Source organism: Cyclobacterium sp. L-R (assembly GCF_056859355.1).
This window is the reverse complement of record NZ_JBSXOH010000073.1, coordinates 173014-230684: the sequence shown is the minus strand read 5'-3', so window position 1 is coordinate 230684 and position 57671 is coordinate 173014. Positions and strand designations below refer to the sequence as shown.

The window sequence follows — 57671 nt, the reverse complement described above, 5'->3', positions numbered from 1 at the left end:
ATGCGCTTCCAGTTGCTATTGAATTTGATTTTCAAACCTTGACGCCAGTTTTTTGCTTTACGGGGTACCCATATTACCAATCCTGTCAAAACACCTATTGTAAAAAGAATAGTACAGGCTCCTGTGATATAGCTTCCTAACTTTCTATTCTCCAATCCTTCAAAGATTGGTGCTTCAATTTTATCAAGCAATAACCAACGGTGCAGGCTAAACATGTAGCCCATAAAAGTAGCTGCAGCATTTTCTTCCTTGCTATTTCCCAACAATTCTCCTGTATATGGATTTACAAAATAAGTAGTCCCAAAACGGCTTTTGTCTCCTTTTTCCCTTGCTGTAACCTGAAAGCTTCTATCCTCATCAGATGAAATTTTCACTCCTGTAATATCCCCTTTTATAAGATCCCTGTTCTTATCAAGCAATTCATCAGGAGAAAGCTTTGACATACCTTCACTGTGGTCTACTTTATAAAGATGTGAAGCATTCCACTCTCTAATCTCAGTATTGTAAACATAAATGGTACCAGTAAGGCAAACCACTAGTAAAACGATACCACTTATCAAACCTGCCCACAGGTGAACATCATTGAAGAATTTCCTGGTTTTCTGCCATGATGTATTGTTTTTCTGCTTTGTCATTTCCTTGCTTGTATTGGTTTATAAACAACAATAGGAAGTAACCCATTCAAGTTAGTTCCATGCTCAAATATTTTTATATTTTCATATCGCCAAGTAGGTTATGGAATACCAACTGTCCTTTTCAGTTTTATTGTATACCCCCAACAGAATTGAAATGCAACATCAATTCCCTTCAAACTGGCACTTAATTCTATCCCCAAAAACCTTCCTTCTATCAGTATTACTTTAGAGGAAGATTATCATGGACACAAATTTAAACATTATTTAGATTTAATCTAAGAAAGATTTAAATAAGCGACAAATATAAAAAATCAATTAAATTATAAGTGGAAATTTCAGAAAATATTTTCAGTATTTAAAATACTTATAAAGAGTGCTTTAGAGAGAGAGGAAGGATGATAATAAAGGGCTGAGAATGGCTTATTATCAAAGTAAAATCTTGATAAACCTCACATAATAACCTTCAACCCGAAATATGCAATAGACAATCTATTACGTGCTGAAATCGCTTCAAAATCAGCCACTTCGTTGCTGTTTTCAATATCACCATAGCGGTGCTAGGCTAAAATCTCCAAACAGCCTGATATTCTTGCGATTGCAACACTTCCCGTAAACACGGGACAGGCTATCACGAATCCTATAATCCGGGTTCAATAGTTTCAATGAAAAGGCACCTCAGGTCATTAATTTCTTTAGAAAAAGTGTGGGATTTCCATTTGAGAGAGTACTTAAAAGTGAAATTAATCTCTATGCTCAGAGAGTATTTACAAAAAAAATTTATGCTAAATAGTAACTATCCCATGTGAAAATTTAAATAAAAAAGCACCAAGCAATCTGTTGCTTCTCCATTTAAGTATAGCGGAATCCAGTCATTCGGCATCAAAGACACCACCCTTAATGCCTCAGCATCTAAGGCCTTATCTCCTTCCTTTGGAATAAAGGGACGGATCATTTCTCCTTCTTTGGTAATGGTCACCATCACACCTACTGTGCCGGTAGCTCCTCTTGACATTGCAGCATGTGGATAAAATATATTATTGGCAAAAAAATACAAAAACTTAGCATCACCACCCAGCAATACAGGAATAGCCCCGGTTTCTATTTTCACCAACTCTTGGTCTTTTAAAATATATACAGCCTTAACGGCATTAAAATTTTGCAGGTATTCGAATTCTTTGCTTGTGTAATTGTACTTCTGTATTAAATTATTATCAAAATCAAAGAACTCCCAGGATCCAGACCTATTTCCTTGACTAAATTGGCCCTTTTCCCGAAATCCCAATTTCCCTTTGTATTGAATTTCCGCAGCACCCTCTTTTACTTGTGAGTTTTCAAGCACATGGTAAGTAAAAACTCGATTCGGGTTTTTACTTTTTTCCTTAACCTTTTGAAGCCCCTGAGAGAAAGTAGAAAAAAATGCGAAACACACTAAGCTAAGAGTTATCAAAAACTTTATCCTACTATTTTTCTTACACATACTTCAAAAAGGCTTATTCAATGACAAAAGGAATCAAAGTCTAAAATAGAAACTTTATATAAAACTACTAAGGTTTTAAGCATTTATTTACTTAGGGGGAAACCAGTCCATATTTAATACTGGGTATTCACCGGTAATTATGCATGGCAAAACACTTTAATAAGCATCTTCCACCTTAAAAGTCTTGAGTGTGAAGAAAACATTACTACCGGTATTATAAACCCTATTGGGTGATGATTTTACCAATATGGATTTGCCCAAATCATCTTCTAAAGTTACCATTTGGTGATCACCAAAGTAAGAACATTGCCTCACTGTTCCTATCAAGGCTTGTCTCAGGCTTTTTCTCACTTTTACTTCCTCAGGTCGGAATAGAATTTTAGCTTTATTGCTGTAGTTTTTTGAACGTTCATCATCAATAAATCCAAAGGAAGTATAAAAACCATCGTTGGTAGCTGTAGCTAGTACTTCATTCCTTTTACCAAAAAAATTGGCCACATAGGAATTCACGGGGTTCTGGTAAATGATTTGAGGAACTGCAAGTTGTTGTAGGTAGCCTTTATGAAAAATGGCTACCCTATCTGCAAAAGACAAGGCAACTTCCTTATCGCTTGTATTTAAAACAGTTGTAATCCCTACCTTTTTTATAAGCTCACGGATTTCAGAAATAAATTGGTTTTTTTTCATTGGTCTCAAGCCACTAAATGGCTCATTCAAAAGCAAAAAATCCGGTTGGGATGCTATTGCCCTTGCCAATGCTGTACGAAACTGGTCCTCGGCTTTGACTTCTGAAGGGTACTTTTCAGCATCTCTTTTCAAGCCTACCAGGATAAGACATGACTTGGCTTTGTCTTCTATCGTTTTCTTACTCCCCTCTAAGCCAAATTTGACATTTTCAAATAAAGTAAGGTTTGGAAACAAGGCATTTCCTTGAAAAACCATTCCAATTTTTCGCGCACTATTATTCTTATGGCCATGATTCTTCCCAGCAAGATAAACATTACCGGCATCAAATCGCTCCAGACCTGCAATAATCCGAAGCAATGTTCCCACCCCTGAACCAGTTTCCCCCGTCAAAGCCAAAATTTCTCCTTCCTCTGCTTCAAAGGAAATTCTGCTCAAGGAGCTGCCACTGTCTATGGTATTGACTCTTTGGACATTTTCCAGCCTAAGTATACTCATTGAAAATCTCTGGTTTGGCTAAAAATCTTAATTATCAAAACTCAAATTAGCCAATTTTTTCAGCCTTTCTCCACCAAATATAACACCCAGAGGAGAAAGCTACGCCATAGTAGCTATTGCTAAAATTTTGCTATTAAATGGGCTCAGGGTCAAAGTTAAGGCTTATTCTATAAATAAATCCACATTCATTTGGCAAAAACGATTTGAAGTCTCTTAATACATTAGGATTTGAACCAGTATTTAAAATCAAGGGTTAATAATTGGTAAAATGCTTTCTATATTTGGTATTAGGCTAGAAAATTCATTTTTTAAATTTCCACAAATTAGAACATGACAATACAACAACTGGAATATATATTGGCTGTAGAGAAGTTTCGCCATTTTGGCAATGCTGCAGAATCCTGTTTTGTCACCCAACCAACCCTAAGTGCTCAGGTAAACAAGCTGGAAAAGGAGTTGGGAATAATCTTATTCGATAGATCCAAAATGCCAGTAATTCCAACTGAAATTGGAGAAAGAGTTATCGAGCAGGCCAAAAGAGTGGTGTTGGAGAGTAAGGGTATTTATGAACTGGTAGCAGAAATCAAAGGCGAAGTGGGAGGGATCATTAAAATTGGTATTATCCCTACCATTGCTCCTTATCTATTACCACTTTTTATCCGAAATTTTATTCAAAGGTACCCCAAGGTATTGCTGGAAGTGCAAGAAATGGTCACAGAAGACATCACAAGTCGACTGAGAAATGATGAATTGGATTTGGGCATAGTGGTAAGCCCGCTACATGAAGGCGGTATTATAGAAAAACCCATTTTTTACGAAAAGTTTTATGTTTATTTATCGAATGGGCATCCACTTTTAAAGGAAGAAAAAGTAGCAACAGAAAACATCCCTGCTGAAGATTTGTGGGTTTTGCAGCAAGGCCACTGCTTCAGGGATCAAGTGCTCAACCTATGTGACAAAAGTAAATTCCAAAGAAAGAATTTCCATTATGAAAGTGGTTCTCTGGAAGGGCTTAAAAACATGGTAGATCGCTACACGGGAATTACTTTACTTCCCGAACTAGCTACTGAAAACTTATCAGAAGAAGAAAAGAGCAGGCTTAGACCCTTTGCAGGAGACCCGCCGGTAAGGGAAATTAGCCTAATTCGTACACGTAGCTTTCTGAAACAAAAACTGGTGGCTTTGCTTTTTGAAGAGATTCAATCGGCAATCCCTAAACACATGCAAGCCAATAAAAATGGCCGGTTGGTAAATTTTAATTTATAAGGCAAATTCCTATAAAATGTCTTAATTTTGGTACTTAAGATGAAATGTAATAAACAAGGGTAGAAGCCCGTTCCAGTTACATCATGAGCCGATTCCCAAACGCATCAACTTGCTTATTTCAAGTTTAACTAATAAGAAAAATAAAAGTCATGGAACTGAAAAAATATATAGAATCCAATTCGAAAAGATTTTTAGATGAGTTAATTGAATTGCTGCGGATTCCATCAGTAAGTGCTGATCCAGCCTATGAAAAAGAGGTTTTTAAGGCAGCCGATTTTGTTAAAAGTAGCCTTGAAGCAGCGGGCGTGGACCATGCGGAAATATGCCCTACGGATGGTTATCCCATAGTATATGGAGAAAAAATAATTGATCCTGCTGCACCTACGGTACTAGTTTACGGACATTATGATGTACAGCCTGCAGATCCTCTTGACTTATGGGATTCACCTCCTTTTGAACCAGTGATCAAAAAGACAAAGAACCATCCCAATGGAGCAATTTTTGCCCGAGGTTCGGCAGATGACAAAGGCCAATTTTACATGCATGTCAAAGCCTTTGAAGCCATGTTAGCCAGTGAACAGCTCAATTGTAATGTTAAATTTATGATTGAAGGGGAGGAAGAGGTTGGATCAGAAAACCTGGATGTTTTTGTACGCGACAACCAAGATAAACTAAAAGCCGATGTAGTACTTATCTCTGATACTTCCATGATTTCATTGGAACATCCATCAGTAACAGTAGGCTTGAGAGGACTTGCCTATATGCAGGTAGAGGTCACTGGGCCAAATATAGATTTGCACAGTGGCACCTTTGGGGGCGGAGTAGCCAACCCTATCAATGTTCTTTGCAAGATGATCAGCTCTCTTCACGATGAAAACAACCACATCACCATTCCAGGCTTTTACGATTATGTAGAAGAATATAGCAAGGAATACCGCCAACAATTGAACAAAGCACCATTTGATGAAGTAGAGTACAAGGAAAAACTCGACATCAAGGAAACGTATGGTGAAGAAGGATACACTACCATCGAAAGAGTCGGCATAAGACCTACCTTGGATGTAAATGGAATCTGGGGAGGTTATACAGGAGAGGGTGCTAAAACGGTACTTCCTTCCAAAGCAAATGCGAAGATCTCTATGCGTCTGGTTCCCAATCAGAACCATAAAGCCATAGCCAAGCTTTTTGAAGATCACTTCAAAAGTATAGCACCGCCTGCTGTAAAAGTAAAAGTGGTGCCTCACCATGGTGGACAAGCTGCAGTGATTCCTACCGATTCGATAGGATATAAAGCCGCTGAAGCAGCTATAGATGAGGCTTTTGGAAAAAAAGCCATTCCGACAAGAGAAGGCGGGTCTATTCCTATCACAGCTCTGTTCCAACAGGTTTTGGGTCTGGATCCAATCTTACTTGGTTTTGGACTGGACACTGATGCCATCCACTCCCCTAATGAGCACTACGGTGTAGACAATTATTTCAAAGGCATAGAAACCATCGCCTTGTTTTTCAAACATTATCACCAGCTTTCAAATAAAGATAAGGGCTGATAATAAAAGTGATGGTAAAATACGGAACTTATCAATGCCGTTTTTAATTACTATTGGATGTGAATCCTAAATGGATATAAAAAATCGGTAATGAATTACAATAAGTTAATATATTTAGCAATATCCTTTCTTTTCCTGAGCATCACTTTAAATGCTCAGGTCATTTCTCCACCAAAATGGGACATTCAACTTGACCAGGAAAATCCCAAAGTCGGAGATACTGTTACGCTCTTATTAAAGGCCACAATTCCTCCCAATTGGTACATTTATTCCAATGAGTTCGATCCGGATCTTGGGCCTTTATTGACAGAAATCAATCTTGAGGAAGCCAAAGGAATCAGCCTTGAAGGAGGACTGGAAGCCATCAACTCAAAGAAAAAGTTTGACGACACCTGGCAGGGAGACATTACTTATTTTGTTAAAGAGGGTGAGTTTCGTCAAAAGTTAATCATCACTGAGGAAAATGCAGTCATTCAGGGCGCAATTGAATACCAAATGTGTTCCGATGTCACCAATCAGTGCATAAACTATCAGGAAGATTTCAAAATCTCATTGGGAGAAGAAGTATCTAATGTGGTCAGTGAAACTCCAGTTGGTGAGAAAATAACATTGAAGCAACCTGAAGAGTCCTTGATCGGCTTTATGCTTATAGCCTTTCTGGCTGGGTTGGCTGCATTATTGACTCCCTGTGTTTTTCCAATGATCCCTATGACGGTTACCTTCTTCACAGGAAGAGGTAAGTCCAAAATGATAGGCTACCGAAATGCCTTTATATATGGTTTTTCCATTATTGCTATCTACACCCTTGCAGGTACTGTTTTAGCAGCTGTGCAAGGACCTGAGTTTATCAATTGGCTGTCCACACATTGGCTACCCAATGTATTTTTCTTCGCTGTATTCATCTTCTTTGCCTTGGCTTTTTTAGGTCTGTTTGAAATTACTCTTCCATCGGGTTTGGTCAATAAGATGGATGCCAAAGCCGATAAAGGTGGCATTATGGGCATCTTTTTCATGGCGTTTACACTCGTTTTGGTTTCTTTTTCTTGTACTGGCCCTATCGTAGGCTCTTTATTAATCAGCTCTGCAGGTGGAGCTCTTCTCAAACCTATTTTGGGTATGTTGGCTTTTTCTATGGCCTTTGCCTTGCCTTTCACCTTATTTGCTATTTTCCCCGGCTGGCTAAACTCATTGCCTAAATCCGGTGGTTGGTTAAATTCGGTAAAAGTAGTTCTTGGTTTTATAGAACTTGCACTTGCATTCAAATTCCTAAGCATGGCTGATCAAGTGTACCATTGGGGAATATTGGACAGGGACATTTACTTGGCCATCTGGATTGTAATCTTCACCCTTTTGGGCTTGTACCTCTTGGGTAAAATACGACTGCCCCATGACAGCAAATTGGAATTTATCAGTGTTCCCAGGTTGATGCTGGCTATCACCACCTTTGTATTGGTGATCTATATGATTCCAGGAATGTGGGGAGCACCTTTGAAAGGGCTTAGCGGGTATTTACCACCGCTTTCATCTCATGATTTTGACCTGACAAAAATCAGTAATCAAACCAGCGACTTCGAATTTGACGAATCGCCAAAGTATGCAGACTTCCTCCATCTCCCACATGGGATACAGGGATATTTTGACTACGATCAGGCATTAAGGGCAGCCAAAAGACAAAATAAACCGCTATTTATTGATTTTACAGGACATGGCTGTGTGAATTGTCGGGAAATGGAAGCACGGGTATGGTCAGATCCCAGGGTACTCAAGCGCTTAAAAGAAGATTTTGTAATGGTCGCCCTCTATATAGACGAAAGGTATTCCTTGCCTGAGGACCAATGGTACACCTCCACTTATGACAACAAAGTCAAAAAAACCATAGGTAAGCAAAACGCGGATTTTCAAATTTCCCGATTTGAAAACAATGCTCAGCCTTATTATGTAATACTAGACAATCAGGAAGAATTACTTGTAAGTCCAATAGCCTACGAGACGGACATCCAAAAATTCATTGACTTTCTGGATTCTGCCAGCAAAGCCTTTAAGCGCAGGACCAATCAAGAATAAGTACTTTCTACCTACCAGCACTTGAAGCCATCCATCATTCGGATGGCTTTTTATTTTTCCTGAATTTTGATGGCCATTGTTGCAGTATTTCGAGTCAAACGTTGTTCGGAATGTTGCAATTGCTCAACTTTGCCGGCTGAAAATTATTAGCATTGGCCATGAAGAAGTTAAAACGAGGGATTCAAAAGGTGAAAATGATCGCCTATAAGGAAACCAGCCACCAACCTATAGACAATCTATGGTCATTTTGCGGGGCCTTTATTGGCATAGCTACCATTGGATTGATCCAGCAGTATTTTTACCACCTCGAAAGAGAAGATCAATTGTTTTTCATCGGGGCCTTTGGTGCTTCCTCAGTATTACTCTTCAGCGCATCAAATAGTCCCTTGGCCCAACCTCGAAACACCCTTTTTGGAGGTTTGCTTTCTGCCATTATTGGAGTGTTGACCTATAAGGTTTTTTATATGGAGGACTTTATTTGGCTTTCTCCTGCTTTATCTGTGGCCTTGGCCATATTGGTAATGCAGTATACCAAAACCCTTCATCCACCTGGTGGTGCCATAGCCTTGATCGCCAATATTGGCTCAGATGAGATTAAGGAGATGGGCTTTTTCTATGTGTTCAATCCAGTATTTACAGGTTTGATGGTATTACTTCTGGTAGCATTGCTATTCAACAATATTTCCAAAAATAGGATTTACCCTTATAGAGAGGTAGAGATACGAAAACTAAAGTATTTTGAAAAACTGTTATTATGGAACCTAAAAAATACAAATTCGAAAGAGTAGCCTAGCGCCAATTGAATTGGGAATAACTAAGCAAGCATCAAAGTAAGGACACAATATGTCTTCGGTAGCAGTTATTGAGTGATGCATTTTAAAAACCGAGACTTATATATGATAACATCTTATTTCTGCTTCATTTTTATTCTAAATAAAGCCTAAATTGAATTCCATTGGTATTTTATAACAATAGCCTGTATTTTTGGTTAGCAAAACGGACAATCAAGTAAAGCATGAATAAAAGCAAATCCAAAACTGGTATTTTGTTGGTCAACCTGGGAACCCCTGACAGCCCTGAGACTGCTGATGTAAGGAAGTACCTCAAAGAATTTTTGATGGATGAAAGGGTGCTCGACATCCCATTCTTATCAAGATGGATGTTGGTCAATTTCATTATTGCACCTTTCCGATCGCCAAAGTCAGCCAAGGAATACCGCAAACTATGGACAGAGAGAGGTTCCCCTTTGCTTTTTCATACCCAAGACCTGAAAGACAAGCTTGTTCCATTGCTTGACAAAGACAAGTACCAGGTAGAAATAGCCATGAGGTACCAATCACCAAGTATTGTGGATGGGTTGAAAGCATTGAATAAAGCCAATGTCAAAGAAATAGTAGTTTTACCACTATTCCCTCAGTATGCCTCTGCAAGTAATGGTTCAGTGATTGAGAAGGTCATGGAACTGGCTAGAGAATGGCAGATAATCCCTGGAATAAGGTTTATAAGTAATTTTGTAGACCATCCCCTATTTCTTGAAGCTTGGGCAGAATTGGGAAGAAGGTTAATGGCAGAAGGAGAATACGACCGTTATCTCTTTTCTTATCACGGCCTTCCCGAAAGACAAATTCTAAAGGGAGCAGTAGATGGATATTGTCAGTTGAACGGAAAATGCTGTGCGACCTACCATAAAAAGAATCAATATTGTTATCGAGCGCAAAGCTTCCATACCACACGTTTGATTTCGGAAAAACTACAGTTGCCTCAAGAAAAGGTACTCACTTCTTTCCAATCCCGGTTGGGTAAGGATCCATGGATCAAACCTTATACCGATGAGCTAATAAAAGAAATGGCTGCAGATGGTGTGAAAAAGGTAATGGTTTTCTCCCCAGCTTTTGTGGCTGACTGCTTGGAAACTACCGTAGAAGTAGGACAGGAATACCGTGATCTCTTTATAGAGTTGGGTGGAGAAAAATGGGATTTGGTCCCTAGTTTGAATTCCGAAGACACTTGGGTAGAATGTGTAAAAGACCTGGTAACAAAAGTAGAATAGGTAATTAAGCCTTGGAAGGATTAGGTTAATAATTCCAGGGCCATTTTTTTATATGCATCAAGTTTGGGCACTGGTATGCCTGTTTCTTTAGCCCTTTCATCCCATTCGCGCATTTTAAGAATCAACTTATGCTCTGGATCGGATTCAAAAGCCTCAGCCTCTTCTGCGGTCATTACACCTCCTTGAAATGTTAAGGTTTTTTTACTTGCTTCGGACAGCTTTTTGAAATAGACCGGATCTTTATAAGTAAGGTAGCGCTTGGCCTCCACATGGCTCTCTACTAAGCGAGCAACTATTTCAGGAAAACCCAATTTGCGTAAGTAGTCTGCCCCTAATTTTTCATGGTCCATCACCCCGTAGCCTTCCATTTGCTCCAATTCCTCTCTTTGGGAAAACAAATGGCCGAGGTCATGAAAAAAAGCAGCCAATATTACTTCCTTCCCATAACCTTCCTCTTCTGCCATCTGTGCAGCCTGACTCATGTGTTCTATTTGAGAGACTGGCTCTCCTATATAGTCAGCATTCCCATAGGATTCATACAAGGAAAAAACTTCATTAATCTTGAGCTCAGGAGACAATTTCGACATGCTATTTTTATTTAAGATGGAAATTAAAAACATTCTTTAACTTATAACAATTTTGAAAGAAAAAATACAATAACAAAACCCTAACCCAGTCTGGTTTTAAGTTCCCAATATTTTTGATTATTTTGAAATGCTGAAAACGCAATTTGTTATACGAAAGAAAAAATCATGAAAACCCCAATTAAATTGGCTGTCTTTGATATGGCAGGAACTACAATTAATAGTGATACTGTAGTACCGCAGCTATTATTAAAAGCATTTAACCAACATGGTTTTCACAAACTCAGTATAGAGGCAATCAATTCAGAAATGGGCTATTCCATTCCTGATGCCATAAGGAAATTACTATCAACCCATTCAAGCTATCAAAAAGAGTTATCGGACATCATTATTGAAAAGATTTATATTACTTTCAAAACGGGAATAAAGAATCATTTTCTCTCAAACCCAGTCATTTCTCCTGTGGAAGATGCCCTGGAAGTTTTTGAGACATTGCAACAATTAGGAATAAAAATAGGCCTTAATACCAACTTGAATCGAAGTAGCGCCAACTTTCTTTTGGAAGGAGCGGGATGGTTGAATCACCCATTAATTGACATAACCGTATGCAGTGACGAAGTTTGCAAAGGCAGGCCTCATCCAGACATGATTTTGCAAATGATGGCTGCCTTAGGAATAGGCAGCCCATCAGAAATAATCAAAATAGGGGATTCTGTTGCGGATATTCTGGAAGGTCAACAATCAGGTTGCCTTTTAAGTATTGGAATAACTAATGCTTACTTTAGTTATGATGACTTGATGACCGCCCAACCTAGCCATGTACTAAACTCTCTTTCCGATATCATCCCAATAGTAAAAAGAGAACTCGAAAATATTTCAGAATAAAATTCATGATTCATTTCCCTTCTCTGTCCAAAAGGCTTTCATCAGCAAATCCTCTATTGATGAGTACTTTTGTAGCTATAATGGCTTTTTTGACTTATAGCAGCATGTATGCTTTCCGAAAACCTTTTGCCGCCGCTACCTTTATGGGAGAAGAATGGTGGGGTATAGACATTAAGGTCTGGTTGATCCTTATGCAGACATTCGGTTACATGGCCAGTAAATTTTATGGTATCAAACTGATTGCTGAGTTAAGTGGCAAAAAACGAGGCTTGCTAATACTGTCCCTAGTAGGCTGCGCTTGGTTGTCCTTACTTGGTTTTGCCTTATTGCCTGCTCCCTATAATATCCTTTGTTTTCTCTTAAATGGTTTTCCGCTAGGACTTATCTGGGGTTTGGTCTTTCATTATCTTGAAGGCCGAAGGTTTACCGAAATGATGGGAAGTATATTGGCCATCAGTTTTGTTTTTTCATCGGGATTTGTAAAATCAATCGGTAGGTATTTGTTGGTGGATTGGGGAATAGATCCCTATTGGATGCCTTTTGTAACGGGAGCCTTTTTTATCCCTCTCTTGATCACTGCAGTGTTTTTTTTAGACCATACTCCGGCTCCAAACGAAGGAGATATTGCACTGAAAACACAGCGAAAATCAATGAACAAATCCGAACGGCAGGCCTTCTTTCGAAATTTTAGCTTCGGTATCGTATTGCTGATATTGGTATATATGGCTTTGACTGCCTTTCGGGACATAAGAGATAACTTTGTGGTCGAAATATGGAAAGAGTTAAAAGTTGGTTTGGCCCCGGAACTGCTTACTCAAACTGAAATCCCCATAACCTTGGTATTGCTTCTAATGATGGGCTTGCTGGTCCTAGTAAAAAACAACTTCAAAGCGCTTTTTCTCTACCACTTGATCATTATATCAGGATTGCTACTGGCGGTTGTTTCCACAATCTTTCTTCAATATGGATGGATAAACCCCTTCTACTGGACAGTCGCCACCGGAACTGGCATCTATATGGCCTATATCCCATTCAATTGCCTTTTATTTGACCGTTTATTGGCCGCTTTCAAATATGTTGGCAATGTTGGCTTTTTGATGTATCTGGTAGATAGTTTCGGTTATTTGGGCTCATGTGGTATCCTGATTTTCAAACAATTTGGAGATTGGGAGGCAATGAGTTGGTTTTCTTTTTATTCCGAAGGGTTAATTCTGGTAATGACAATTTGCGCAGTAGTAATGCTAATCAATGGTTTGTATTTCTACAAAAAATTGAAAAATAACACCCCAATTGTCCCAATTGCAATACCTGTAGGGGCACAAGCAATTGAGCCTTTGCCCAACAAAAGCAAGCAATAACAAACCGAATCAGGCTTATTTACTTGTCCGTTTTTTAAATAAAAACCAATAGCCGATAGGAAAAATCAGTGCTTTCAAGCGCCATTGATTTTTTTCCTGAAAAGACAGTTCCTTATTTTTACTAATCGCTCTATAAAACAAACTGGCCAAAACCAAATGACCCAAGACAAAGAACAACAATATACTATAGAAGATCAGCTCATTCATTTTTTTAAGCGAGGGATTAGAGGTGGAACATTTTTTTGATAGTTGGCATAGGCTTCACCATAGATTAAAAGTAGTTTTTTCTCCTCAAAATAAATACCAAAAGGCAAATAGAACAGCAAAGCCAATAAATGAATCAAAGAAGATAGATTAGGGACATAAAAGAAAAAACCTAGAAAAATCAATATCAGACCGGCATACAAAGGGTGCCGCATCTGTTTGTACCAGCCCTCCATAATCAAATCCTCCTTTTCAATCAGATCATCATGAGGATACAGGCCAATAAATCTTCCCTTAGAAATCCCTTTCATGCTTTTGACCATTACAATGGTACCGAAAGTAGCCAGCATAAAGCCCAAATAAGTACTGCCCTCGGCGGGATTAAATAGCCAATAGGGAGAAATGATGCCCGCAAAAACAAATAGACCCAATAAAAACAGGGTCGCATACAAACTATAGATCAGCCTGTACCATTTGTAACTGTCTTTCATCCATAGCTTGAATTTTCTTTTTATATTGAGACTTGCCAGAAAGGTATGGCTCGCATAAAACACAATCCATCCAAAAGCTAAAATGATATATTCCATAAAGTTTCGAATATCCATATTTTGATTGACTAATGAAAAATTTAAACCGATATATTGAACATACCGCCTTGCAGCCCACCGTAGATGAGCGTGCAATTGACAAGCTCTTGGCACAGGCTAAGAAATATTCCTTTAGAGGAGTTTGTGTGCCCCCTTTCTGGGTAAAAAAAGCAAACAGGGCTCTATTAGAACTTGACATCCAAGTAGTGACAGTGGTGGGTTTTCCACTAGGCTATTCCATGACCCAAACAAAAGTCTTTGAAACCAAACAAGCCATTGCAGATGGAGCAGACGAACTGGACGTTGTTTGGTCTATTTCAGCATTTAAATCCGGAATGAATTGGCCAAAAATAGAATTGGCCCAACTTGCGAATGTATGTCATGATTCGGAGAAGTTGTTAAAAGTGATCATAGAAACGGCTTATTTAAACGAAGACGAATTAACACTGGCATGTGATAATTGCAGAGATGCTGGTGTAGATTTTGTGAAAACATCTACTGGATTTGCTGGAGAAGGAGCCCAGACAGCTACGATAAAGCGCATGCGGGAGCTATTACCAAGTCAGGTAGGAATCAAAGCCAGCGGAGGGATTAAAACTTTGGAGCAAGCAATGGCAATGATCAATGCTGGTGCTGACCGAATAGGCAGCAGTAGTGGTCACCTTATAATGGAAGCCTGGATGGACAAAAATCCTCAATAAAAACGACTTCTTCCCTTTTTTCTATTGTTCCTTGTAGTGGTTTCTGTTCCACTTCCGACTGATTAAAATAGATCAGGAAGAATGGAATCACAAAAAAGGTCAATAAGATATAGGCAAAACCAATTGTTTTATTTTTTGCGGTTTTCCTTCCAAAACTTTTGGCAAGTCGCACAGGGTATTCTCTCAATTTAGGAAAAGGAAGAAAGATTAAGCTACCGATCAAATTAAACAGAACATGGACAATGGCCACACTAATGGCCGCTTCCGTCTTGTACAAAGCTGCAATTACAGCAGTAATGGTTGTCCCTAGGTTTGCGCCCATTATAAACGGGAATACTTTTCGAAGAGCTACTTTACCTGTTGCCACTGCTGTCACCATTAAGGAGGTGGTCACAGTACTGGATTGTACTGCTGCCGTAAAGAAAACCCCATAAACGAAAGAGCGATAGGGGAAATTGAAAATGTGTTTCCTTATCTTTTTAAAATTCGGCGTGATCAGGGATTTGTAAGCAAGGGAAGAAAGAATTTTTATAGAACCTATCATGAGAAGAATCCCTACTGCCAATGCAACCAAAGGCCAGCTCAAAAAAGCATACAATTCATTACTAAGTGACCTTAAGAAAAAACCATTAAAACCTACCAAGCCAAGGTCTACGGGTTTTTCCCAAATAAACCAATGGGTAAGCCAGGCCGAAAGGTGACTTAAAATTCCAAAATAAACTTCTAAGGGAAGCAGAACAAAAACGGTAATGATATTGAAAATATCATGAAGCACACCGGCAGAAAGTGCTTTTCTAAAGGTTTTCTTTTTCAAGATATAGCCAAAAGCTACAAGGGTACTGGTCAAGGTAGTGCCAATATTTGCTCCCATTATAACTGGGACGGCTTGTGCAAGGCTCAGATTTCCTGAAGCCACCAATACCACCACCATCGCTGAAATGGTAGAGCTGGATTGAATCAATGCGGTAGTAAGTAAACCAATAAAAAGTCCTACAAAAGGATTGCTGGTTGCGGTAAACAATGCGTTGGCCGCCTCATTGTTTAGCTTTGTTAAAGAAACAGTCAAAAAATCAATAGAAAACATAAAAATCAATAGCCCTATCACTATAGTAACTATCAAAATCGAGTTTTTTATGTAGGCATTACCTTCAGGTATTTTGGTCATCCAATCGAGGCTGTAGTTTATCCAGAGAATATATATGCAAAATACGGGTAGACTTAAGAGAATTACACGCTTTTTAAGTAAAACTTATGTTAATATTGAAAAACAACAACTGGCTCATAAAGAATTGATTAAAATCACCCTTTTAGACGAATAGGAACTAAAATATTTATATTTTTGAAAAAGAAGCAACATTGAAATAATTTTATAGGGTCTGACTTTACTTTAATTTAATCAGGGACTTAACAATTTGGTAACATTATCCTTAAATTTTCTTAGTTAATTTGCACCCGTATTTCAAAGCCAAAATCTACTCATGGCCAAACTAAAAGATCAAAACATTAACCAGGACGCATTATCTAAAGCGGCCTATTCACTTTTTGATTTCACAAAAAAGGAAAAACCCTTTCTCCTGATAATCTGTATTTTGATTACAATTGCAGGAATCGTGACGCCTTACACCTATGCCGCAATGTGGTTTGGCTTTGCCTTGGCTGCTTATTCAGCAATTGCCAATGATAGTATCCAGACTATAGGTACCTTTATCGCATCCAACCAAAAACAAAAGTGGTATTACCTCTGGCTGTTTATGGGTTTGATTTTCGTCGGCACAGTAACCTTTAGCTGGTTCTATTACGATGGTGATGTAAGTTATCAGCGTTTGCGTGTAGATGGACTGGACCAAGCACCGGAAAGCTTTGTATTTCTTCAAATAGCTGCTCCAATTGTATTATTGGTAATGACTCGTTTGAGGATGCCAGTTTCTACCACCTTTCTCCTGCTTAATGTGTTTACCTACAAGGCAGGAACAATCATAGGAGTAATGCAAAAAAGTTTTATTGGCTATTTTGTCGCTTTTATCTTGGCGATTATTGTCTGGTATGTTTTAGAAAAATTTGTAACCAATTACCTAAAAGGGAAACCTGGAAAATATTGGTATGTGCTTCAATGGGTTACATCAGGTTGCCTTTGGGCCGTTTGGATCATGCAGGATGCCGCCAATATTGCGGTCTTTCTTCCAAGGGAATTGAATGTTTGGGAATTTTCCACCTATACAGGCTTTGTATTTTTAGGCCTAGGGGTTCTTTTCTATTCGAAAGGGGACAAAATACAAGGGATCGTTAATGAGAAAACCAGAGTTACAGACGTCAGGGCGGCAACAATTGTGGATCTGGTGTATGCTGTAATTCTATTTTACTTCAAAGCCTACAGCCAAATGCCAATGAGTACCACTTGGGTATTTATAGGACTACTTGGAGGTAGAGAGCTTTCCATTGCATTGGCAAAATCAAAAAAGCTAAAAAAGAGAAAAGCAAGATTGGTAAGGGCCTACCGTATGGCCTCCAATGACCTCATTAAAGCAGGTATAGGCTTACTCGTATCACTTGTCTTGGCTTTGATTATCAATGAAGGGGTAAGGAAAGAAGTAATTGGCCTCATCTTTAAATAAGAACCTATTGGAATTGTTTTCGGACGAATATTGGATGAATGAAGCCCTAAAGCAAGCAAAAATAGCTGCTGAGGAGGGAGAAATACCAGTAGGGGCAGTAATTGTAGTTAAAAATAGAATCATTGCCAAAGCTTACAACCAAACTGAAAAACTTACTGATGTCATTGCACATGCAGAGATATTGGCCATAACTGCAGCGGCCAATGCGCTAGGTTCCAAATACCTCCCTGAATGCAAATTGTACGTGACCCTAGAACCTTGCATTATGTGTGCTGGAGCATCGTACTGGGCACAACTCGGTGAATTGCATTATGGGGCCTCGGATCCAAGGCGTGGTTTTTCCAAGACGGACATCTCCATCATTCACCCTAAAACTAAATTGCATAGCGGCCTTTTACAGGAGGAATCAAAGAATTTATTACAAACATTTTTTAAAAATCTAAGAAATTAGAGATTCAAAGGAATAAAAGAACCTTTTTTTATGTTTGATGGTTTATACATTAGGTTTTTAATAGGAACCTACAACCATCAACTAATCTAAATGTTTAACCTAAAAAAGAAAAAAAATGGCTTTTGAACTTCCCAGCTTACCTTATGAAAAAAATGCATTGGAACCGAGTATTGATGCAAAAACTATGGAAATCCACCATGGCAAACATCATAACGCCTATGTAACTAAATTAAACGATGCTATAAAAGGCACTGAGTTTGAATCAAAAAGCTTAGAAGATTTAATGAAGAATGTGTCCTCTGCACCTGCTGGTGTAAGAAATAATGGAGGTGGACATTTTAACCACTCTCTTTTCTGGACCATTCTTTCTCCTAATGGTGGTGGACAACCTAGCGGTGATCTAGCTGCTGCCATTGATAAAAAGTTTGGCTCTTTTGACAAATTTAAAGAAGAATTCGCAAACGCTGCAGCTACCAGATTTGGTTCTGGATGGGCTTGGTTAAGCGTAAGCAATGGTGAATTGGTAGTTAGCTCTACACCTAATCAGGACAATCCAGTAATGGATGTTGCTGAAACCAAAGGTACACCAATTTTAGGTTTGGATGTATGGGAACATGCATACTATTTAAACTACCAAAACAGAAGACCAGATTATATTGCTGCTTTCTGGAATGTTGTTAACTGGGATGAAGTAGCTAAAAGATTTGCTGCTGCCAAATAATTAAGCGCAACCATAATATAAAAAGCCTCCTTTGTAAAGCATAGGAGGCTTTTTTGTGTCCATTTTGAACACAAATAGTGTTCACTTTCGATACAGTTCAAAATAGAGCTGTTTTTACAAATATCTTATTATCAGATGATTACGATTATTTTTTAGCTTTGGCATCTTTTTCCCTTTGGATTGACCTGAACAATTCAATAGTTAAAATCATGTATTTCTCAAAGTTAATTTTTACCACTTCATTTTTCTTTTTACTTGGCCTAAGCCATCTCGCAGCCCAAGACGCTCAGGTAAATATAAGTGGAGCTGTAATCGACCACGAAGACAATCCATTGCCTTTTGCCAATGTAGTCTTGATTGATCTCCAGTCTCAGGATTTAATTACTGGAACAATTACAGATGAGGAGGGAAACTTTTTACTTCACCCCAATAGCAGCAAAGAGCTTCAACTCAAGGTTTCTTCTATTGGGCACGAATCTTTTGTCAGTAAGGGTTTTTACACTGGAACTTCAGATAGGAATTTCGGCCAAATAAAATTAAATGCGGAGTTAGGTGCATTAGATGCAGTAGAAGTTAGAGCAGCAAGACCTGATGTGCTTATCCAGGCTGACAAAACAGTAGTAAACATAGAAGGCACCGTAATGGCCGAAGGCAATAATGCTTTGGACGTAGTAGGAAGATCTCCTGGCGTATATGTGGATACCGATGGCAATATTAACTTGAATGGCAAATCCGGAGTGGTTGTCCTATTAGATGACAGGCAAACCTATATGTCTGCCGAAGACTTGGCAAATTTCCTAAGGGCCATGCCTGCAGACAATATAAAAAGCATAGAAGTAATCAATAATCCTCCTGCTAAATACGATGCAGAAGGAGCTGCTGGAGTGATCAACCTGGTATTAAAAAAGAATACTTACAATGGTATCAATGGAAACGTCCATGTGGGCAACCAATACAATGGTGCCAACCTGCCCTCTATCGGTGGAACAGTGAATTTTAAAAGAAATAAATGGACTTCAAATGCCAGTTTAAATTACAACCATTGGGGCAGGTTAATGGAGTTAGATCTCCTCAGAAGGTTCCAACTGGAAAATGGTCTTTCAGAGTTTGATCAAAGAGCAAAAATGAAAATGCTCAACAAAAATTTATTTTTCTCTGGTGGAACAGACTATCAGATCAATGAAAAACATAGCGTAGGGATCAATATACAGGCTTCCACACAAAATGGTGATGAAAAGGGGAATTCCTTCACCACCATTACTAATCCTGAAAATGATGCAATCAATTATATTAACGCGCTAAATACCACCGATTTTGATAATGCTCGATTATTTGGAAACCTTCATTATACAGGAAAACTTGATACCCTCGGCACCAAGATTTCTGCAGATTTCGATTATTCCAATATGGATGCAAGTAGCCTGATTTTATTGGACAATAGCTATTGGGAAAATGAAGAAAGAGAAGAGGCAAGGCTAAACAAACTGCGAACTGGCAATGCCATGGTTTATTCCATCTATACTGTCAAAACAGACTTTACAAAACCAATAGGAGAAAACAAAACCCTGGAATTAGGTCTTAAAGGAAGTTGGGTAAAATCAGATAACCTTTTGGAAATTGATAAAAGTGAAGAAGAAGGTCCCTTTGTACCTGATGGTAATAGCAATCATTTTATCTATAAAGAGAAAGTGATGGCAGCCTACGCATCTTTCAAAGGCCCGCTTGGCAAAAAGCTTGAGTACCAAACAGGCTTAAGAGCAGAGTATGCAGACATTGAGGGCAATTCCATAACTTCCAATCAGGTAAATACGCAACAGTACATCAATTTTTTCCCAAGTGTATACTTGCAGCACAAATTGAACGACAATTACCAAATTGTATACAATGTCAATAGAAGAATTACCCGACCACATTATCGTCAACTCAACCCTTTTGTCTTCTATATAGATCCATTGACAACAGAGGAAGGAAATCCTAACCTTAAGCCACAGTATGCGAATAATTTTGAAATGAACCACATCTATAAAGGTTCTTACCAAATTGCCTTGACTTATTCCCAAACAGAAAATGCTTTCGGGCAGATTCTGACCCAGGATGAAGACAGTAGAACCACCCTGATCCAAATGCGAAACCTTGACCGTACCCAGAATTTAGGGCTAAGAGCAACCATACCTGTAGCCTTTGCTGACTGGTACAACACAAGCAATATGTTGCAATTCAATGGCAATTCTTTCCAATCTCAAATAGGTGAAGACTTACTAGATGTGAAGCAGTTTTCATACATGTTTCGTAGCCAGCACAATATTATTTTACCCAAAGGTTTCAAAGTAGAATTGGTAGGGATATATAGAAGCCCTTTCCAAGATGGCCAGATAAAAATAAATGGGATGAGCTGGTTAGATGCCGGGATAACAAAAACCTTTAAGGATGAAAAATTAAGCCTAACAATAAACGGTTCCGATATATTTAGGACAATGAAAGTTAGAGGAGGTATCGATTTTTACAATATCAATACGGATGTCCGACAATATGGTAGCATGCAAAGTGTTCGTTTTACCCTCCGCTGGAAGTTTTCCCAAGGAGAGAAATTTAGTGTATCCCAACGAAGCGGAAGCACGGAAGAAAGAAATAGACTTTAATAAGTAAAGATTAGGTTTTTTATAATGGAAAAGACAGCGTCCTATGGGCGTTGTTTTTATTTTTAACCTAGCCAATTGTTTGGTTTCTCAACTATTAATACTATTTCAACGGCACAAAATCTAGCTGTTGATTAAAATCACAAAGTATAATTCTTAATATAAATAAGCGGGTTTGATCTAGTTATAAAATAAATAAGGGAAAAATTTACTGGAAGTGATAAAGGAAAATCAATTGAGCGGCAAGAGCAGGTTTTCTTTCTCCTTTGATCTCAATCTTTACTTTCATTTCTGTCTTTATGGTTCCTCTTAGGTCACTGATATTTGCAAGAGTGGCATGCATCCGAATTTCATCGTTTACTTTAACAGGGTTGGCAAATCGAAGATTTTCTATACCATAATTGACCATCATCTTGAGGTTATTGACCTCTACTATCTGATTCCAAAGAAAAGGGACCAATGAAAGCGTCAGGTAGCCATGTGCTATGGTTCCACCAAATGCACCTTCAGCCTTTGCTTTTTCAGGATCAGTATGAATCCATTGGTGATCAATGGTGGCATCGGCAAAAAGATTGATTTGGTCTTGTGTTACTTTATGGTACTCAGAAACTCCCAATTCTTTTCCTATGTAATCTTGGAAGTCTTCAAAGCTATTAATAATAAGTTTACTCATAATCGTTTTAGGTTTTAAAAAATGAAATTATCAAAACCCCGCGGATAATAAAACAAAAATTAAAGAAAACCGTAATAGTTCAATTTTTTAATTTACCTGATTCCTTCGTTTTCGGGAGTACATAAAACCCAATACCAGGCTGCTAATAAAGAAAATAAGAGTGGTCCATTCATAGGTACGTTTCTCCTTTATGCCTTCCTCTATTTTCTCATCTTTTAATTTCAAGGCTCTCTTGAGCTTTACAATGTCTTCTTCCGCTTTTTGAGCAATGAATTTATAATCCTCCTTTTCATGGCCAATTTCAGTGGTCTCTATATCCTTCAATAACTCCAATTCACCAATTATCTGGTTGTCCTTTTGCAGTATACGCACCATCCATTCATTGGTAACCGTCATGTCTTTTTTGGTTCTATTGCCAAAAATCCCTGACTTTTTCCCCTCAGATTCCTGCCACTCCTGATGAAGTCGCTCTCTTTCACCGATCAATTTCTTGAGCCTTTCCTGAGCATTGACCTCCATAGGCAAGGTCATCAGCCAAAATATCATTCCTAAAAAATAAGTGGTCTTCATTGTTTTACCTGAAATCATTGTCAATATTTTTTACCAATTCCTTCAATTCAAAAAACATGCCTAAGGCAATCTCTAGGCTTTCACTTTACCATTAAGTCAATATTTGATCTTCATTTTACAATAATTTTTCAAAAGAAAACCATGGAAAGGCATCCTTTCTATAACAGCAAATAACGGTTAACAACAGGATAAAAGGCTAAAATCAAGCTTTTCCCGGAAGAAACTCGTTCAATACCTGTCTCAAATAGTCCCTGTCAAGGTGAGTATAAATTTCTGTGGTAGTGATACTTTCATGGCCGAGCATTTCCTGCACAGCCCTCAAATCCGCCCCACCCTCCACAAGATGGGTAGCAAAGCTGTGTCTAAAAGTATGTGGACTTACCTTTTTTCCAAGACCTGCTTTTTCAACAGCTTTCTTAATAATTAAAAAGACCATCACCCGGGATAGTTTTTTTCCTCTCCTGTTAAGAAACACATAATCTTCGTGCCCTGCAGCTATCACCTGATGCGCCCTAACTTCCTTTAGGTAGATGGCCAAGTATTTGGCAGCGGATTTACCTATGGGTACCAGGCGTTCTTTATTTCCTTTTCCCAAAATTCTTAAAAACCCTATGTCTTCGTAATAATGACTAATTTTTAGATTGGTCAATTCTGAGACCCTTAGCCCACTGCTATAAAGCATTTCCAATATGGCTCTGTTTCTATGTCCTTCCGGCTCTCCCAAAGGGATCGCTTCAAACAATTGCTCTATTTCAGAATAACTTAAAGTATCGGGTAAGGTACGGGTCAGCTTAGGCGCTTCAAGCAAGACGGAAGGGTTTTCCCTTATCTTATCTTCATACATCATGAACTTAAAAAATGCCTTGATGCCGGAAATTATTCTCGCTTGAGAAAACTCCGAAATGGACAATTCTGCCAATACTTTGATAAATTGCCGAAGGTGATACAACTGCACTTCCTTGGGTGAGATTTCCGGAAAATTTTTCTCCATAAAATCCGCTAGCTTATGAATATCCTGACCATAAGCCAAAATAGAGTTTTCGCTTAGTGAGCGTTCAATTTTAAGGTAATACCCAAATGCTTTTGTTTCTTTATCCCAAGACATTTAGTAAAATTAACTCAATACAGTTATTAAATAATAGTTTTCTTAAAAACATATGGATAAGCATTTAAGTTGTTTTCCGAATGCTTAACTTTGGACCTGTTTAGTAGTCAATTAAATCCACCTAACATTGAAAATCACGATTATAAACGGCCCCAATCTAAATTTATTAGGTAAGCGCGAGCCGGAGATTTACGGCAGCCGTTCATTTGAAGATTATTTTGAAACCTTGGTTCAGAAGTATCCAGAGCTGGAATTGAACTATTACCAAAGTAATGTAGAAGGTGAGTTGGTTAACAAGCTCCATGAGGTAGGTTTTGAACATGATGCCATCCTTATGAATGCCGGAGCATACACCCATACTTCTGTTGCCTTATCAGATGCCATTGCTGGAATCAATACCCCTGTTTTGGAAATACATATTTCAAATATTTACAAAAGAGAAACTTTCCGACACAAAAGCATCATTTCCAAGGAATGTGTAGGGATGATTGCAGGTCTTGGATTAAAAGGCTACGAGCTTGGATTGAACTATTTTATCGACAATAAGAAAGAAAACGCATAATGGCATTACTCACTTTTGCTCCAGGCCCATCTAAGGTATACGACAAATTACCGGACTATTTTCAAGAAGCCTTTCAACAAGGAATCTTAAGCGCCAATCACCGCAGTGCGGTTTTCATGGACCTGTACAAAGATACCGAAAGGTTGTTCAAGGAAAAGTTGGGTGTTCCAGCTGATTACAAATTGCTTTTCACTTCCTCAGCTACAGAAAACTGGGAAATCATTACGCAATCATTGGTTTTAAAGTCTTCCTATCATATTTATTCCGGCTCATTTGGCAAAAAATGGTTCGGCTTTGCTCAGCATATCAACCCTGGCACTGCTGCGCTTGTAGTGGACAAAAACAAAGAAATTGCGGTCAATAAACTGGAAATTGGGTCTGATTTTGATATCATCGCCATCACACAAAATGAAACGGCCAATGCCACTCAGGTTACCAATGAAACCATTGCCGCAATAGGTGAAAAGTATCCTGACAAAATGTTGGCCATAGACACCACATCGTCTATGGCTGGGATCTACCTTGATTTCAGCCTGGCTGACATCTGGTATGCTTCAGTACAAAAATGCTTTGGTCTGCCTGCAGGTTTGGGTGTATTGATACTCTCTCCAAAGGCCGTAGAAAGGGCCAAGGAAAAAGGGGAAACTGGAAGATACAACAGCCTTAATTTCATGTTGGAAAATGCGGCCAACAACCAAACACATTATACGCCAAATGTTCTCGGTATTTTTCTGTTGAATCGGGTATTAACCGATATGCCAAACATCAAGGATATTCATAAAAAAACAGAAGAGCGAATGAGGGCATTGGAAAGTATCGTTGAAAATTCCAAAGCTTTAGATTTCCTTGTAAGCAATGCAGCTACAAGAAGTAGAACCGTACTGGGGGTAGGAGGAGAAGAAAGCTTCATTAAACGCATAAAAACAGACGCTGAAGCCAATGGAATGCAAATGGGCAGTGGATATGGTCCATTAAAACCAACTAGCTTCAGAATTGCTAATTTCCCCGCATTGAATGAGCAGGAGTTTGAACAATTAATTACTTTTCTCAAGGCTTATTAAATTATAATAGTTTGTTTAACCTGAAGGAAATATTATCCGTTACTTTGATTTTGTTTTCTGTGATTGATATTCTAGGATCTATACCCATAGTGATCAATCTTAGAAAAAAGGTAGGCCATATCCAAAGTGGTAAGGCCACAATAGTAGCAGGAGTTTTGATGGTAACTTTCCTTCTTGTCGGAAAATCTATTCTGAGCCTTTTTGGAATAGATGTAGAAGACTTTGCCATCGCCGGTGCCTTGATCATCTTTGCCATAGGGGCAGAGATGATCCTTGGCATAGAAATATTTAAAACCGACCCTGAAGCAAGCTCTACCAGCACGTCTATAGTACCCATAGCCTTTCCATTAATAGCAGGTGCCGGCACCCTCACCACCATCTTAACACTTAAGGCTGAATATGGGCAGGCAAATATTGCCATAGGAATTGTCTTAAACCTGATCATCATTTATGTGGTTTTGAAAAGCACCCATTTTCTAGAGCAAAAACTAGGGAAGACAGGCTTAGATATTTTACGGAGAATATTTGGAATCATTCTGCTTTCAATTGCCATTAAGATATTCAAGACAAATCTTTTTCCCGCTTAGAATTTAGCTCGATCTGGGCAATAGCTAATTTATTAACTGCTTAAATCGCTTCAAAAATCATCGGCTTCCTTGCTGTTTGCGATTTTTCAAAACGGACAAATAGGCTCAACCGATCAATATTTTACAAATAAATCCAAACTGCCTGATTTTCTTGTGATTGCAACACAAATAAAGGATTCTAATGGTTATTTAAGGTTTAAACACAGATTAAGCAGAAAAATAAATTGAAAAAATATTTAAAATAATTGCCAAACCTTTTTGATTTACTCAAATTTTATTTACTTTTGTCCTCCCAATAAGGGAATAAACGGGGTGTAGCGTAGCCCGGTCATCGCGCCTCGTTTGGGACGAGGAGGTCGCAAGTTCGAATCTTGCCACCCCGACAAAGCCAGTTCATTGTGAACTGGCTTTTGTTTTTTCCAGCCATTTTTATTGAAAATCTCCTGTACCTTCCGGTATTTGCCGTGAAGGGAAATATGATTGACATCGCAATAGGTGTAATCATAGGTGCGGCTTTCAACAAAGTAGTAGACGTTTTGGTAAACCCGAAATATGCAATAAACAATCTATTACGTGCTGAAATCGCTTCAAAATCAGCCACTTCATTGCTGTTTTCAATTCCACTATAGCGGCGCTATGCTAAAATATCCAAACAGCCTGATTTTCTTGCGATTGCAACACTTCCCGTAAACACGGGACAGGCTTCACCCCTGACCATTGTCAGGGCGGAGAAATCCTATTACATAATCCGGGGTAAAAGAATTTTTTTGCAACCCCTATCATTTTTGACCAATGGAATAAATTGGGAAAACAAAAAATTAATTTTGAGGCAGGAGTTAATCTCAGGTGGAGTTAATGCGACAGAAGAATTCGCAATTGGTTACGGTAAATTACTGGAAGCAAGTGTGGTTTTTTTGATAATTGGATTCACCATCTTTTTTATTGTAAAATTGATGAACTCCATCAAGAAGAAAGCCGAAGACCCAAAAAACAATACCATAACTACACCTAAAAATATTGAGTTGCTAAACAGAATGACAGTATTGATGGAGAGAAAAGTAGAACTTTGGAAGAGAGAAGCGATAAGAATCCTGAGAAAAATTGCTAGGAAAATAATAATAGCCGAAACGTATTTCTACAGCTATTAAACAAAAATTCCCTTCGGGATAAATGCTATGCTGGGAATTTTGAAAATTTTTTTATAAAAAATTTTAGCAAAGAAAATAACTGATTAAAATAAAAATTTAACTGATTAAATATTTACTATATATCATCTATTGGTAAATAAAATAATTATATATGGAATTAATAGTATTTTATATTTACAGTGGTTTTGGCATAAAACTTGAGAATATCATGTAAATGAATTTCTCATTAACCAACTATTACAATGAAAAATGCAAATGATTTTCAGTTGAGAGGAACGGATTTAATTTCACGTAAAGTAAAAACCGCAAGAGATGAGTCTGTAGGTTCCATAAAAGACATTGTTCTTAACACCAGCACTTCACAAGTTGATTATGTAGTTTTGAAGGTGGACGAAGGATTTTTGAACCTTGGTTCAAAGCTTTTAGCCCTACCTTTCGAATCTTTTGGCTTCAAACCTTCCTATGATGATGCTATATTTGTGAGAGAGACCAAAGAAACATTGGAAAATGCTCCGGGATTTGATAGTGACAATTGGCCAATTGGACCACAAGGAGAGTTTCTTCATACCATGCGTACCTATTATAGCCAAGAAGACCGTAGTTTAAACGGACGATATGACTTTGAAAACAGAACCTTCTTTCGTCATCAAGACACTTTAGATGTAAGTGCAGATAGGATCAAAGATAAAAATTCCGGTAGTGGATTTCTAGAAAAAGACCGAAGGGGTGATAGACCTTCTCAGGCCAATAGAGGAGGAGACCCCATTATATAAAATCCCATCTAAGTAAAGTTATTAAGAGCTGATCCATATTATGGGTTAGCTCTTATTTTTTAAATACAGGATTGACCATAACGCTTCATTAATTGACAACAACAAGCCCCTTATCTTCAAATTGATTGCTAAAGGCGTTTTGCAATAACATAGTTTACTCTTCCAAAGAAAATGGCTACCTGAGTATTTTTTTCTCCTCTCAAGGTTTCTCTTCCGGAAATACATCACAAAGGCTATAATAAGAGTTGATCATTCCAATGTTTAACCCGAAATATGCAATAGACAATCTATTACGTGCTGAAATCGCTTCAAACAGCCTGATTGTCTTGCGATTGCAGCACTCATCACGAATCCTATTACATAATCCGGGTTTAAGGCCTTCCAAATACCTTTTTATTAATATGGGAAAAATTGCCAAGCAGCAAGGCAATTTGACCTAACCATTAGGGCTGTAAATGCTGAATCTTTGTATTGTTATTAATCAACAAACAAAACTTAAAAACATTTTATTATGACAACTACAGCATCAGCATTTAACGTACCAACAAAATCTGAAGTATCTGAAAGCAACCAGGCTATTTTTGATCAACTGGAAAAACAAATTGGCTTTGTCCCAAATCTTTACGCTTTTTATGCTAAAAATGAAACAGCATTAGCGGATTACCTTGCCCTACAAAGTAGAAAAACTACACTAAAAGCCAAAGAGAAAGAAGTGGTTAATCTGGTTACGAGTCAAATCAATGGTTGCAGATACTGCCAGTCAGCCCATACTGCGCTAGGTAAAATGAATGGATTTACCGACGAGCAAATTATTGAAATTCGAGGTGGATCAGCCAGTTTTGATGAAAAGCTTGATGCCTTGACAAAATTTACTGCAGCAACGGTAAGTAACCATGGTAAAGTAGAAGAAAGTGTCAAAGAAGCCTTTTTTGCCGCAGGATACAATGTAGCAAACTTGATAGATGTGGTCATACTTATCGGTGACAAAATCATGAGCAACTACCTTCATAACCTTACAGGTTTTGAAATTGATTTCCCATTGGCTCCAGAATTATAAGGTTTAACAAGGGTTTTGCAATAGGTATTCCTTTCGAATATTGTTGCAAAGCCTACTTTTAAACACAAATTATGCAAAACAAAATTTCAACACTCGGTTATAATATAGGAGTATTTGGCACAGCCCTCATACTTATTTGGATAGGATTGTTTAAGTTTACTCCTACAGAGGCAGCATTAATAAAGCCATTGGTAGAAAATCACTTCGCCATGAATTGGCTTTATAGTCTCTTGTCCTTACAGGCAGTTTCAAACCTTATAGGTTTCTCAGAAATTGTCATCGGGGCATTATTGTTTGGCACAATGTATTGGCCACAATTAGGAAAAATTGCCGGCATAAGTTCCACTGTCATTTTTATTACCACCCTTAGCTTCCTTATCACCACTCCCGGTGTTTGGAAATTAGTTGATGGCTTTCCAGTTACAGATTTCTTTTTGGTCAAAGACATCCCTTACCTTGGCGTATCATTAATGGTTTGGGGTAATTATTCAAAGGCTAAAGTTGATACTGAATTATAAAAAACGCAACAATGAACGAGATAACACTTTACGGTGCCGACTGGTGTCCTGATTGCCGAAGAGCAAAAGCTTTCTTATCCGAAAATAATATTGACTTCACTTTTATTGATGTAGATCTCGATGAAACTGCTACAAAAAAAGTAGAGGCAATAAACAAAGGCAAGCGTATAATCCCAACCTTGATAATCAATGGAAAAAGTTATACCAATCCGGATAATGCAGCACTTTCCAGTATCCTAGGGATAAACGAAGAGGGAAGGGTTATCCTTTACGGTGCCGATTGGTGCCCGGACTGTATCAAGTCAAAGTCCTTTTTGGTAGACAATAAAATTAACTTTCAATACATCAATATTGATGAAAACGAATGGGCCATTCCCATAATTGAAAAAATCAACAATGGGAAAAGGAAAATTCCAACCATTCTCATTGATGAGGACATCTTGGTGGAACCTGAAAACGAAGCGCTGAGAATTGCCCTCAAATTGGATGAAGAGAAAATTACTAAGGTATTTGATAGTATTATCATTGGAGCTGGTGCCGCTGGCTTGACTACTTCTATTTATGCCCAAAGAGACCGATTCAGTACTTTAATTCTAGAGAAAAAAACGGTAGGTGGAAATGCCTTTTTAACCGAAAAAATTGAAAATTATCCTGGCTTTACTTCCATTTCAGGTCCTGACCTAATGGACAAAATGGAAGAGCAAGCAAGAGTATATGGTGCAACCATAAAGACAGGCGAAGAAGTGGTAAGCATAGAGAAGGTCAACAACCTTTTTAACGTGAGGACCAAAACAAATTTGTTTTTTGGGCGCTCTGTGGTACTGTCTACAGGTTCTACTTACGAGAAGCTCAACATACCAGGCGAAAGCGAGTTGATAGGTGCGAGTGTGCACTTTTGCGCTACCTGTGATGGCGCCTTCTACAGAGATAGGGAAGTGATTGTTATAGGTGGTGGAAACTCGGCTTTGGAAGAAGGCATCTTTCTTTCTGGCTTTACGAAGAAAGTAAAAATCATAAACCGAAGCGCCTCCTTTAAGGCATCGCAAACCTATATAGATAAACTGCCTGAACTTGACAATGTAGAAACCCATTACAATAAGGATGCTTTAGCATTGGATATTAACCAAGATGGAAAATTTGCAGGCTTGAGAGTTAGGGATTCGATTACAGGTGAAGAAGAAGTGATCAGTGCTGATGGCGTTTTCATCTTTGTGGGCCTAAAACCCAACAATGCAAGTTTTAAAGGTTTGGTGGAAATGAATGAACGTGGTTTTATAACCACCACAGGTTTGGCAAAAACATCGGTCCATGGAATATTTGCCGCAGGAGACAACCGTGAAGGAGCCATCGCTCAGGTGGCTGCTGCTACTGGCGAAGGGGTTTTGGCTAGCTATGGATTGAGAGAGTTTCTAAAAAATTAATTTATAATCCTTGGCATCGTTTTTAGCCGACTAGTGTATAGTTATTGGAATTAAAAGCTATGGGTAATATGAATGAACAAGCAAGAGTGACCTTACAGGAAGAACTACAACAGCAAAAAGACAAGTTCAATGAAACTGCTCCTGACGAAACTAAAATCACCTATAAAAAAGGCATAGATGAAGTTGTGGAAAGTGGCTTGGTTGAAAAAGCCCTACAAGTAGGCGAATCGGCTCCGGATTTTGTATTGAACAATGCAAAAGGAGAAATAGTAAAACTTTCTGATCACTTAAAAAATGGCCCAGTTGTTCTTACCTGGTACCGGGGAGGCTGGTGTCCTTATTGCAACCTAACCTTGTATCATTTACAGCAAACTTTACCAGCATTCAAAGCACTTGGTGCCCAACTTCTGGCATTGACGCCAGAACTTCCAGACAAATCACTAAGTACCTCAGAAAAGAACAATTTAGCATTTGAAGTATTAAGTGACATTGACAATAGAGTGGGGAAACAGTACGGCATCGTCTTTCAACTTCACGAAGGAGTGGCAAAAATATATGGCCAAAAGTTCAGTCTCAGTGCTTACAATGGCAATAAAGAAAATGAACTCCCACTTGCTGCTACCTATATTATTGGTCAGGATGGCATTATAGAATATGCCTTTTTGGATGCGGATTATAGAAACAGAGCTAATCCAGAAGACCTGGTGGCCTTTTTAAAAAACAAGAAATAAGCGGGTGCTAAGGCCTAGATCAGGTAAACCCGTGTTTGATTTTGTCGGTATTGTTGCATTTTTCTCGTAACAATGCTGACAAAATCTACCCCTGTTGTACCTATTTTAACCCGAAATATGCAATAGACAATCTATTACGTGCTGAAATCGCTTCAAAATCACCCACTTCGTTGCTGCTTTCAATTTCACCATAGCGGTGTTATATTAAAATATCCAAACAGTCTGATTTTCTTGCGATTGCAACACTTCCCGTAAACACGGGACAGGCATCACCCCTGACCTTGTCAGGGCGGAGAAATCCTATTACATAATCCGGGTTTAAATTTAGCATTTATTGATATGTCGTAAGAGAAGCTTTATCCATCCAAGAAATCCGATTTAGCTTAAACTTCTGAGAAAATAAACTCCCTAAATCCTTTAGCTTTAGTGGCTATAAAGGAAATCTTCAGTATTACCAGAAAAAACGCAATCACACCTTTTCCCGAGAGAAGCCTTAAAGGCTGCAACATTAATAACCACGGGCGCTTAACCCGTGGACAAGGAAAAACATGTGGATGATTTTGGCGGCATTGTTGCATTTTTTTTCCGCAATAATGATGACAAAATCTAACCGAAGCAGGCTCAATTAAAACGTAAAAAAGGGCACCAACTAACGTTATATTACTACCTATAAAAACGCCCCAACTTACTGGAAAAGTGAAATTAAATATTGGAACAGTTATTGAAGTACAAATAACAACTTAAAAAATATAATCTAAGTATCTATTTAAAGAAATTTGAAATGTATAAAATAATCTCAATTTTCAGTTGTGTGCTCATAATGGCTGCCTGTGATGTTACTTCCGACAACGAGCCAGATAAAGACATTAACCCTAAAGTTACCGGCACAAAATTTGGGATGAGTAAAGTCCCCATGGAGGAGGCTTACACCGCATTAAAAACGGGACTGAATAACAACGATCAAATCGGAATAGTGGCAGAAGTAGATCATGCACAAAACGCTGCCTCTGTCGGTAAAGAGTTAGGCCCAACCAAAATTATCTTCTTCGGAAACCCTAATCTTGGCACTCCTTTAATGCAAAAAAATCAGCTTGCGGGATTAGACCTCCCACAAAAAGTATTGTTTTACACAATGGAAGATTCCGTTTATGCCCTCTACAATAGCACAGAATATTTGGCATCGCGTCATGCCTTAGGTGGGGAGCAGAGCCTCACTCAGATTTCCGCAGCACTGGAAAACCTCGTAGGTGGAGCAATACAAAATGATCTAAGCAGTAGTGTCTCTCAATCGGTTACAGCAAATGAAGGGATAGAAACAGTAACGAGCTCCCAAAATTTCGAAGCTACCTACCAAAGTTTAAAAACCATCATTTCCGAAAATGAAAACCTCTCCATCTTGGCGGAATTGGACCATCAGGCAAATGCCCAAAGCAAAGGACTTGAATTGAGGCCTACAAAAATCATAACTTTCGGAAACCCAAATTTAGGTACACCATTAATGCAGGAATCTCAAACAATAGGTTTGGATTTACCCCAAAAAATTCTTGTATGGGAAGATGCTGATGGTAAAGTCCACCTTTCTTACAATGACCCTGAATTTTTGAGTATGCGTCATCAGATTACAGGAAGTGAGACGGAAATTGATCAAATCAGCAATGCCCTTCAAAATATAACCAACGCCGCAGCTGGGAACAATTGATTTCCCCTACCGCTCTCTTAGCTTGTTTTAGGTAAATCAGCAATATGCTTTTATAAGAATCTTCACTTGATCTATTGGTCAAGTGAAGATTTTACTTTTAGTCCAATCCTACTCATTTTATCAGGTGATGGTTTCTTAGATAATTTATTTGGTCTAGTGGCTTGTTTTAGGCAATACTTTTTGATAGATTAAAAACGTAATAATTAGCCTAACCTATTTAACATTAAACCTATGAAACCATTTAAACATTTTTCACCCCTACTATTATTCGTACTCCTAATAAGTTGCCTCTGTGGGGAGATCTCTGCCCAAGAAAAACCATTAAAACCTAGGGTCATCGTCACAAGTGATGGAGAAATAGATGATGAATGCTCCCTGGTTCGATTCCTGCTTTATGCCAATGAATGGGACATAGAAGGGATCATTACCTCCAGTTCTCAGTACCATTGGCATGGACACAAATGGGCAGGAGACGACTGGGCAATTCCTTACTTGGAAGCTTATGCAAAGGTTCAACCCAACCTCCTCAAACATGATAAAGCGTTTCCCGCCGCAGCCTACCTCAGAGAACGCACTTTTCTCGGTAATGTAGAGACCGAAGGAGAAATGGAAAAAATAACAGCCGGCTCCCAACATATCGTTAAAGTGCTTTTGGATGAATCTGATGATCGCCCGATTTGGATTCAGGCCTGGGGCGGAACCAATACCATCGCAAGGGCATTGAAAACAATAGAAAAAGACCATGCAGACAAGATGGAAAAAGTAGCCCGTAAAATCCGATTCTATTTTATCTGGGAACAAGACGATACCTACCAAAAATACATTCGGCCTGTCTGGGGAAAATTCAATATCCCAACCATCATCTCAGATCAGTTTATTGCCATTTTCTATCATTGGAAAAAGTATCTTCCAGCTGAACAACAGAAATACCTGGATGCCGATTGGATGAAGGAAAACATTCTGAAAGGCCACGGCCCATTGTTATCCATGTATCCTGCGCATAAATCAGGAGACAAGGGTTTCGAAGAAGGAGACTTTAGATCCGAAGGAGATTCTCCTGCCTTTCTCCATACCATTCCTACAGGTTTACGAAGCATGGAATCACCGGACTTTGGAGGCTGGGGTGGCAGGTACGTAAAGGTGAGGGAAAACACCTGGCTAGACCCTGTGGCTGACCCTTCTTACAAATATCCTGAAGGAAGGTGGTATGGAAATTCTGCATGGGGGAGAGAGCGGCTCAAAGAAGCCATTCCCAATGACCAGGAGTTGACGGATTATTTGGAACCGTTTTGGCGTTGGACCGCAGCAATGCAAAACGATTTTGCTGCACGTGCCGATTGGACCATCAAATCCTACCAGGAGGCCAACCACGAACCTACCGTCGTCCTTGCTCACCCTCAGGACTTATCCCTTAAGGCAGGAGCAAAAATAAAGCTAAGTGCAGCAGGTTCACATGACCCAGATGGGGATGAACTAAGGTATTCCTGGTGGCAATACAAGGACCCTGGAACGTATAAAGGAGAGGTATTGATCCAGAAAGCAGGAAATCAAAAAGCTACGCTAACAGTACCTAAAGATGCCAAGCCAGGTCAAACCATCCATGTCATCTGTGAAGTGACTGACAATGGAAGCCCTCAATTGACCAGATACAGGCGTGTGATAGTTACTGTAATTTAAAGTGGAGAGAATCAAAAAAGCATATTTGTAAAAAGGTAATAATTTATGACTGGAAAATGAATTTCCAGTCATAAATCTACATTATCAAATGTCCGAATAATCGGTAGGATATAGAAAAAGCGTTACATTTTTTGAGACATTGTTCTGGTATTGTGGAAGTGAAGACAACTCTTTCCAATAAGGATCTGAACGAAATTTATCCCAATGGGCATCACGGTCAGCTTTATTTTCAAAAGTCGTCATGTACATCAGGTTTGGCATTGTTGGCCCCGAAACAACCTCACCATAAAAAACAGCATTGAATCCCAATCTTTTAAAAAGACCAACTTCGTCACCATCATTGAACATCTTGATCTTGTTTTCTGATATCTTCTCAGTATGGCCTTCATAGCTACGCAATTCATAAATCCTGTCTTTATTTGGCCCACTCAAATCAGGAACACCATATTTTGGATTTTTCTCGAAGGCATTCAATAAAATTGATTCGATTCTATCGTAAGGAGGATTGGTATAGGGTGCATTTAGGTATTTGGCACCTGCTGATTGGAATTGTTGGTCCTTGGCAAGTTTGGAATCGATTTTAGAAAACTCCTTTTGAGAACTAAAGGGTATCAGCACATAAATTAACTTTTCATTGGGCTTTTTTCCCTCAGTTGAAGCAACAGGTTTGAATACCCCAATATGCTCAATTCCAGCCCTATGCATGGCCGGGAGGTATGCTTTTTCCAAGTAGGTATCAATAACATTTTCCTGCTCAGTGGAGGAAAAATGATAAATTTTTATTTGATAAAAGTCTCCTTTACCAGCAAAGGACAACCCAGTATTCAGCATTATAATGGCTAGCGCTGAAAATAACATTATGGTACTTTTCATAGTAATTTTTAATTAATTGAAATTGCTTGTCCGTAAGAATCCACTTAGGTTTCTCAGGATCAATGATTCAAGCCCTCATGGCAAATTTTTCTCAAGTTATCTAAAAAAACAGATAACCTGAAACTTCTAAACCTACAATTTAAAAAGCCAAAATGATCAAATTTTTAAGACCATAAAAATAATACTTACTGCTTTAACCTCAGCTTTGCCAATACCGGCAAGTGATCAGATGCATAATGCTCTTGAATAACCTCATGAAACAGCGTCTGGATTCCTAAACCAGATGAATACAAAATAAAATCAATGGCTTTACTGGGCTTGACCACAGGAAAGGTATTTGGGCAGCTCTGGGCACATGTTCGGTTATAGGTTTTGTCCAGATGGGCCATGGTCTTACTGTTTGCCTCCACATTAAAATCTCCCACCAATACCACAGGTAATGCTTCATTTTCAAAGTAACTTGTGATGGCCTTTGCCTGATCCAGTGCATTGTCATCACTTGTATAATCTAAATGCGTATTGCCAAACCTGATCTTTTTCCCTTCAGGGAATTCAACTGTAATAATGGAAAGTGTCCTTCTCTCTGTACCTGTTTCCTCGGGAAGATAAAGGGTTTCCATTTGTGATATTGGGTATTTAGATAAAATGGCCGTTCCAAAAGCGCCCCCTTTATAATCGATGCCCTTGGAAAAGTAAAACTCCATCCCGGTGAGCCTTGCCAATTCTTTCGCTTGATCCAGGTGCTTTCCAGATCTTTCATTGTTGACGTCAATTTCCTGCAAACCCACTACATCCGCCTTTGAATCAATTATAACTTTAGCAATCCCATCCACATCTATCAAACCTGGTTTACTAGCAGGATTGCAATGATGCACATTGTAACTGAGTACTTTGAGCTCAAGTCCATCAACCCGTTCAGGTTGGTATTCGGAATCAACAATTTCGGAAGGCTCCTGGGCATTGGTGCAAGAAGTAAAAAGAAGGGTGAAAACTAAAAGAAAAAGGTAAGGTAATTTATTCATAAAATTGATGGTAAAAAGTTTATAGCCTGGGGTCGACCCAATTTCATTAAACCGCTATCGTTAGGATTAGGAAAGACATTTTTCAGAGAAAGTCAAGGGAATCCCCTGCGAAGAGGTACTGCAGAAACCTTCCCTGCCTCAACCTCTCCTAAGAGGGCTCGCAGTGACTATTTGGTTGGATTTAATGCGATCTAAAATAGCGTTCAAGTTTATAAGAAATTAATAATTAGTTGAAATTCAGCACCAAATCTGCTTCGAGCGGCAGATGATCTGACCAATGGATGCTAGGAATATGGACCCTGTTTGCCTTTTCCAGGTTTTTCTTACTCGTCCAGATAAAATCAATTTTTTTGACAGGATTTATAGTGGGGAAAGTAAAGCCCAGATTTTCATCTGCCATTTTAAACTGTTGGGAAAGCAATTTCATTTCGTCCGTTCCTGGTAAAGCATTGAAATCACCAGTAAGAACAACTGGAACATCTTTCTTAAAAAAATCCAAAGTCTCAGCTGCCTGAATCATTCTTGTCGATTGGTCCAGGGCGTAATGAACCGTAACAAAATCAAGCTGCTGTCCATTTGGCAAGGAGATTCTTGCACCCAGCAATCCTAGTGACTTTTTTTCGCCATTTTTCATGGAAGTGATCTTTCCATTTTGTTGGCTATTTATGGGATATTTTGACAAGATTCCCAATCCATATGCCCCACCATCGTAGGCAAAATGTCTTAGGAAAACATAATACATTCCCGTAATCTCGGCCAAAACTTTCATTTGATCTACATTGCCTGAACGGTTGCACATACTGTCTACTTCCTGTAAACCGACCAAATCAGCATGACTGCGCTTGATGTATGCACCCATTTCCTCAAGTGTATTCACTTCATTTTTATCTGCCCCATGATGAATATTATAGGAAATTACTTTAAGAGCTTGTGCATGCAAAGCTTGCTCCTTTACCAGGAGCAAGCAAAAGGCGAATAATAAAATTTTATAATTCATGGGGCTATATAATTTACTTTTTCCCTTCGGTAGAAAGTATAAATTCAGTAGTTAAACCTGCATCAGGTGAAACCAGAACGTTTTCAACAGTTAAATTAATGCGTGTTTCCTCAGGATATTTCCATACCGCTTTCAAGATTACTTTTGTGGTATCATGGGGGCTAATTTTTACTTGTCCCAAAGGATACCCTTCAATATCGTATTCAGCTGTAATTGTAGTCTGAAAAGGAATATCACTATTATTAACGAAGTTAACAACCATCAGTGGTTCTGCTTTCCGTAATTTTCGCTCTACATATACATCTAAGGAAGCCTTGAATAAAGCTTCGGCTTCGAATTTTCTGGCGACAACATAGTCACCAAAATACAAGGCTGTTCGCTTAGCAAATAAGGCTTCTTCAACTCCTGCTGCTGATTTCTCTTTTGCAAAAACCAAGGTCATGGGTCGGTGGGTATCTTTGTACCTTGGGTGATTGTCATAATGTTCGTCCGTATTACAAAGCATCGCCAAATCATGTTCCAAGGCCATCCTATGGGCTATCACATTGTAATTTCCGGAATTGACCACTTCCACTCCGTCCAAAATATCCCTGTCCAATAATTCCTGATGAAAAGCTGTAAACAATACGGTGTCCTTCTTGTCCCACCAGCTCCAGCTTGGGTGATTATATACCACAAAGGCATTCTGTTTTTGGGCAGCAAGAAATGGCCCCATCAATTGATCATGCGTAATGCTGTCCTTCATCACAAATTCAGCTTTTCCACTTTTCATGTAGGCGGTGGGTAAAATATTCGCATCCTCCAGAAACAATGCATTGTGATGGTAGGGGGCTACCCGTGGGGAAATTTCTACACCTCTGATGATGATCAAACCCTTATTGGCTGCCGCTTTTGATGCAATTTCATAGGATTGATTGTAATCTTTATCAATTAGATCGGGAAAGCCTTCGTAATCGATATGCTCGGTAAGTGAAATCACATCCAGGTCATCCCTTAGTGCCTCTTTGACCCGAAAGGTAGGCCATACATGTCCATCAGAAAAAACGGTATGCATATGGAAATCACCTTTAAGCGTATAAAACCCAGGAATATCAGGAACAGTTATTTTACTGTTTTGAGCGAAAGAAATACTGCTGATGACCATGGCCACCAGCAGTAAAATTTTAAATTTCTGTTGCATAATTAGTAATAAATCAATCCCAGCCTGGGTTTTGTTCAAGGTTTGGATTCAACAGAATGTCTGAATTGGAAATGGGATGAAGGTATTTCTTTTCAGAAAATTCTCTTTCTTCATCATCTCTCCAGATCAGGTGACCTTTGGTACTTTCAGAAAGTTGAGAAGCAGTTCCATCAATAATATAATAGATCACACCAGGGACTTTTGTCTCAGGAACCGTCTGCACGAAAGAAACATCAGGTGTTCCATTGCCATCCAAATCCATTAGCATATCTAATCCGGGAACATAGATTCCTTTCCATTGCATTTCCATTAATTCACCTTTTTTCCAACGAAGAAGATCATCATACCTAAACCCTTCGTAACAAAGCTCTATGCCCCTTTCCCTTCTAATTTCAAGTAAAAACTTGTCTGAAATATTAGGGAAGTAGGTGTTTTGGAGATAACTATCTGCAGTAGCCGGTACCACTGGATTAACGCCAGCTCTTTCCCGAAGCGTACCAATGGTTTGATACCATATGTTTTCATCAAATTCTCCTAGTTCGGCTTTTGCCTCTGCATAATTCAAGAGAACTTCTGCGTATCGGATCAGCGGAATAGAATTGTAAGCTTCTGAAATTCCGTCTAGTCTTTTGTCGTCAAGACTATGTTTCAATATATGATAACCAGTGAAAGTATAACCGAAATTTGGTGGGGCTGCACTCCCATCACTTCTGGTATAGCCAAGGGAACGGACAGTTTGTCCAAGTCGGGCATCTCTATCTTTCATTTCCTCAACAAATAAGAATTCATCATACCCTTGCTTGTCTGTAAAGCGACTGCCATCAGTCATCAGGTAGGTATTAATAAATTGCTTGTTCAAGCCCCAACGTGCTCCATAAGTAGCGCTATTAAACTTCCATGTGATATTGTGCCACCTTCGCAAGGCATTGTTGTAAACCACAGCAAACATTGTTTCTGTGTTGACTGGATTTTCGCTGGTAAAAAGCACCCTATAATCTGTAGCAGGAGTTCCATTATTATACAGCGAATACATGCCAGCATCCATTACTTTTTTTGCTGCATCTGCAGCTTCCGTCAAAAATACATTTGCGGTAGCGGCTAGCCCAGCTTCAGAATGGTATTTTCTGAACGTTCCTTCAAAAAGAGTGACCCTTGATTTGAAAGCCAAAGCAACTTGTCGGGTAACCATTGAGGAAGTATTGTCCTTAGTGTCCCTAATATGCTCCACTGCAAAATTTAAATCTTCCAATACATTGTTCATCACCATTTCACGAGAATCTCTTGGTTTGTAGAGTTCTTCCTGATCAGAAGTATCAAGCGTTTTTGTATACCAAGGCACATCTCCATACTGTTTCACTTTTTCAAAATAGAACCAGGCTCGAAAGAATCTTGCAATGCCTTCGTAATGGTCTCTGGCTTCCTTCGGAATGACTTCATTGTCAAAGTTTTCAAGAAAATAGTTGATATTTCTTAAATTTGTCCAGTTCCATGAACCTTCATCTACGGAAGAATACGTTCCTGAAATGAAAGTAGGAGATTGATTTTTAGAAGTAAAATCACCCATTTCATCACTCTGAACTACTGCCAACCCACTTGGAAGCATCCGTTGATAGAAGGAAGTGGTATATAACTCCAGGTCTTTTTCGGATTGGAAAAAGGTATTCGGCACCAATTTATCCACTGGCTCGGTTTCCAAAAAGTCTTCACAGGAACTGAGAGACAAGATGGAAAAGATGGCCATTGATAGTAATAGCAATGATTTTTTCATAATCAAATAGCGTCAATAATTAAAATGAAAGGTTCAAACCGAGGGTATAGGTTTTTAGCATAGGATAGGCATCTCCCTGTCCATGGCTATTGGTCATGCCTCCAGTGGGAGATTCGATAATTTCCGGATCAAAATTGTCCGTATGTTTGTAGAGTCCTGAAAATGTCAGAATATTCTGTCCACTTACGTAGACCATCGCTTTTTTCAGCCCCACCTTACTAATAAGCTGTGCTGGAATGGTATAATCGAGGGTCACGTTTTTCAATCTTAAATAACTGGCATCCTGTAAAAACCTTGTTTGAGGTGCACCAAGTGATCTGGTAGTACTCAATGCGGTATAGCCTCTGAATCGTGGGAAATAAGCTTCAGGGTTTTCTTCGGACCAGATGTCATTCATCATGATTTCAGGCTGGAAACCATAAGGACGGTTATAAGGGCCATAGAAAAGATCTGCTTCAGGAGCAAAGTACCAATCCCGCTTGCCTATACCCTGGAAGAATGCGGAAAGACCAAAGCCATTCCAATCGCCAGAAAGCGTGAAACCAAATTGGTATCTTGGCGCATTGTTTCCAATAACTCTTCGATCTCCGGGATCATCTACTGAGTTAGTACCTTGGTTTATAACTCCATCATTGTTCAGGTCAGCAAACTTTAAATCCCCTGGAAGCCATTGCCTGTTATTAGAGTTAATGATGTAACTCTGATCAGCGTGACTAGCAACATCCTCTGCTGAGGTGAACAATCCCATGGTTTCATATCCCCAGATTTCGCCAATACTGGAACCCTCATAATAGGTGCTTGAGATAAGTTTATTGGGATTATTAAACTTTGTGATTTTTGCTTTACTGTCCCATACTGAACCAGAAACACTATAACTGAAAGGTTTTGAAGCCAGGGAAAATTCATCTCTCCAAGCCATGGTGTATTCCCAACCTTTAGTAGACAAGTCAGCAAAATTTCCGTAAGGAACTGTTGCTCCGAAGACATTTGGCAAGGGCTCACCATAGGTGAACATATCCGTAGTCAATCGGTTGTACCAGTCAAAGCTCAAGGTGAATTTTCCACTGTACATGGAAGCGTCCAAACCTATGTCAAAGGTAGTGGCCTTTTCCCAGGTAAGCCCAGAAGGAATCGCTCCAGGTAAATAGGTATATCCTTTTTGAATGCCATCCAAAATCACACTTGTTTTAGCAACAGTCATAGTTTCCATATAGCGGTATGGCGCCACATTCCCATTGCCAAGTGTGCCATATGAGGAACGGATTTTCAGGTTGTCCAACCAACTTTTGGTAGTGCTCATAAAGCCTTCCTCGGAAAGATTCCAACCTGCAGAAACCGATGGGAAAAAGCCATACCGCTGGTCACTAGGGAATTTGGAGGAGCCATCATACCGACCATTGAATTCCAATAGGTATTTCTCATTAAAACGGTAATTGAGTCGGTAAAAAGCACCCATATACCTCCACTCACTTCCTCCACCACTAATGGTATAATTAAGGCCATCCATTAGGTTGAAATCTGGCTTGGTCTCTACCAATAAGCCATCTCGCTGAGCGTTTAAGTTTGACGCACGATTGCTTTCCACATTATAACCCAAAAGCAAGCTGAAGTCATGCACTTCGTTAAAACTCTTTTTTAACTCGGTTGTAATATTTGAGCCCCAATAGGTGTTTTCATCTGTCAACTCCCGCAGCAAACTTTGACCAAATCGTGCAGTCTGACCCGGTGCCGAACTGTAGTTTACAAAATTATTGAACCGAGAATCTTTATTAAAGGTCTTGGAAAAAGTGAAATTGGCTTTAAAAGTCAATAGGTCACCAAAAGGAGTGGCCGTAAGCGTAGGTGTATTTCTTACAAAGAATTTGCTCTGATCCGATTTACTGCTACCATCTACATAGGAAGCACCTATATAAGAACCGGATTGCGTAAATGTCCCGTCAGGGTTTTGCATTACCGCCATTGGAAATCCTTGAACTGCCAAATACCTCCAAATTCCAGCATCGCCATTGGCCAAAAGGGGATATTCATATTTGTATGTACTGAGGTCAAAGTTATTTTGAATCGTCAACCAATCAGTAAGCTTTACTTCTCCTTTTGCCCTTAGATTGTACTTGTCAAACCTGTCAGAAGAGTACCTAAAAATCCCGTCTTGGTGATAATAAAGGCCAGATATATAATAACTGGCTTTGTCAGTTGCCCCCGAAGCACTTATAGAAGCTTCTGTAGCAGGCATTTTATCCTTATGCAGGTAATCAAACCAATCGGTACTACCAAAATACTCATAGCGATTCAACTCTTCATTGAAAACCGTTTCTGGCAAATTTGGGTTATCGTTATGATTTTTCAGCTCTTCTAGGTATTCGAGTGAAAAAGGGAAAATACTGTTTACCGAGATAGGGTGGGTTTTGTAATCGTACCAACCAGTAAATGCCTCATCAAAGTTTTTGGCCCACTCATAACCATTTGTTACAAGGTTAGGAACTACTGTTCTCTGGTTTACAGAATGGCTGATTTTAACATCTACTCCAGAATGTCCTTTAACTGGGTTTTTGGTGGTAATCAAAACCACACCAAAAGCTGCTCTTGAACCATAAACAGCTGCAGAGGAGGCATCTTTCAAAACAGTCACACTTTCTACATCATTGGGATTGACCAAGTTTGGATCTCCTTCTACTCCATCGATCAACACCAAGGCATCACCACCTGCTCCAATGGATGTCGCACCACGAATATTGAATGAGGCTGATCGTGTTGGACTACCATCGACCATCTTGATATTCAGGTTGGGTAAAGCTCCTTGAAGCATCCTTGTCAAATTGGGTGAGGGTCTATTTTCAATGGCTTCTGAGCCAATCTGAGATACAGCCCCAGTCAGGTTTATTTTTTTCTGGGTGCCATATCCTACGATTACTACCTCTTCCAGCTCCTGAGGATTAAGGGTGAAAACAATGTTTTCTCTCACAATTGGTAGCACTTTAGAATCATAGCCTAAAGCCGATGCCTTGATTTCTTTGCCTAGCAAAGACTCATCAATCTCCATAAACCAATTTCCATCCAAATCAGCCATTGCCCCTTGGCTGGTTTCCGAGATATATACACTCGCACCTGTTATGGGTTCATGCGTCTCAGCGTCCAAGACCCTACCAGAGAGATTGATTTTCACTTCAACCATTTTCTGGGATTTCTTTAAAGTAGGTTTGACCGCTATGGATTCATTCACTTGTTTAAAACCAAGCTTTGCTTGAGCTGCCACCTCATAAAGTAATGTTTCAAGGTCTGAATTACCCGAAAGAGCAATTGCTTTGTTTTCAACCGCTTCAGGGTTAAAATGGAACCTAAACGTGGTTTGTTTTTCAACTAAATGAAAAAACGCAAGTACAGATGTCTTTCTGGACTGAATGGAAATTTGTGTCTCGTTTAGATGCTGCGCCTGAATGTTGTTGGCAATGGCCATTCCACTTAGGCAATTATTCAGCATTAACACAAGCATTAAGTACTTTGAGGTATCCCAAATGCTTTGTAGTAGTTTTTTTTTCATAATTTTGATAAATAATAAAAGGTTGAGACTGGGAGGTGTCCTATCGTCAAATTTGTACACCAACCCGACAGTAAAGTCATTCGATCTATTATCCGGTGGTATCATTTACCACCGGATTTTATTTTGCATGGTGTAGCGTATATTGTTACATAGGTATCATTTAGTTCGTAAGTTATGTTTAGTGCATAGCTGAGTGTTTCCAAAATTTGCTCCAGGCTTGCTTGGTTAAATTCTCCACTGTAATGACAGTTTTTTTTATTACCCACTATTTTAATGGGTATTTTATACCATTTTTTTAAAGTGCTTTGAATTTCCACTAATCCCGCATTTTCGAAAGTTATCATACCCTGACGCCAGTCGGGTAGCTTGCCCGTATCAAAAAATTGAATGTCACTTATTCCCTTCTCTTCCATCCAACTTATTCTTTCCCCTTTTACCAATGTAGCTGAATTTTCACGGGATTGCTGGTCAAAAAACATGACTCTTCCAGAATAAACAGACAATTCTATTTCATTTTCCTCATAGGATTTAAGGTTAAAAGAAGTACCTAAAACTACCGTGGAAAAAGTTCCAGTAGTGATTTGAAAAGGGAAATCAGGATTGCGCTTTACCTTAAAAAAGGCTTCACCAGTGAGTTTAACCTTACGATTTCGGGAAAAATCTTCCGCATACTGCAATTCAGACCCTGTACTCAACCAAATTTCGCTACCATCAGGTAGAAAAAAGGTGGAGACTTTACCTATGTCATTGGTATAAACCCCTGCTGCTAATTTGACTGGCAATTCCTCTTCAGAAAAGGGGTTTAACAAACCGTAAGAAGTAAAACATATCCCAAGGAAAATTGCGACCTTCCATAACCAATTCTTCAAAAATGGAAACTTTTTGTTCTCTAGGCGCCTTTCTACAGGATGTGTTTTTTCAAGGATGGTAATCCATGAATCGGATTTAATATCGCTAAGATTTTCAGGAATAACCGTCTGCTCATTAAGAGACTGGTACCAAAGATTTAATTCATCAACCTCTGTTTTGTTCTCTACTTCCCTATTGAAAAGCTTCCGTATTTGTTTTATTATTTTTTGTGAATTCATAAATGTGCTCTCTGTATATAAGAGCTTGAAATCACTTTTTCTATCTAGTCAAGATCCATTAATGAATGATGAATAAAAAAATGAACATGGTAACAAATTGGTAATAGAATCAAACGATAATTAAGGAAAGGATTGCTACTAAAAGTAAATTGTTCTCAAGTTGTCCTTGAATTTTTGCATTCGCCTGGCTTAAATGATTTCGAACTGTGGATTCTGCCACATTATAGGTCTCTGCCAACTCTTTGACGGTTTTGTTTTCAAACCTGTTTTGAATAAAAATTTGTCTGCTCCTTTGAGGCAAGGCATCGATTGTATCCATCAGGAAAGCATACAATTCATTAAATTCCATAATCTTAAAACCATCATTCCCATCAATAAAAACCTCATTAGGTACGGCGGTATCAAGTTCATCAAAAACAATTTTTTCCTGGTCGATCCACTTAAGGAATTGATATTTCAACATCGTAACCAGGTAGCTTTTTAGGTTATGAATTTGCTTGAGGCTTTTTCTATACTTCCAAAAGGCAATAAAAGTCTCTTGTGCCAGATCTTTCGCTAGGTCTTGGGATTTCGTTTTTTGAAGGGCTTGAAGAAAAAGCAATTCCCAATAGGCATCAAATAGCAGTTTAAAGGAAGCGTCATCATCCTCATTTTGTATTCTCTGAAGAAGCAGTTGTTCGTTTGGAATCGCTTTCATGCGCTAAGTATTTAAGGCAAAGTTAGCTTTAGCACAAGTGACCCAACTAGAATTGATGTTAAGGATTGATTATGATTTTAACTTTGTAATTAATCCAAAATAAGCAAGACATACAATGAAACGCTTAAAAAAGTTAAAAATCTGTTTGTTGCTATTTGGAGAATTTACCATAGCAGTACCGTACTAAAATTTTCAAATGATTTGATTTTCTTGCGCTTGCAACATTTCCAGATAGCGAAGGAAAATTCTGTTCCATAATACCAGTAAAAATAAGGGGCTTTATGCAATGGATCGAAAGAAAACTAAGAAGCATCTTAGCCTAATAATCAAACAATAATTTTTACTGGTTTTTTATCTATATCAATAGCTACAAAAGTAAAGGTCCCGGAAATGGCTTTTTCCCTTCCTTCCTCATACATCCGTTCTACCCATACTTCTACTCTCACTTTAAGGCTGGTATTTCCTACATGGATTACCCTGCCAAAAAGCTCAATGATGGTTCCTGCAGGTATGGGTTGAGTGAAATCAATTTTATCGCTACTGATCGTTACCATTCTTTGCCTACTAAAGCGAGTAGCTGTAATAAAGGCCACTTCATCCATTAATTGCATGGCTTTACCTCCAAAAAGGGTATCATAGTGATTGGTAGTATTTGGGAAAACCGCTTTGAATATCCGGGTATCGGATTGCTTGATTTTATCTTCGGGAATCATAGAGAAAAACTTATAAATGTAAAAAAGTTGTTGCCAATAATTTATAGATCAAAGGTATAATGGAAATTATGATTTTAGAGGTTATTTTTCCTTTATCCCGGATTATGTAATAGGATTCGTAATGTGTATTGCAATCGCAAGAAAATCAGACTGTTTGGAGATTTTAGCATAGCACCGCTATGGTGAAATTGAAAACAGCAACGAAGTGGCTGATTTTAAATCGATTGCAACACGTAATAGAATGTCTATTGCATATTTCGGGTTTAAGATGCAAGGATAAAAGAATAATAGGCATAAAAAAAAGCGAGTCTATTCAGACTCGCTTTTAATAATTATTTCTAAAGGTTCTCCTGAAATATCCAGGAATTTATACTCCGTCACCGGTAGTGAAGAATCTTTAACCAGGTTGATCCATTTATAATATTTAAAAAACCACTGCATCCTTTTAGAGTAAATGCCATGTGTAAAATAGGCATGTAAATAAGGATGCAATGCAATTTTAATCTTTGATTCGTTTTGGTGAACTGCAATGTGCTCTAAATCTTTTACCAGTTTATCTGCCACAAGTATGGAGGCCTGAATTTTGCCTGTACCATTACAAGAAGGACAAATTTCTTTGGTTACTATGTTCATTTCAGGTCTAACGCGTTGTCTGGTGATTTGCATCAATCCAAACTTGGTAAGTGGGAGTACCGTATTTTTGGATCGGTCATCTCTCATTGCGTCCTTCATCGCTTCAAAAATAGCCCTTTTGTTCTCGGCCTTTTTCATATCGATAAAATCAATCACAATTATACCTCCCATATCGCGAAGCCTTAGTTGCCTTGCAATTTCTTTTACGGCCACCATGTTGGTTTTCAGGCCAGTATTTTCCTGATCACTTTCCTGATTTGATTTGTTACCGCTGTTAACATCCACTACATGCAAGGCTTCTGTATGCTCAATAATGAGATAACCGCCTTGGGGGAGACTAACAGTAGTTCCAAACAGGCTTTTGATCTGTTTTTCAATACCAAAACTTTCAAAGAGCTTCGCTTTTCCGTTGTAAAGCTTAACAATTTTTTCTTTTTCTGGAGCAATGGATCTTATATAAGACCGCATCTGATCATAAATTACTTCATCTTCTACCGTGATTGCGTCGAAAGATTCGTTGAGTAGGTCTCTAATTATAGAAGAAGCCAAACTCATTTCTCCGATGATTTTGTCTTTAACTTTGGCTTTCTGAAGCTTTCGCATTCCATCTTCCCAAGTCTCTAAAAGAGACCTGAGGTCTTTATCCAATTCGGTGACAGATTGTCCTTCTGCCACTGTACGGATGATCACACCGAAGTTTGCCGGTTTGATGGAAGTGATAAGCCGGGATAACCTTTTTCTTTCATCAGCACTACGTATTTTTTTGGATACGTTCACTGTATTAGAAAATGGCACCAATACCAAGTATCGACCAGCAAGGGAGAGCTCACAGGATAATCTAGGACCCTTCGTAGAAATCGGTTCTTTAACAACTTGTACCAACACCTGATTGTTTTTAGACAAAACTTGGCTTATTTTACCAAGTTTGTCTATTTCAGGTTCGTTTTCAAAACCCTTCAGGTCGAAACCTTTGTGGTTTTTATTTCGGGTTAATTTTACCAGCTTACTTAAGCTGTTAACCTGTGGTCCTAAATCTTGATAATGCAAAAAAGCATCTTTTTCGTAACCTACGTCTATGAAGGCTGCATTTAAGCCATTTACGATTTTCTTTACAACACCAAGATATATGTCTCCGACTTTAAACTTATTGTCTTCTTCTTCAACATGAAGCTCAATCAAGCTTTTATCTTTGAGAAGGGCAATTCGACTACCATTTTGAGATGAATCAATTAATAATTCTGAACTCAAATTGTGTCTCTGTTATGAAATAAAAGAACGTGTTAATTGTACAGAAATAAGATTATTTCTTATTCTTGTGTCTGTTTTTTCTCAATCTTTTTTTGCGCTTGTGTGTAGCGATTTTATGTCTCTTCCTTTTTTTTCCGCAAGGCATAATTTTATAGTTTTAGTTTAACAATATTTTGATTATAATCTATCTAAGTAATTCTCGATTCCCGAAAGAATCTGAGGATCTGTAGTTTGCTTACGTAATCCTTCTAATTGGGTTTTAGCTAGTTTCTTCTGATTGGATTCAAACAAGCTTACCCCCAAATAAAATTGCCCCTGAATATTTCCGGGGTGATGCTCAACAAGTGTTTCAAAACGTTCAACAGCTCTTTTGTACTGACCACTCTGCATCGACAAAATTCCCATATTGAACAAGGCTTCCTCATTCGTAGGATCTTCTTCCAAAACCCCACGTAGCATGGTAATGCCTTGCATAGGATTGGCTGAAGACACATATGTCATCGCTATCTTGGTTTTCAAATCAAGCCTTTCAGGCATGGCCTCCAAAACTTTGCCCAAATACAAGCGCGTTTTATCTCCCAACCTTTTGGTCTTCATTTCTTCCATGGAAAAACCAAATGCCTCATAATAGGCATTCCCCGCTTTCTCCCAATTTTCAGGAGCTGGCGCTTTCTCGGCAATCAGACCGTAATAAAAAGCAGCACTATCCAATTTGCCTCCGCTTTGATAAACTTTAGCAATTGAATCAGCGAATATAACAAAATTTTCCGTACCAGCCTCTCCATCTAACTCAGCCATCAAATTATCGATGACCTCAAGGTCGCTGCTACTTAATGAATTCCCGTGGTTATTCTCTTCACTTGATGAATCAGATCCCAGACTATTTCCGTCCTCAGAAAGCCCCTTATCCTCATTGTCAACTACCACCATGGGCAAGCTATACAATAAGTAGGAAACAATAATACCTGCAACAACGAAAATAATTTGGGATCTTTTCATAGTCAAATGTTTCAGGGGTTTAGTCCTGAGGAGCCAATTCTTTTACGTTTTGACTGTTTTTAATTTTTTCAATAAATGATTTAGATGGTTTAAAAGCTGGAACGTAATGTTCATCAATCACAATGGCTGTGTTTTTAGAGATATTCCTAGCAATTTTTTTAGCCCTTTTTTTGTTTATAAAACTGCCAAAACCTCTAACATAGATATTTTCTCCTTCTGCCATTGAATCTTTTACAACCTTGAAAAACGCCTCAACGGTCTGTGTAACATCATCCTTTTGGATACCTGTCTTCTCCGAAATCTTTGTGATTACCTCTGCTTTAGTCACTGTCTTAATTTTTTTTTGTGTAATTCAATTGAGGCTTAACCTCCTATTAACCAACTAATTTTGGGAGTGCAAATTTACGATATCCATTCCAATTAAAAAATTAAATCGATAAAATTAGCGTCATTTGTTCAATTATCTGATAAAAATAAAATTTTAAAATTTTGAGTTTCAACTATTTCACCGAGAATCTACTCCGTTGGTATCCCATTCATCGCCGTAATCTACCTTGGAGAGAGACAAACAGTCCATATATCATTTGGTTGTCCGAAATAATCCTACAACAAACCCGAGTGGCCCAGGGTTTACCTTATTTCCACGCTTTCATCGAAAGATTCCCTACTGTAGTTGATCTGGCAAATGCACCACAAGAAGAAATTTTAAGAACCTGGCAGGGCTTGGGCTATTATAGTAGAGCAAGAAACCTACACTCATGTGCTCAATCTATAGTAAATGAAAGAAATGGTGAATTTCCAGATAATTATAAAGCCTTATTAAAACTAAAAGGAGTCGGTCCCTATACTGCCGCAGCTATAGCCTCTTTTGCCTTTAAAGAACAAGTTGCAGTCCTTGATGGCAATGTTTTTCGAGTTTTGTCTCGGTATTTTGGCTTAGATTTAGACATCTCTTCCAACAATGGCAAAAAAGCATTTGACCAGCTGGCCAACAAACTTATTCCTAAAGAATCTCCAGACCAATACAATCAGGCCATTATGGAGTTCGGAGCACTGCAATGTGTCCCAAAAAACCCAACTTGCAATCAATGCCCCCTAAGCTCCAAATGTTATGCCTTTCAAAATGCACTAGTCAATGTTCTTCCGGTCAATGAAAAAAAAGTGAAAATAAAATCACGGTATTTTTTATACTTCCATATTCAGATGGATGACTTTACCGTTGTTAGAAAACGAGAAGAAAAAGACATCTGGCAAGGCCTGATAGACTTTCCATTAGAAGAGTACAGCTCCCCGGAGGACATCATAAATATTGAACCCGACAGCCTTGAATTACCGAAAGAACTCAATTATATGCAGCCTCATTATAATATAAGTTCCGAAAAACCCTTCAAACACCTACTCACACATCAAAGAATTTTTGCTTCCTTTGTGAATATAAAATTGAAAGCAAAGTATAGAGAGGCGCTTGAGAAATGGGTTGAAAAAAATAATTATTCACTTGTGAATGAGTCTTCCCTAGAGTCCTTAGGCAAACCTAAATTGATTGTTCACTACTTGAATCAAAAAAATTAATTGTTTATATTTAATCAGCTTTTTAAATAACCGAAAAAATTTAATAATGGCAGGAGTTAATAAAGTAATTTTATTGGGAAATTTGGGTGCAGACCCAGAAGTAAAGCACTTGGAAGGAGACAAAGTAGTCGCAAACCTAAGGTTGGCTACTACAGAATCCTATAAAGACCGTTCTGGAAACCGCGTAGAAAATACTGAATGGCACGATTTGGAACTGTGGGATGGACAGGCCAGAGTTGCGGAACAATACTTGAAAAAAGGCAGTCAGATATATGTAGAGGGCAAAATAAAATCAGACACCTGGCAGGATGATCAGGGCAATAACCGTAAAAGGACCAAAGTAAGGGTCCAGAGTTTTACCATGCTCGGTTCAAGAACTGGCGGGCAAGAAAATGCCCAAGGTGGAGGACAGAGTAGCCCCGCTCAAAACTCTAATACAAACGCTGGAATGAACACTTCTTCTACCCCAGCTTATGATGGCAATGACAGCGATGCAGATGATTTACCATTTTAATAGTAATGGAATTCGGTAAAATCATTAGTTTTGCATAAAATTATATTCATAAATTAATGGACGACCCCTATCCGAGTTTGCTGCTCCTGACAGATGTCATAGCTGTATCACCGGTTTATTTGGTGGGTAATGCAGTATTATTTATTGCATTATTGATTGTTTCAGCTTTGGTTTCTGGCTCAGAAGTAGCGTTTTTTTCTTTGAACCATGAGGATATTGAAGAAATCAGGGTGGCTTCTGACACGAGGTCAAACAAAATCATTACCCTGATTGAAAATCCTCAAAAATTACTGAGTACGATACTGATTCTTAATAACCTTATTAATATCAGTATCGTTACCCTTACCACATTTTTCACATGGAGCCTATTTGGCAGCAATGCCACAGGTATAGTAATCATCCTTTTTCAAACAATAGGCGTTACCTTCTCTATTGTTTTTATTGGGGAGATTGTTCCCAAGGTATATGCCAATGCTGCCAGTGTTAGTTTCTCAAAACTTACCGCAGGATTTCTTTATTTTTTCTATTTGGTTTTAGGACCACTGTCCTATTTACTAATGACTATAAGCGACGTCATAGAAAAGCGTATCGAAAAAAAGGGGTATTCTTTATCGGTAAATGAACTGCACCATGCCTTAGAGATAACTTCCGTAGACACTAGTAATAACGAGCGGGATATTTTAAAAGGAATAGTAAATTTTGGCACCTTGTCTGTGAAACAGGTAATGCGCTCAAGAATGGACTTGACAGCGGTGGATGTAGAAATGAATTTTCATGAGTTGATGGACAAAATCAACAAGAGTGGCTACTCAAGAATACCTGTGTATGAAGGAACCATAGATCAAATCAAGGGAATTCTATACATAAAAGACCTTTTGGATCATATTGAAAAGGACGAATATTTTAACTGGAAAGACCTAATCCGCAAAGGGTATTTTATTCCTGAAAACAAGAAATTGGCCGACCTGCTAAAGGACTTCAAGAACAAAAGGGTTCACATGGCCATTGTTGTAGATGAATATGGTGGAACTTCCGGCCTGGTTACTTTAGAAGACCTTATAGAAGAAATCATAGGAGACATCAACGATGAGTTCGACGAAATCGAAGAATACCTTTTCAAAAAGATAGATGATAAAACCTATATTTTTGAAGGTAAAATATCATTGAATGATTTCTGCAAAAAGCTCGATTTGGACATCCAATTGTTTGATGAAGTCAAGGGTGAAAGTGAATCTCTGGGTGGATTATTATTGGAATTAAACTCCAACCTTCCGAAAAACGGTACTGTAATCAAATTCGATAATTTCGAGTTTACCATAATGGCAGTAGACACCAGAAAAATCAAGAAAGTAAAAGTAGTATTGGATGGACCAATAGATAAAAATGTCCCTGATCAGTTTGATTGATTCCTAAAAGCTTTTATTCACCTAAATTATAAGATTGATTTAATTTTTAGAAGTCTGGGTTCATTTATTTCTTTTTTTTTCGTAGTTTTAAAATTGGCAATTTTAGACTTATATACGTAATTCAAGGGGCAGTCTTTCCCTATTAAGGGTGAAAATTTAACTGAAATATTGGACTTTGGCAGAATTTTGCGTTTTTCCAGTCGATTAATTAAGGCGTTCCTTCATTGACTTAATTATAATTTTTTGATTCATATTCAGCTATTAATTCATTTTTGTTTTACCTTTATTGTCTAGAATTTAATAATTGAAAAATTAATTGTGAATTTTTCAAAGTGAATTCAATACCTAATACAATTAAATTTAACAGAATGAATCAAGGTTTATATCGTTCACAGTTTGAGCATGATGCCTGCGGAATCGGGGCAGTTGTTAACGTTAAAGGCCATAAAAGCCACGAAACAATAAGTGATGCTTTGCTAATGCTTAGTAATATGGAGCATAGGGGAGGACGAGGCAGTGACCCTAAGACGGGCGATGGTGCCGGCATCCTGATCCAATTGCCACATACTTTTCTGAAAGAGGTAACACAAAGGTTGGGTTTTGGATTACCTGAGGAAGGATTTTATGGTGTTGGTATGGTGTTTTTCCCCAACAACAAACAACTATACAAAAAGTGCAAATCAAACTTAAATAAGATAATCAACGAATTGGGCTTTAAGCTCATCGGATATAGGGCTGTACCTACTGATGATACTGTACCTGGATCAGGTGCTTTAGAGGTAATGCCAAATATTGAGCAGGTATTTGTCCAGCATAAAGATAATCTTTCAGGAATTGATTTAGAAAGAAAGCTTTATGTACTAAGAAATTATTCAACAAGGATTCTTAACTCCACTATACCAGGAGTTAACAGTGCTTTTTACTTTGCTAGTTTTAGTAGTCAAACAGTAATCTATAAAGGTCAGCTACGAACAGATCAGGTTTTGACTTTTTACAAAGACTTACAAAACAATAAACTTAAATCGGCCATAGCGCTAGTACACTCTAGGTTTTCTACAAACACATTCCCTAACTGGAGACTAGCACAGCCTTTCCGATTTTTATCACACAATGGAGAAATCAATACCATCCGTGGTAACCTCAACAAAATGAGGTCTAAGGAGACATTGATGAAATCAGCGCATTTTACTGATGAAGAGCTCCAAATGCTTATGCCAATTACCAACGCTAAAAATTCGGATTCAGCAAACTTGGATTCAATGGTTGAGTTGCTTGCGCTAAGCGGTAGAAGCCTTCCCCATGTAATGATGATGCTTGTTCCTGAAGCTTGGCAGGACAATAAGACAATGGATAAAAAGAAGAAAGCTTTTTATAAATTCCATGCTTCATTGGTAGAGCCTTGGGATGGACCAGCAGCATTGTTGTTTACAGATGGTAAATCATTAGGTGCAACATTGGATAGAAATGGTCTGCGTCCTCTAAGGTACTTTGTGACCTCTGATGATCGCTTGATTCTTTCTTCTGAAGCTGGTGCACTACCAATCAGAGAGTCCACAATTATAGAAAAAGGACGTATTAGCCCTGGTAGAATGCTCCTTGCTGATTTAGAAAAAGGTAAAGTATCTTTTGATGAGGAAGTTAAAGATGAAGTTGTCAATAGAAAGCCTTATGATTCTTGGATCAAGAAAGAAAGGCTAAAATTGAGAATGATCCCTACTCCGGAGAAACTTTCTTTCCCTTACAGTACCGAAAACATCAAGAAAAAACAAACCATATTTGGTTACAGTCAAGAGGATCTAAAAGTAATCCTGTCGCCAATGGGAGATACGGCTTATGAGCCTATTGGATCCATGGGGGCAGATACTCCTTTGGCCGTACTTTCCAAACAAAGCCAGCATATCGCCAACTACTTTAAGCAGTTGTTTGCTCAGGTGAGTAATCCACCAATTGATCCAATTAGGGAGCGTTTGGTAATGTCTTTGTTTACCAGAATTGGTGAAAGTTTCAATATACTCGAGGAAAGTGCCAAACATACTCGACAAATCCATATTTCTCAACCCGTCTTGCTAAATGAAGACCTTGAGAAATTGAGAAACCTTGAAGATAAAGGCTATCATTCTGCCACGCTAAGTGCACATTTTGAAGCAGATGGTAAACCTGGTCGTTTGCTTGAAGCTTTAAACAAATTGTGCCAAGCTGCAGAAGATGCAATTGGAGAAGGAAAAAACATTATTATCATTTCTGATAGAAATTCTAAAGATAATACCGCACCAATACCTTCATTACTTGCAGTAGGCGCTGTTCACCATCACCTGGTGAACCAAAAGTTGCGTACCAAAGCAGGAATAGTCATTGAAGCAGGGGATATCAGAGAAACCCATCATTTTGCCACAGCTATCGGTTACGGAGCAAGTGCTATAAACCCCTATTTGGCCTTAGAAACACTTTTATCGCTCAATGAAAATGGCATGTTGAGCAAAAAGATTTCTCAAAAGAAATTATTTGAGAACTATAAAGAAGCAATAGGTAAAGGATTACTTAAAGTACTTTCCAAAATGGGAATCAGTACACTTCAGTCCTACCAAAGTGCTCAAATCTTTGAAGCCATTGGCCTTGGGGCAGAGGTAATCGACAGATGTTTCAAAGGTACTGTTAGTAGAATAAGTGGTGTTTCATTTGATGAATTAGCAGATGAAGTGCTTGTAAGACATCATACTGCTTACAAAACCAAAAGCCCGCTATTAGAAGCTGGTGGAATTTATCAATGGAAGCGAAGAGGTGAAAAACATCTTTTCAACCCTGAAACAATCCACCTTTTACAGAAGTCCACTCAACTCGGAGATTATAATTTGTACAAGAAATTTGCACAAAAAATCAATGACCAGACCAAAGATGCGATGACATTGAGGGGCTTACTGGAATTTAAAAAGAGAATTGCTGTTCCGATAGATGAAGTTGAGCCAGTAGAGGCAATATTAAAACGCTTCGCAACAGGAGCCATGTCTTTTGGCTCAATATCCCACGAAGCACACAGTACATTGGCCATTGCCATGAACCGCATTGGTGCCAAAAGTAACAGTGGTGAGGGTGGAGAAGATGAAGTAAGATTTGAGAAAAAAGAAAATGGCGACTGGCAAAGATCTGCTATCAAGCAGGTGGCTTCCGGTAGGTTTGGAGTAACGAGTAACTACCTGACCAACGCTGCTGAATTACAGATTAAAATGGCACAGGGAGCCAAGCCTGGAGAAGGTGGACAGCTTCCAGGTCATAAAGTAGATGATTGGATAGGAAGAGTAAGACACTCTACGCCAGGCGTAGGTTTGATTTCACCTCCTCCTCACCATGATATTTATTCGATTGAAGATTTGGCTCAGTTGATCTATGATCTTAAAAATGCCAATAGAAAAGCAAGAATTAATGTCAAACTAGTATCTCAAGCCGGTGTTGGTACCGTAGCTGCTGGGGTGGCCAAAGCCCAATCCGACGTAATCCTGATATCAGGAGCAGACGGAGGTACTGGAGCCTCACCACTTAGTTCTATCCGACATGCAGGATTGCCATGGGAGCTAGGCTTATCAGAAGCACACCAAACCTTAGTAATAAATAACCTCCGAAGCAGGGTAACCTTACAAACAGATGGTCAGCTTAGAACAGGTAGAGATTTAGCAATTGCTGTACTTCTTGGAGCTGAAGAATGGGGTATTTCTACTGGCGCATTGGTAGTAGAGGGTTGTATAATGATGAGAAAGTGCCACCTGAACACCTGTCCAGTGGGTATAGCTACTCAAAACCCTGAGTTAAGGAAATTATTCACAGGTAACCCTGATCATGTAGTGAATTTCTTTACTTTCCTAGCCCAAGACCTTAGAGAGATAATGGCTTCATTAGGCTTTAGGACCGTAAATGAAATGGTTGGACAAAGCAATATCCTAAAAGAGGCCAATGGTCAGATGAATCATTGGAAATGGGATAAATTAGATTTGAGTCCAATATTCCATAAAGTAGAAGTTCCTGACCATGTTGGTATACACAAACAAATTGATCAGGATTTCAGACTGAAAAAGGTACTAGACAGAAAACTTATAGAAGCAGCTACTCCTGCTTTAGAGCAAGCAAATAAAGTAACCGGAACATTTGACATCATCAATGTGGATCGATCCGTCGGTGCCATGCTTTCAAATGAAGTATCCAAGTTCTTTGGAAGTCCTGGACTACCAGACAATACCATTCACTTTAAATTCCAAGGTTCAGCTGGACAAACTTTCGGTGGGTTCTTGACCAAAGGTATCACCTTTGAATTGGAAGGAGAAGCAAATGATTACTTTGGTAAAGGACTATCAGGAGGAAAATTGGTTGTTTACCCGAATCGAAACGCCAACTTTGTAGCTGAAGACAATATTATTATTGGCAATGTGGCCTTTTATGGTGCTACCTCAGGCCAGTCATTTATAAAAGGAAAAGCTGGAGAACGTTTTTGTGTAAGAAACTCAGGCGTAGAAGCTGTAGTTGAAGGTATCGGAGACCACGGTTGTGAATACATGACGGGTGGTTTGGTAATCATTCTTGGAGAGATAGGTAGAAATTTCGCTGCTGGTATGAGTGGTGGAATAGCTTATATCTTCAAAGAGAACCTAGGCAATATCAACAAAGAGATGGTAGACATTGATCCTCTTAATGAAGATGATTATGCTACAATCAAATCCTCTCTAGTAAGCCATGTAGAGCTTACCTCCAGTAATAATGGAAGTAGACTATTGGAAGACTGGGAAACTGGCAAAGACAGGTTTATTAAGGTAATTCCAAAGGATTACAAAGAAGTATTGAGAAAAAGAGCATTAGAAAATTCTAAAACATTAGTATAAGATGGCGGATAAAGAAGGT

51 protein-coding genes, 1 tRNA gene and 1 pseudogene (2 of these 53 only partly in view) are annotated in these 57671 nt (G+C 38.6%); 31 read left to right on the top strand and 22 right to left on the bottom strand.

The annotated features are described in order from the left end of the window. The 3 genes from AC13EX_RS13130 to AC13EX_RS13120 all read right to left on the bottom strand — a co-directional run. Positions 1 to 635 carry the 5' portion of a PepSY-associated TM helix domain-containing protein gene (locus AC13EX_RS13130; RefSeq protein ID WP_482893021.1) on the bottom strand. It extends 607 nt beyond the left edge of the window, so only the first 635 of its 1242 coding nucleotides appear in the window; the start codon lies at positions 633 to 635; its stop codon lies beyond the left edge, outside the window. A 793-nt stretch (positions 636 to 1428) separates the two neighbouring features. Then, on the bottom strand, positions 1429 to 2064 hold the full coding sequence (locus tag AC13EX_RS13125; RefSeq protein WP_339716944.1) for an energy transducer TonB: 636 nt from the start codon (positions 2062 to 2064) through the stop codon (positions 1429 to 1431). Positions 2065 to 2268: 204 nt separating this feature from the next. Beyond that, complete coding sequence (locus AC13EX_RS13120; protein ID WP_482893020.1) at positions 2269 to 3294, bottom strand: ABC transporter ATP-binding protein; 1026 nt, start codon at positions 3292 to 3294, stop codon at positions 2269 to 2271. A 330-nt stretch (positions 3295 to 3624) separates the two neighbouring features. Here AC13EX_RS13120 and AC13EX_RS13115 point away from each other — a divergent pair, with 330 nt between their 5' ends. From AC13EX_RS13115 to hemH, 5 genes are all read left to right on the top strand, one after another. Further along, the gene (locus tag AC13EX_RS13115) at positions 3625 to 4560 is read left to right on the top strand and encodes a hydrogen peroxide-inducible genes activator (protein ID WP_048641444.1); all 936 of its coding nucleotides are present in this window, start codon (positions 3625 to 3627) and stop codon (positions 4558 to 4560) included. A gap of 149 nt (positions 4561 to 4709) precedes the next feature. Then, positions 4710 to 6107, top strand: a complete 1398-nt coding sequence (locus tag AC13EX_RS13110) for a dipeptidase (protein ID WP_482893019.1) — start codon at positions 4710 to 4712, stop codon at positions 6105 to 6107. A gap of 90 nt (positions 6108 to 6197) precedes the next feature. Next, complete coding sequence (locus tag AC13EX_RS13105; protein ID WP_482893018.1) at positions 6198 to 8171, top strand: protein-disulfide reductase DsbD family protein; 1974 nt, start codon at positions 6198 to 6200, stop codon at positions 8169 to 8171. A 158-nt stretch (positions 8172 to 8329) separates the two neighbouring features. After that, positions 8330 to 8959, top strand: a complete 630-nt coding sequence (locus tag AC13EX_RS13100; protein WP_048641447.1) for an HPP family protein — start codon at positions 8330 to 8332, stop codon at positions 8957 to 8959. 227 nt (positions 8960 to 9186) lie between these two features. Continuing rightward, complete coding sequence (hemH, locus tag AC13EX_RS13095; protein WP_482893017.1) at positions 9187 to 10221, top strand: ferrochelatase; 1035 nt, start codon at positions 9187 to 9189, stop codon at positions 10219 to 10221. A gap of 20 nt (positions 10222 to 10241) precedes the next feature. Here the strand turns inward: hemH and AC13EX_RS13090 are convergent, their stop codons facing one another. Continuing rightward, a complete protein-coding gene (locus tag AC13EX_RS13090; protein ID WP_048644421.1) occupies positions 10242 to 10808 on the bottom strand; it encodes a phosphonate degradation HD-domain oxygenase in 567 nt (188 codons plus the stop codon). Between the two features lie 165 nt (positions 10809 to 10973). On the opposite strand from AC13EX_RS13090, the gene AC13EX_RS13085 reads away from it, so the two are divergent. Both AC13EX_RS13085 and AC13EX_RS13080 read left to right on the top strand, forming a co-directional pair. Continuing rightward, positions 10974 to 11690: an HAD family hydrolase gene (locus AC13EX_RS13085; RefSeq protein ID WP_048641449.1), complete on the top strand. Its 717-nt coding sequence runs from the start codon at positions 10974 to 10976 to the stop codon at positions 11688 to 11690. A 59-nt stretch (positions 11691 to 11749) separates the two neighbouring features. Beyond that, positions 11750 to 13048: a DUF5690 family protein gene (locus tag AC13EX_RS13080; protein WP_240477945.1), complete on the top strand. Its 1299-nt coding sequence runs from the start codon at positions 11750 to 11752 to the stop codon at positions 13046 to 13048. Between the two features lie 15 nt (positions 13049 to 13063). Here the strand turns inward: AC13EX_RS13080 and AC13EX_RS13075 are convergent, their stop codons facing one another. Together AC13EX_RS13075 and AC13EX_RS13070 are read right to left on the bottom strand one after the other, a co-directional pair. Further along, the gene (locus AC13EX_RS13075) at positions 13064 to 13255 is read right to left on the bottom strand and encodes a hypothetical protein (protein WP_048641451.1); all 192 of its coding nucleotides are present in this window, start codon (positions 13253 to 13255) and stop codon (positions 13064 to 13066) included. Further along, positions 13252 to 13857, bottom strand: coding sequence for a methyltransferase family protein (locus AC13EX_RS13070; RefSeq protein ID WP_482893016.1), 606 nt, complete (start codon positions 13855 to 13857; stop codon positions 13252 to 13254). The genes AC13EX_RS13075 and AC13EX_RS13070 overlap by 4 nt, the downstream gene beginning before the upstream one ends. A 14-nt stretch (positions 13858 to 13871) precedes the next feature. Here AC13EX_RS13070 and deoC point away from each other — a divergent pair, with 14 nt between their 5' ends. After that, positions 13872 to 14540 (top strand): deoxyribose-phosphate aldolase, encoded by a 669-nt coding sequence (gene deoC / locus AC13EX_RS13065; RefSeq protein ID WP_048641452.1) that lies wholly within the window; start codon positions 13872 to 13874, stop codon positions 14538 to 14540. Here the strand turns inward: deoC and AC13EX_RS13060 are convergent. After that, positions 14503 to 15705, bottom strand: coding sequence for a Na/Pi symporter (locus tag AC13EX_RS13060; protein ID WP_048641453.1), 1203 nt, complete (start codon positions 15703 to 15705; stop codon positions 14503 to 14505). The genes deoC and AC13EX_RS13060 overlap by 38 nt on opposite strands. Positions 15706 to 16018: 313 nt before the next feature. Between AC13EX_RS13060 and AC13EX_RS13055 the strand changes: the two genes are divergently transcribed. From AC13EX_RS13055 to AC13EX_RS13035, 5 genes and pseudogenes are all read left to right on the top strand, one after another. Further along, a complete protein-coding gene (locus tag AC13EX_RS13055) occupies positions 16019 to 17152 on the top strand; it encodes a hypothetical protein (protein WP_048641454.1) in 1134 nt (377 codons plus the stop codon). A gap of 7 nt (positions 17153 to 17159) precedes the next feature. Next, complete coding sequence (locus tag AC13EX_RS13050; RefSeq protein WP_482893015.1) at positions 17160 to 17603, top strand: nucleoside deaminase; 444 nt, start codon at positions 17160 to 17162, stop codon at positions 17601 to 17603. A 115-nt stretch (positions 17604 to 17718) separates the two neighbouring features. Then, the gene (locus AC13EX_RS13045; protein WP_048641455.1) at positions 17719 to 18324 is read left to right on the top strand and encodes a superoxide dismutase; all 606 of its coding nucleotides are present in this window, start codon (positions 17719 to 17721) and stop codon (positions 18322 to 18324) included. A gap of 209 nt (positions 18325 to 18533) precedes the next feature. Further along, positions 18534 to 19199, top strand: a pseudogene (locus AC13EX_RS13040) (carboxypeptidase-like regulatory domain-containing protein); the annotation flags it as partial. A 180-nt stretch (positions 19200 to 19379) separates the two neighbouring features. Beyond that, positions 19380 to 20963 carry an outer membrane beta-barrel family protein gene (locus AC13EX_RS13035; RefSeq protein WP_482893074.1) on the top strand — a complete coding sequence of 528 codons (1584 nt, stop codon included), beginning with the start codon at positions 19380 to 19382 and terminating at the stop codon, positions 20961 to 20963. A 205-nt stretch (positions 20964 to 21168) separates the two neighbouring features. Here AC13EX_RS13035 and AC13EX_RS13030 read toward each other — a convergent pair whose 3' ends face one another. The 3 genes from AC13EX_RS13030 to xerD form a co-directional block, all read right to left on the bottom strand. Continuing rightward, the gene (locus AC13EX_RS13030) at positions 21169 to 21633 is read right to left on the bottom strand and encodes a MaoC family dehydratase (protein WP_048641456.1); all 465 of its coding nucleotides are present in this window, start codon (positions 21631 to 21633) and stop codon (positions 21169 to 21171) included. Positions 21634 to 21720: 87 nt separating this feature from the next. Then, entirely contained in the window at positions 21721 to 22203 is a 483-nt protein-coding gene (locus AC13EX_RS13025) for a hypothetical protein (protein WP_048644425.1), read from the bottom strand. Between the two features lie 202 nt (positions 22204 to 22405). Then, entirely contained in the window at positions 22406 to 23308 is a 903-nt protein-coding gene (gene xerD, locus AC13EX_RS13020; protein WP_482893014.1) for a site-specific tyrosine recombinase XerD, read from the bottom strand. 127 nt (positions 23309 to 23435) lie between these two features. Here xerD and aroQ point away from each other — a divergent pair, with 127 nt between their 5' ends. The 13 genes from aroQ (at position 23436) to AC13EX_RS12955 (ending at position 34542) form a co-directional block, all read left to right on the top strand. Beyond that, entirely contained in the window at positions 23436 to 23870 is a 435-nt protein-coding gene (aroQ, locus tag AC13EX_RS13015; RefSeq protein ID WP_048641458.1) for a type II 3-dehydroquinate dehydratase, read from the top strand. Further along, on the top strand, positions 23870 to 24931 hold the full coding sequence (locus tag AC13EX_RS13010; protein ID WP_482893013.1) for an aminotransferase class V-fold PLP-dependent enzyme: 1062 nt from the start codon (positions 23870 to 23872) through the stop codon (positions 24929 to 24931). Before aroQ ends, AC13EX_RS13010 begins: the two co-directional genes overlap by 1 nt. An 11-nt stretch (positions 24932 to 24942) precedes the next feature. Continuing rightward, positions 24943 to 25518: a MarC family protein gene (locus AC13EX_RS13005; protein WP_048641460.1), complete on the top strand. Its 576-nt coding sequence runs from the start codon at positions 24943 to 24945 to the stop codon at positions 25516 to 25518. A 308-nt stretch (positions 25519 to 25826) separates the two neighbouring features. Next, a tRNA-Pro gene (locus AC13EX_RS13000) sits at positions 25827 to 25901 on the top strand. 15 nt (positions 25902 to 25916) lie between these two features. Further along, complete coding sequence (locus AC13EX_RS12995) at positions 25917 to 26147, top strand: MscL family protein (RefSeq protein ID WP_482893012.1); 231 nt, start codon at positions 25917 to 25919, stop codon at positions 26145 to 26147. Between the two features lie 138 nt (positions 26148 to 26285). Further along, positions 26286 to 26666 (top strand): MscL family protein, encoded by a 381-nt coding sequence (locus AC13EX_RS12990; RefSeq protein WP_482893011.1) that lies wholly within the window; start codon positions 26286 to 26288, stop codon positions 26664 to 26666. A 242-nt stretch (positions 26667 to 26908) separates the two neighbouring features. Next, positions 26909 to 27439, top strand: coding sequence for a PRC-barrel domain-containing protein (locus AC13EX_RS12985; protein WP_048641461.1), 531 nt, complete (start codon positions 26909 to 26911; stop codon positions 27437 to 27439). A 511-nt stretch (positions 27440 to 27950) separates the two neighbouring features. Next, a complete protein-coding gene (locus AC13EX_RS12980; RefSeq protein ID WP_482893010.1) occupies positions 27951 to 28496 on the top strand; it encodes a carboxymuconolactone decarboxylase family protein in 546 nt (181 codons plus the stop codon). A 71-nt stretch (positions 28497 to 28567) separates the two neighbouring features. Continuing rightward, on the top strand, positions 28568 to 29014 hold the full coding sequence (locus tag AC13EX_RS12975; protein ID WP_482893009.1) for a DUF417 family protein: 447 nt from the start codon (positions 28568 to 28570) through the stop codon (positions 29012 to 29014). Positions 29015 to 29025: 11 nt separating this feature from the next. After that, positions 29026 to 30435, top strand: coding sequence for an FAD-dependent oxidoreductase (locus AC13EX_RS12970; RefSeq protein WP_482893008.1), 1410 nt, complete (start codon positions 29026 to 29028; stop codon positions 30433 to 30435). A 68-nt stretch (positions 30436 to 30503) separates the two neighbouring features. Next, entirely contained in the window at positions 30504 to 31166 is a 663-nt protein-coding gene (locus tag AC13EX_RS12965) for a peroxiredoxin-like family protein (protein ID WP_482893007.1), read from the top strand. Positions 31167 to 31947: 781 nt separating this feature from the next. Beyond that, complete coding sequence (locus AC13EX_RS12960) at positions 31948 to 32865, top strand: DUF302 domain-containing protein (RefSeq protein WP_482893006.1); 918 nt, start codon at positions 31948 to 31950, stop codon at positions 32863 to 32865. Between the two features lie 231 nt (positions 32866 to 33096). Further along, complete coding sequence (locus AC13EX_RS12955) at positions 33097 to 34542, top strand: nucleoside hydrolase-like domain-containing protein (RefSeq protein WP_482893005.1); 1446 nt, start codon at positions 33097 to 33099, stop codon at positions 34540 to 34542. Positions 34543 to 34626: 84 nt separating this feature from the next. Here the strand turns inward: AC13EX_RS12955 and AC13EX_RS12950 are convergent, their stop codons facing one another. From AC13EX_RS12950 to AC13EX_RS12895, 12 genes are all read right to left on the bottom strand, one after another. After that, positions 34627 to 35415, bottom strand: coding sequence for an NIPSNAP family protein (locus tag AC13EX_RS12950; RefSeq protein ID WP_482893004.1), 789 nt, complete (start codon positions 35413 to 35415; stop codon positions 34627 to 34629). Between the two features lie 185 nt (positions 35416 to 35600). Further along, positions 35601 to 36437 (bottom strand): endonuclease/exonuclease/phosphatase family protein, encoded by an 837-nt coding sequence (locus AC13EX_RS12945; RefSeq protein ID WP_482893003.1) that lies wholly within the window; start codon positions 36435 to 36437, stop codon positions 35601 to 35603. A gap of 226 nt (positions 36438 to 36663) precedes the next feature. Then, positions 36664 to 37434, bottom strand: a complete 771-nt coding sequence (locus AC13EX_RS12940) for an endonuclease/exonuclease/phosphatase family protein (protein ID WP_482893001.1) — start codon at positions 37432 to 37434, stop codon at positions 36664 to 36666. A gap of 13 nt (positions 37435 to 37447) precedes the next feature. Beyond that, the gene (locus AC13EX_RS12935; protein WP_482893000.1) at positions 37448 to 38614 is read right to left on the bottom strand and encodes an Sb-PDE family phosphodiesterase; all 1167 of its coding nucleotides are present in this window, start codon (positions 38612 to 38614) and stop codon (positions 37448 to 37450) included. Positions 38615 to 38627: 13 nt separating this feature from the next. Then, positions 38628 to 40382, bottom strand: a complete 1755-nt coding sequence (locus AC13EX_RS12930) for a RagB/SusD family nutrient uptake outer membrane protein (protein ID WP_482892999.1) — start codon at positions 40380 to 40382, stop codon at positions 38628 to 38630. Between the two features lie 19 nt (positions 40383 to 40401). Further along, positions 40402 to 43920, bottom strand: a complete 3519-nt coding sequence (locus AC13EX_RS12925) for a SusC/RagA family TonB-linked outer membrane protein (protein ID WP_482892998.1) — start codon at positions 43918 to 43920, stop codon at positions 40402 to 40404. Between the two features lie 101 nt (positions 43921 to 44021). Continuing rightward, positions 44022 to 45008, bottom strand: coding sequence for a FecR family protein (locus AC13EX_RS12920; RefSeq protein ID WP_482892996.1), 987 nt, complete (start codon positions 45006 to 45008; stop codon positions 44022 to 44024). A 109-nt stretch (positions 45009 to 45117) separates the two neighbouring features. After that, on the bottom strand, positions 45118 to 45705 hold the full coding sequence (locus tag AC13EX_RS12915) for an RNA polymerase sigma factor (protein WP_482892995.1): 588 nt from the start codon (positions 45703 to 45705) through the stop codon (positions 45118 to 45120). Between the two features lie 326 nt (positions 45706 to 46031). Then, positions 46032 to 46418: an acyl-CoA thioesterase gene (locus AC13EX_RS12910; RefSeq protein ID WP_482892993.1), complete on the bottom strand. Its 387-nt coding sequence runs from the start codon at positions 46416 to 46418 to the stop codon at positions 46032 to 46034. Between the two features lie 309 nt (positions 46419 to 46727). After that, entirely contained in the window at positions 46728 to 48299 is a 1572-nt protein-coding gene (locus AC13EX_RS12905; RefSeq protein WP_048641473.1) for an Rne/Rng family ribonuclease, read from the bottom strand. Between the two features lie 177 nt (positions 48300 to 48476). Then, on the bottom strand, positions 48477 to 49298 hold the full coding sequence (locus tag AC13EX_RS12900; RefSeq protein ID WP_048641474.1) for a tetratricopeptide repeat protein: 822 nt from the start codon (positions 49296 to 49298) through the stop codon (positions 48477 to 48479). A 19-nt stretch (positions 49299 to 49317) separates the two neighbouring features. Then, a complete protein-coding gene (locus tag AC13EX_RS12895) occupies positions 49318 to 49626 on the bottom strand; it encodes an HU family DNA-binding protein (RefSeq protein WP_048641475.1) in 309 nt (102 codons plus the stop codon). Positions 49627 to 49787: 161 nt separating this feature from the next. On the opposite strand from AC13EX_RS12895, the gene mutY reads away from it, so the two are divergent. From mutY to AC13EX_RS12870, 5 genes are all read left to right on the top strand, one after another. Next, complete coding sequence (mutY, locus tag AC13EX_RS12890) at positions 49788 to 50870, top strand: A/G-specific adenine glycosylase (protein ID WP_482892992.1); 1083 nt, start codon at positions 49788 to 49790, stop codon at positions 50868 to 50870. A 46-nt stretch (positions 50871 to 50916) separates the two neighbouring features. Then, complete coding sequence (locus tag AC13EX_RS12885; RefSeq protein WP_482892991.1) at positions 50917 to 51384, top strand: single-stranded DNA-binding protein; 468 nt, start codon at positions 50917 to 50919, stop codon at positions 51382 to 51384. A 56-nt stretch (positions 51385 to 51440) separates the two neighbouring features. Beyond that, a complete protein-coding gene (gene gldE, locus AC13EX_RS12880; protein WP_048641478.1) occupies positions 51441 to 52790 on the top strand; it encodes a gliding motility-associated protein GldE in 1350 nt (449 codons plus the stop codon). Between the two features lie 368 nt (positions 52791 to 53158). Next, positions 53159 to 57652, top strand: coding sequence for a glutamate synthase large subunit (gene gltB, locus AC13EX_RS12875; RefSeq protein WP_048641479.1), 4494 nt, complete (start codon positions 53159 to 53161; stop codon positions 57650 to 57652). Between the two features lies 1 nt (position 57653). Beyond that, positions 57654 to 57671 carry the 5' end (the start) of a glutamate synthase subunit beta gene (locus tag AC13EX_RS12870; RefSeq protein WP_048641480.1) on the top strand. It continues 1452 nt past the right edge of the window, so only the first 18 of its 1470 coding nucleotides appear in the window; it begins with the start codon at positions 57654 to 57656; the stop codon falls past the right edge of the window.

Excerpts from the sequence above, each read along its gene's own strand:
- AC13EX_RS13120 (WP_482893020.1), bottom strand. The coding sequence starts at position 3,294 with ATGAGTATACTTAGGCTGGAAAATGTCCAAAGAGTCAATACCATAGAC.
- AC13EX_RS13115 (WP_048641444.1), top strand. The coding sequence starts at position 3,625 with ATGACAATACAACAACTGGAATATATATTGGCTGTAGAGAAGTTTCGC.
- AC13EX_RS13110 (WP_482893019.1), top strand. The coding sequence starts at position 4,710 with ATGGAACTGAAAAAATATATAGAATCCAATTCGAAAAGATTTTTAGAT.
- AC13EX_RS13105 (WP_482893018.1), top strand. The coding sequence starts at position 6,198 with ATGAATTACAATAAGTTAATATATTTAGCAATATCCTTTCTTTTCCTG.
- AC13EX_RS13100 (WP_048641447.1), top strand. The coding sequence starts at position 8,330 with ATGAAGAAGTTAAAACGAGGGATTCAAAAGGTGAAAATGATCGCCTAT.
- hemH (WP_482893017.1), top strand. The coding sequence starts at position 9,187 with ATGAATAAAAGCAAATCCAAAACTGGTATTTTGTTGGTCAACCTGGGA.
- AC13EX_RS13090 (WP_048644421.1), bottom strand. The coding sequence starts at position 10,808 with ATGTCGAAATTGTCTCCTGAGCTCAAGATTAATGAAGTTTTTTCCTTG.
- AC13EX_RS13085 (WP_048641449.1), top strand. The coding sequence starts at position 10,974 with ATGAAAACCCCAATTAAATTGGCTGTCTTTGATATGGCAGGAACTACA.
- AC13EX_RS13080 (WP_240477945.1), top strand. The coding sequence starts at position 11,750 with ATGAGTACTTTTGTAGCTATAATGGCTTTTTTGACTTATAGCAGCATG.
- AC13EX_RS13075 (WP_048641451.1), bottom strand. The coding sequence starts at position 13,255 with ATGAATGAGCTGATCTTCTATAGTATATTGTTGTTCTTTGTCTTGGGT.
- AC13EX_RS13070 (WP_482893016.1), bottom strand. The coding sequence starts at position 13,857 with ATGGATATTCGAAACTTTATGGAATATATCATTTTAGCTTTTGGATGG.
- deoC (WP_048641452.1), top strand. The coding sequence starts at position 13,872 with ATGAAAAATTTAAACCGATATATTGAACATACCGCCTTGCAGCCCACC.
- AC13EX_RS13060 (WP_048641453.1), bottom strand. The coding sequence starts at position 15,705 with ATGACCAAAATACCTGAAGGTAATGCCTACATAAAAAACTCGATTTTG.
- AC13EX_RS13055 (WP_048641454.1), top strand. The coding sequence starts at position 16,019 with ATGGCCAAACTAAAAGATCAAAACATTAACCAGGACGCATTATCTAAA.
- AC13EX_RS13045 (WP_048641455.1), top strand. The coding sequence starts at position 17,719 with ATGGCTTTTGAACTTCCCAGCTTACCTTATGAAAAAAATGCATTGGAA.
- AC13EX_RS13035 (WP_482893074.1), top strand. The coding sequence starts at position 19,380 with ATGGAGTTAGATCTCCTCAGAAGGTTCCAACTGGAAAATGGTCTTTCA.
- AC13EX_RS13030 (WP_048641456.1), bottom strand. The coding sequence starts at position 21,633 with ATGAGTAAACTTATTATTAATAGCTTTGAAGACTTCCAAGATTACATA.
- AC13EX_RS13025 (WP_048644425.1), bottom strand. The coding sequence starts at position 22,203 with ATGAAGACCACTTATTTTTTAGGAATGATATTTTGGCTGATGACCTTG.
- xerD (WP_482893014.1), bottom strand. The coding sequence starts at position 23,308 with ATGTCTTGGGATAAAGAAACAAAAGCATTTGGGTATTACCTTAAAATT.
- AC13EX_RS13010 (WP_482893013.1), top strand. The coding sequence starts at position 23,870 with ATGGCATTACTCACTTTTGCTCCAGGCCCATCTAAGGTATACGACAAA.
- AC13EX_RS12985 (WP_048641461.1), top strand. The coding sequence starts at position 26,909 with ATGAAAAATGCAAATGATTTTCAGTTGAGAGGAACGGATTTAATTTCA.
- AC13EX_RS12980 (WP_482893010.1), top strand. The coding sequence starts at position 27,951 with ATGACAACTACAGCATCAGCATTTAACGTACCAACAAAATCTGAAGTA.
- AC13EX_RS12975 (WP_482893009.1), top strand. The coding sequence starts at position 28,568 with ATGCAAAACAAAATTTCAACACTCGGTTATAATATAGGAGTATTTGGC.
- AC13EX_RS12970 (WP_482893008.1), top strand. The coding sequence starts at position 29,026 with ATGAACGAGATAACACTTTACGGTGCCGACTGGTGTCCTGATTGCCGA.
- AC13EX_RS12965 (WP_482893007.1), top strand. The coding sequence starts at position 30,504 with ATGAATGAACAAGCAAGAGTGACCTTACAGGAAGAACTACAACAGCAA.
- AC13EX_RS12960 (WP_482893006.1), top strand. The coding sequence starts at position 31,948 with ATGTATAAAATAATCTCAATTTTCAGTTGTGTGCTCATAATGGCTGCC.
- AC13EX_RS12955 (WP_482893005.1), top strand. The coding sequence starts at position 33,097 with ATGAAACCATTTAAACATTTTTCACCCCTACTATTATTCGTACTCCTA.
- AC13EX_RS12950 (WP_482893004.1), bottom strand. The coding sequence starts at position 35,415 with ATGAAAAGTACCATAATGTTATTTTCAGCGCTAGCCATTATAATGCTG.
- AC13EX_RS12945 (WP_482893003.1), bottom strand. The coding sequence starts at position 36,437 with ATGAATAAATTACCTTACCTTTTTCTTTTAGTTTTCACCCTTCTTTTT.
- AC13EX_RS12940 (WP_482893001.1), bottom strand. The coding sequence starts at position 37,434 with ATGAATTATAAAATTTTATTATTCGCCTTTTGCTTGCTCCTGGTAAAG.
- AC13EX_RS12935 (WP_482893000.1), bottom strand. The coding sequence starts at position 38,614 with ATGCAACAGAAATTTAAAATTTTACTGCTGGTGGCCATGGTCATCAGC.
- AC13EX_RS12930 (WP_482892999.1), bottom strand. The coding sequence starts at position 40,382 with ATGAAAAAATCATTGCTATTACTATCAATGGCCATCTTTTCCATCTTG.
- AC13EX_RS12925 (WP_482892998.1), bottom strand. The coding sequence starts at position 43,920 with ATGAAAAAAAAACTACTACAAAGCATTTGGGATACCTCAAAGTACTTA.
- AC13EX_RS12920 (WP_482892996.1), bottom strand. The coding sequence starts at position 45,008 with ATGAATTCACAAAAAATAATAAAACAAATACGGAAGCTTTTCAATAGG.
- AC13EX_RS12915 (WP_482892995.1), bottom strand. The coding sequence starts at position 45,705 with ATGAAAGCGATTCCAAACGAACAACTGCTTCTTCAGAGAATACAAAAT.
- AC13EX_RS12910 (WP_482892993.1), bottom strand. The coding sequence starts at position 46,418 with ATGATTCCCGAAGATAAAATCAAGCAATCCGATACCCGGATATTCAAA.
- AC13EX_RS12900 (WP_048641474.1), bottom strand. The coding sequence starts at position 49,298 with ATGAAAAGATCCCAAATTATTTTCGTTGTTGCAGGTATTATTGTTTCC.
- AC13EX_RS12885 (WP_482892991.1), top strand. The coding sequence starts at position 50,917 with ATGGCAGGAGTTAATAAAGTAATTTTATTGGGAAATTTGGGTGCAGAC.
- gldE (WP_048641478.1), top strand. The coding sequence starts at position 51,441 with ATGGACGACCCCTATCCGAGTTTGCTGCTCCTGACAGATGTCATAGCT.
- gltB (WP_048641479.1), top strand. The coding sequence starts at position 53,159 with ATGAATCAAGGTTTATATCGTTCACAGTTTGAGCATGATGCCTGCGGA.